At 57.3% G+C, this 40,658-nt stretch carries 48 protein-coding genes and 3 tRNA genes; 15 read left to right on the top strand and 36 right to left on the bottom strand.

What is annotated here, in order from left to right; genetic code table 11:
- The 4 genes from gspM to gspG all read right to left on the bottom strand — a co-directional run.
- Positions 1-535, bottom strand: a 535-nt coding sequence (gene gspM / locus ACWR1S_RS27035; protein ID WP_454565636.1) for a type II secretion system protein GspM, incomplete at its 3' end; no start/stop codon positions are given.
- On the bottom strand, positions 528-1,706 hold the full coding sequence (gene gspL / locus ACWR1S_RS27030) for a type II secretion system protein GspL (protein WP_454565635.1): 1,179 nt from the start codon (positions 1,704-1,706) through the stop codon (positions 528-530). The genes gspL and gspM, both read right to left, overlap by 8 nt.
- On the bottom strand, positions 1,703-2,689 hold the full coding sequence (gene gspK / locus ACWR1S_RS27025) for a type II secretion system minor pseudopilin GspK (RefSeq protein ID WP_454565634.1): 987 nt from the start codon (positions 2,687-2,689) through the stop codon (positions 1,703-1,705). Before gspK ends, gspL begins: the two co-directional genes overlap by 4 nt.
- Positions 2,690-2,697: 8 nt before the next feature.
- Positions 2,698-3,147: a type II secretion system major pseudopilin GspG gene (gene gspG, locus ACWR1S_RS27020; RefSeq protein WP_454565633.1), complete on the bottom strand. Its 450-nt coding sequence runs from the start codon at positions 3,145-3,147 to the stop codon at positions 2,698-2,700.
- Between the two features lie 146 nt (positions 3,148-3,293).
- On the opposite strand from gspG, the gene gspI reads away from it, so the two are divergent.
- Complete coding sequence (gspI, locus tag ACWR1S_RS27015; RefSeq protein ID WP_454565632.1) at positions 3,294-3,680, top strand: type II secretion system minor pseudopilin GspI; 387 nt, start codon at positions 3,294-3,296, stop codon at positions 3,678-3,680.
- Between the two features lie 6 nt (positions 3,681-3,686).
- On the opposite strand, the gene ACWR1S_RS27010 is transcribed toward gspI, so the two are convergent.
- The gene (locus ACWR1S_RS27010; RefSeq protein WP_454565631.1) at positions 3,687-4,118 is read right to left on the bottom strand and encodes a type II secretion system protein N; all 432 of its coding nucleotides are present in this window, start codon (positions 4,116-4,118) and stop codon (positions 3,687-3,689) included.
- Positions 4,119-4,232: 114 nt separating this feature from the next.
- Here ACWR1S_RS27010 and gspH point away from each other — a divergent pair, with 114 nt between their 5' ends.
- From gspH to ACWR1S_RS26990, 4 genes are all read left to right on the top strand, one after another.
- Positions 4,233-4,694 (top strand): type II secretion system minor pseudopilin GspH, encoded by a 462-nt coding sequence (gene gspH, locus ACWR1S_RS27005; RefSeq protein WP_454565630.1) that lies wholly within the window; start codon positions 4,233-4,235, stop codon positions 4,692-4,694.
- Positions 4,691-5,302, top strand: coding sequence for a PulJ/GspJ family protein (locus ACWR1S_RS27000; RefSeq protein WP_454565629.1), 612 nt, complete (start codon positions 4,691-4,693; stop codon positions 5,300-5,302). The genes gspH and ACWR1S_RS27000 overlap by 4 nt, the downstream gene beginning before the upstream one ends.
- Before the next feature lie 77 nt (positions 5,303-5,379).
- Complete coding sequence (locus tag ACWR1S_RS26995) at positions 5,380-5,937, top strand: NADAR family protein (RefSeq protein WP_454565628.1); 558 nt, start codon at positions 5,380-5,382, stop codon at positions 5,935-5,937.
- A complete protein-coding gene (locus tag ACWR1S_RS26990) occupies positions 5,924-6,187 on the top strand; it encodes a hypothetical protein (RefSeq protein ID WP_454565627.1) in 264 nt (87 codons plus the stop codon). The genes ACWR1S_RS26995 and ACWR1S_RS26990 overlap by 14 nt, the downstream gene beginning before the upstream one ends.
- A 411-nt stretch (positions 6,188-6,598) precedes the next feature.
- Here the strand turns inward: ACWR1S_RS26990 and ACWR1S_RS26985 are convergent, their stop codons facing one another.
- Positions 6,599-7,060: a hypothetical protein gene (locus ACWR1S_RS26985; RefSeq protein WP_137217965.1), complete on the bottom strand. Its 462-nt coding sequence runs from the start codon at positions 7,058-7,060 to the stop codon at positions 6,599-6,601.
- A 669-nt stretch (positions 7,061-7,729) separates the two neighbouring features.
- Here ACWR1S_RS26985 and ACWR1S_RS26980 point away from each other — a divergent pair.
- Complete coding sequence (locus tag ACWR1S_RS26980) at positions 7,730-7,888, top strand: hypothetical protein (protein WP_454565637.1); 159 nt, start codon at positions 7,730-7,732, stop codon at positions 7,886-7,888.
- A 466-nt stretch (positions 7,889-8,354) separates the two neighbouring features.
- Here ACWR1S_RS26980 and ACWR1S_RS26975 read toward each other — a convergent pair whose 3' ends face one another.
- From ACWR1S_RS26975 to thrS, 10 genes are all read right to left on the bottom strand, one after another.
- The gene (locus ACWR1S_RS26975) at positions 8,355-9,122 is read right to left on the bottom strand and encodes a hypothetical protein (protein ID WP_454565626.1); all 768 of its coding nucleotides are present in this window, start codon (positions 9,120-9,122) and stop codon (positions 8,355-8,357) included.
- Between the two features lie 408 nt (positions 9,123-9,530).
- Positions 9,531-9,607 (bottom strand) — tRNA-Pro (locus ACWR1S_RS26970).
- Positions 9,608-9,696: 89 nt separating this feature from the next.
- Positions 9,697-10,053: a MerR family transcriptional regulator gene (locus tag ACWR1S_RS26965; RefSeq protein WP_003179985.1), complete on the bottom strand. Its 357-nt coding sequence runs from the start codon at positions 10,051-10,053 to the stop codon at positions 9,697-9,699.
- Entirely contained in the window at positions 10,034-10,336 is a 303-nt protein-coding gene (gene ihfA, locus ACWR1S_RS26960; protein ID WP_002553164.1) for an integration host factor subunit alpha, read from the bottom strand. Before ihfA ends, ACWR1S_RS26965 begins: the two co-directional genes overlap by 20 nt.
- A 3-nt stretch (positions 10,337-10,339) precedes the next feature.
- Positions 10,340-12,718, bottom strand: a complete 2,379-nt coding sequence (gene pheT / locus ACWR1S_RS26955) for a phenylalanine--tRNA ligase subunit beta (protein WP_454565625.1) — start codon at positions 12,716-12,718, stop codon at positions 10,340-10,342.
- 26 nt (positions 12,719-12,744) lie between these two features.
- Positions 12,745-13,761 (bottom strand): phenylalanine--tRNA ligase subunit alpha, encoded by a 1,017-nt coding sequence (gene pheS, locus ACWR1S_RS26950; protein ID WP_003226365.1) that lies wholly within the window; start codon positions 13,759-13,761, stop codon positions 12,745-12,747.
- Between the two features lie 109 nt (positions 13,762-13,870).
- Positions 13,871-14,227, bottom strand: coding sequence for a 50S ribosomal protein L20 (rplT, locus tag ACWR1S_RS26945; protein WP_007913489.1), 357 nt, complete (start codon positions 14,225-14,227; stop codon positions 13,871-13,873).
- A 28-nt stretch (positions 14,228-14,255) separates the two neighbouring features.
- Entirely contained in the window at positions 14,256-14,450 is a 195-nt protein-coding gene (rpmI, locus tag ACWR1S_RS26940) for a 50S ribosomal protein L35 (protein ID WP_002553160.1), read from the bottom strand.
- 60 nt (positions 14,451-14,510) lie between these two features.
- Positions 14,511-15,062: a translation initiation factor IF-3 gene (gene infC, locus ACWR1S_RS26935; protein ID WP_170947229.1), complete on the bottom strand. Its 552-nt coding sequence runs from the start codon at positions 15,060-15,062 to the stop codon at positions 14,511-14,513.
- On the bottom strand, positions 15,062-16,984 hold the full coding sequence (gene thrS / locus ACWR1S_RS26930; protein ID WP_007913488.1) for a threonine--tRNA ligase: 1,923 nt from the start codon (positions 16,982-16,984) through the stop codon (positions 15,062-15,064). Before thrS ends, infC begins: the two co-directional genes overlap by 1 nt.
- A gap of 371 nt (positions 16,985-17,355) precedes the next feature.
- Here thrS and ACWR1S_RS26925 point away from each other — a divergent pair, with 371 nt between their 5' ends.
- From ACWR1S_RS26925 to ACWR1S_RS26915, 3 genes are read left to right on the top strand one after another with little or no spacing between them, the layout of a single operon-like run.
- Positions 17,356-17,658, top strand: a complete 303-nt coding sequence (locus ACWR1S_RS26925; RefSeq protein WP_454565624.1) for a hypothetical protein — start codon at positions 17,356-17,358, stop codon at positions 17,656-17,658.
- Entirely contained in the window at positions 17,628-17,954 is a 327-nt protein-coding gene (locus tag ACWR1S_RS26920) for a hypothetical protein (RefSeq protein WP_454565623.1), read from the top strand. Before ACWR1S_RS26925 ends, ACWR1S_RS26920 begins: the two co-directional genes overlap by 31 nt.
- Positions 17,947-18,159, top strand: a complete 213-nt coding sequence (locus tag ACWR1S_RS26915) for a cold-shock protein (protein WP_003179963.1) — start codon at positions 17,947-17,949, stop codon at positions 18,157-18,159. Before ACWR1S_RS26920 ends, ACWR1S_RS26915 begins: the two co-directional genes overlap by 8 nt.
- Before the next feature lie 72 nt (positions 18,160-18,231).
- On the opposite strand, the gene ACWR1S_RS26910 is transcribed toward ACWR1S_RS26915, so the two are convergent.
- Complete coding sequence (locus ACWR1S_RS26910; protein WP_077571951.1) at positions 18,232-18,549, bottom strand: I78 family peptidase inhibitor; 318 nt, start codon at positions 18,547-18,549, stop codon at positions 18,232-18,234.
- Between the two features lie 169 nt (positions 18,550-18,718).
- Positions 18,719-19,024, bottom strand: a complete 306-nt coding sequence (locus tag ACWR1S_RS26905; protein ID WP_454565622.1) for a hypothetical protein — start codon at positions 19,022-19,024, stop codon at positions 18,719-18,721.
- A 131-nt stretch (positions 19,025-19,155) separates the two neighbouring features.
- Here ACWR1S_RS26905 and ACWR1S_RS26900 point away from each other — a divergent pair, with 131 nt between their 5' ends.
- Positions 19,156-19,368: a hypothetical protein gene (locus ACWR1S_RS26900; protein ID WP_454565621.1), complete on the top strand. Its 213-nt coding sequence runs from the start codon at positions 19,156-19,158 to the stop codon at positions 19,366-19,368.
- A gap of 33 nt (positions 19,369-19,401) precedes the next feature.
- On the opposite strand, the gene ACWR1S_RS26895 is transcribed toward ACWR1S_RS26900, so the two are convergent.
- From ACWR1S_RS26895 to ACWR1S_RS26855, 9 genes are all read right to left on the bottom strand, one after another.
- Positions 19,402-20,430, bottom strand: a complete 1,029-nt coding sequence (locus ACWR1S_RS26895) for a nucleoside hydrolase (RefSeq protein ID WP_093432149.1) — start codon at positions 20,428-20,430, stop codon at positions 19,402-19,404.
- A gap of 32 nt (positions 20,431-20,462) precedes the next feature.
- Entirely contained in the window at positions 20,463-20,867 is a 405-nt protein-coding gene (rbsD, locus tag ACWR1S_RS26890; protein WP_123592850.1) for a D-ribose pyranase, read from the bottom strand.
- The gene (rbsK, locus tag ACWR1S_RS26885; protein WP_454565620.1) at positions 20,864-21,781 is read right to left on the bottom strand and encodes a ribokinase; all 918 of its coding nucleotides are present in this window, start codon (positions 21,779-21,781) and stop codon (positions 20,864-20,866) included. Before rbsK ends, rbsD begins: the two co-directional genes overlap by 4 nt.
- A 24-nt stretch (positions 21,782-21,805) precedes the next feature.
- Positions 21,806-22,825 carry a LacI family DNA-binding transcriptional regulator gene (locus tag ACWR1S_RS26880; RefSeq protein ID WP_454565619.1) on the bottom strand — a complete coding sequence of 340 codons (1,020 nt, stop codon included), beginning with the start codon at positions 22,823-22,825 and terminating at the stop codon, positions 21,806-21,808.
- Between the two features lie 3 nt (positions 22,826-22,828).
- A complete protein-coding gene (locus tag ACWR1S_RS26875; protein WP_007913478.1) occupies positions 22,829-23,806 on the bottom strand; it encodes an ABC transporter permease in 978 nt (325 codons plus the stop codon).
- The gene (locus ACWR1S_RS26870; protein WP_454565618.1) at positions 23,803-25,356 is read right to left on the bottom strand and encodes a sugar ABC transporter ATP-binding protein; all 1,554 of its coding nucleotides are present in this window, start codon (positions 25,354-25,356) and stop codon (positions 23,803-23,805) included. The genes ACWR1S_RS26875 and ACWR1S_RS26870 overlap by 4 nt, the downstream gene beginning before the upstream one ends.
- 56 nt (positions 25,357-25,412) lie before the next feature.
- A complete protein-coding gene (locus tag ACWR1S_RS26865; protein WP_137217982.1) occupies positions 25,413-26,369 on the bottom strand; it encodes a sugar ABC transporter substrate-binding protein in 957 nt (318 codons plus the stop codon).
- 201 nt (positions 26,370-26,570) lie between these two features.
- Positions 26,571-27,020 carry a hypothetical protein gene (locus ACWR1S_RS26860; RefSeq protein ID WP_454565617.1) on the bottom strand — a complete coding sequence of 150 codons (450 nt, stop codon included), beginning with the start codon at positions 27,018-27,020 and terminating at the stop codon, positions 26,571-26,573.
- Between the two features lie 185 nt (positions 27,021-27,205).
- Entirely contained in the window at positions 27,206-27,385 is a 180-nt protein-coding gene (locus ACWR1S_RS26855; protein WP_454565616.1) for a hypothetical protein, read from the bottom strand.
- Here ACWR1S_RS26855 and ACWR1S_RS26850 point away from each other — a divergent pair.
- The 3 genes from ACWR1S_RS26850 (at position 27,369) to ACWR1S_RS26840 (ending at position 29,617) form a co-directional block, all read left to right on the top strand.
- The gene (locus ACWR1S_RS26850; protein WP_034152752.1) at positions 27,369-28,457 is read left to right on the top strand and encodes an asparaginase; all 1,089 of its coding nucleotides are present in this window, start codon (positions 27,369-27,371) and stop codon (positions 28,455-28,457) included. The two genes, ACWR1S_RS26855 and ACWR1S_RS26850, sit on opposite strands and share 17 nt — an antisense overlap.
- A gap of 196 nt (positions 28,458-28,653) precedes the next feature.
- Positions 28,654-28,923 (top strand): DUF1654 domain-containing protein, encoded by a 270-nt coding sequence (locus ACWR1S_RS26845; protein WP_166219800.1) that lies wholly within the window; start codon positions 28,654-28,656, stop codon positions 28,921-28,923.
- A 4-nt stretch (positions 28,924-28,927) separates the two neighbouring features.
- Entirely contained in the window at positions 28,928-29,617 is a 690-nt protein-coding gene (locus tag ACWR1S_RS26840; protein WP_034152754.1) for an endonuclease, read from the top strand.
- 57 nt (positions 29,618-29,674) lie between these two features.
- On the opposite strand, the gene ACWR1S_RS26835 is transcribed toward ACWR1S_RS26840, so the two are convergent.
- Together ACWR1S_RS26835 and ACWR1S_RS26830 are read right to left on the bottom strand one after the other, a co-directional pair.
- On the bottom strand, positions 29,675-30,586 hold the full coding sequence (locus ACWR1S_RS26835) for a siderophore-interacting protein (RefSeq protein WP_454565615.1): 912 nt from the start codon (positions 30,584-30,586) through the stop codon (positions 29,675-29,677).
- A gap of 86 nt (positions 30,587-30,672) precedes the next feature.
- On the bottom strand, positions 30,673-31,041 hold the full coding sequence (locus ACWR1S_RS26830) for an SPOR domain-containing protein (protein WP_454565614.1): 369 nt from the start codon (positions 31,039-31,041) through the stop codon (positions 30,673-30,675).
- A 250-nt stretch (positions 31,042-31,291) separates the two neighbouring features.
- On the opposite strand from ACWR1S_RS26830, the gene csrA reads away from it, so the two are divergent.
- Positions 31,292-31,486, top strand: coding sequence for a carbon storage regulator CsrA (gene csrA / locus ACWR1S_RS26825; protein WP_003179932.1), 195 nt, complete (start codon positions 31,292-31,294; stop codon positions 31,484-31,486).
- A 217-nt stretch (positions 31,487-31,703) separates the two neighbouring features.
- Here the strand turns inward: csrA and ACWR1S_RS26820 are convergent, their stop codons facing one another.
- Together ACWR1S_RS26820 and ACWR1S_RS26815 are read right to left on the bottom strand one after the other, a co-directional pair.
- Positions 31,704-32,159 carry a DUF2214 family protein gene (locus ACWR1S_RS26820; RefSeq protein WP_454565613.1) on the bottom strand — a complete coding sequence of 152 codons (456 nt, stop codon included), beginning with the start codon at positions 32,157-32,159 and terminating at the stop codon, positions 31,704-31,706.
- A gap of 618 nt (positions 32,160-32,777) precedes the next feature.
- Positions 32,778-32,854, bottom strand: a tRNA-Val gene (locus tag ACWR1S_RS26815).
- 183 nt (positions 32,855-33,037) lie between these two features.
- Here ACWR1S_RS26815 and ACWR1S_RS26810 point away from each other — a divergent pair.
- Positions 33,038-34,321 (top strand): NAD(P)/FAD-dependent oxidoreductase, encoded by a 1,284-nt coding sequence (locus ACWR1S_RS26810; protein WP_454565612.1) that lies wholly within the window; start codon positions 33,038-33,040, stop codon positions 34,319-34,321.
- Positions 34,322-34,364: 43 nt separating this feature from the next.
- On the opposite strand, the gene ACWR1S_RS26805 is transcribed toward ACWR1S_RS26810, so the two are convergent.
- The 5 genes from ACWR1S_RS26805 to ACWR1S_RS26785 all read right to left on the bottom strand — a co-directional run bounded on the left by ACWR1S_RS26805 (position 34,365) and on the right by ACWR1S_RS26785 (position 40,514).
- The gene (locus ACWR1S_RS26805) at positions 34,365-35,336 is read right to left on the bottom strand and encodes an XdhC family protein (protein ID WP_454565611.1); all 972 of its coding nucleotides are present in this window, start codon (positions 35,334-35,336) and stop codon (positions 34,365-34,367) included.
- Between the two features lies 1 nt (position 35,337).
- The gene (locus ACWR1S_RS26800; RefSeq protein ID WP_454565610.1) at positions 35,338-36,573 is read right to left on the bottom strand and encodes a c-type cytochrome; all 1,236 of its coding nucleotides are present in this window, start codon (positions 36,571-36,573) and stop codon (positions 35,338-35,340) included.
- A 2-nt stretch (positions 36,574-36,575) separates the two neighbouring features.
- Entirely contained in the window at positions 36,576-37,115 is a 540-nt protein-coding gene (locus ACWR1S_RS26795; protein ID WP_077571933.1) for a (2Fe-2S)-binding protein, read from the bottom strand.
- Complete coding sequence (locus ACWR1S_RS26790; RefSeq protein ID WP_454565609.1) at positions 37,108-39,939, bottom strand: xanthine dehydrogenase family protein molybdopterin-binding subunit; 2,832 nt, start codon at positions 39,937-39,939, stop codon at positions 37,108-37,110. Before ACWR1S_RS26790 ends, ACWR1S_RS26795 begins: the two co-directional genes overlap by 8 nt.
- Positions 39,940-40,437: 498 nt before the next feature.
- Positions 40,438-40,514 (bottom strand) — tRNA-Asp (locus ACWR1S_RS26785).
- Positions 40,515-40,658: the final 144 nt, after the last annotated feature.

The raw sequence follows: 40,658 nt of genomic DNA, 5'->3' as shown, positions 1-40,658 counted from the left end.
CTTCCTTAGCGCCCAGCGCCTGATCCATGCGAACGGTGCCTGACAAAGTGCCGGCCGTATCGTCGACCTTGGCTGCGTCTGCACGCTGCAAACGAGCCTCGACCACTTCAAGTGAAAACTGCACGGGGTGGATTAACAGCCAACTGATGGCGGCATCAGCGGGCGCATCCTCGAACGTCAACAGCCAAGCGGTGCCAATTGCCTGCAACTGGTAGTGACCAAGCAGCCCGCTGCCATCGAGAGATTGCTGCAATGACCGCTCGACGTTTTGCCCAATGGGCCCTGTCGCCACCTCGCGCAACAACAGATCCAGCGCTTCGGCCTGGCCACGCAACTTCGGCGTTTCGGTCTGCCAATGTTCAATCTTTTTCAGCGGTGGCTGGACGAACAGCAGCCAGATCAGCACGCCCCCCAACATCAATGCGGTGCCCGCGACCAGGCGTTTTTCGCGCAAGGTCAGCGGCGCCCAATGCCGATGAATCTGTGCACGCAGCAGCAGCCAGCGAGCCCTATAGATCGCCAGTAGATTATTCATCGTCACTGTCCATGACGGCATCGTCCTCAACTGCTGCCGGCTCAACCTGCGGGCTGAAAATCCACACGTTGTCTTCGCGTCTGGCGACCACCCCGGGCTGCGTCAGCGCTCCCGACAATGCGCCATCGGCGGGTGCCTGCGCTGTATCGGCAGCCAACTCCAACTGCAAACGTCCCTGCTCAAAGATCATGCGCTGGACGCTGCCCGCCATAAACGGCAGCGCGCTTGCGGCGTGTTGCACCAGATAGGCAAACCCGTGATTCGCGTCGGCCGTCCCACCGCTGTGCCGGGCTGCCAATTGCTGGCGAGCCTGCTGCAACGGATTGAGGATCACCGGTAATTCTGGAAAAGCCTGCTTCACCCGCTGGCTCATTTGCGCCTTGAGCTGCTCGCCCTGGGTCACTTCACGGGCCGCGTAAAGGTTCAGCCCAGACACCCAGACAACCATCGCCAAGGCACAACAGCAGACTGCCCTGCCCCAACCGATGGTGTGTCCGGCCGCCTTGCCGATGCCTGCATGCAACCCCCATCCCGGCGCAACGCCACACCAGCGCTGCTCCGCAGGTCGTGGTTCGAAGACTGTTGCAGGAGCATCCGCGCCGACCCACTGCAAGCCGCGACCACTGGTGACGAGTTCATCCAGACGCTCCTGCACCAACGGTTCTACCGAAGCCTGCGCGCGACTGAAGCGCAGCAGCAATTGCCCGTCCAACACGCAGGCGCTGACCTGCCCCTGCGCTGGCACCGGCAAAGCGTAAGGCGCCGGGTAAAGGCCTCGCAGCTTCAATCGGTGCTGAGCCAATAACAGCCCGAAACGATCCAGGGATGACTGCGCGAGCCAGGCCAGCGCCACTTGCCCCGAGACCTCACGAGCACTGTGTGCAACGTACATTTGTTCAGTGCCACCCAGAATCAGCGCCTGCGCGGCACACTTCACCGCCGCATCGATTTTCACCGGCGTCAGCGGTGGCAACTGCAAACTGGTCAGTACGCTGTCCGCCGGATGCAGAAAAAATTCGACGGGCTGTAACGGCCACTCCTGTTCAATCAGCAACAGCGTACTGACACCGGTCTGACTGACCTGGTCGTGCCGATCCAGACGCGCAAATTCAACCTCAGAGTCTGAGGTCAAACCCGCCAGCGGCGGCAAGGCGACGCGCATACGAGTCATACGCCGAGCCTCGACCAGACCACTTTCGGCAGGTCGTCGGCGGGTCGATGCAGCAACGCATCCAGGCTGACGCGGCGCTGGTCACGACGCGCGTGTCCGCGCAGCAGAAACCAATCGCTGCTGATGCCGACGTTCAGTCCGTCGACGGTCAGATGCGGCAAGTGCAGACGGTTGACGAAGTCCCCGCGATTGATGAACCACTGGCCCCGATCGCGCTCCACCACCACGGCCCTGGCCTGCGCAAGCGATAACCCCGGCACCACCGCCACCAATACCTCGGCGCTGGCAGTATTACCGTTGACCCAGGTCTTGGCTGGAATCAGGCTGACATACTGATTCAAGCGCCCAAGCAGTTGCTCGTTCATGCCTTCGAGGCCACGTAAATCATCAAGGCTGCGTAACATCGGTTGAGTGGCCGGCAAGGGTCTTCGACGCGCACTCGGCGACGTCGCACGGACGCCGTCGAAACCCGTCTGCGCCATACTCGGCCCGGCGGCTTGCAGGTCTGGCATTCTCGGGTAGGAGGCAATGACTCGCTGGCTGATGCGCTGGCTGAGGGCAGCATCGATTCCGATCATTTCGCAGAGCCGTTCGAAGCTGCGCAACTGTCCGCCATCGACGCGCTCATTGCTGAGTAAATTGCGCAGATTGAACTTGCCCTGCTGATCCTCGATGCGCCCCTCGAAACCGCCCCCCGGCGAACTCAACAAATGGCTTTTGACAGGCTGCGCCCAAGGTTGATCGAGCCGGGTCAACGCGTCCTGTTGACGCGTGTCCCTGAGCAGTTGCCGACTGAGTTCCAGCCCCGCCAACAACGCGGCAGCGCCCTGCACTCGGGACTGTTCCGCTTCAAGAGAACGGGTAAAGACGCTCTGCCGGGTGAGCATGCCAGCGGCGATCACCGCAACCACGGCGGCAATCAGCAAGGCGCTGATAATGGCCATGCCGCGCTGTTTCTGCGCCTGTGGCGAGGATGATTTCATGGCCGCTCTCAGAGCTGCCAGGAACCAATATCGGCATTGACGCCGTCGCCGTCGGGTTGGCCGTCGGCGCCGAGAGAGAAGATGTCGATCTCACCGTTCGCGCCAGGATTCAGATAGTGGTAAGGACGACCCCACGGGTCGTTGGGCAAGCGTTCCAGATAAGAGCGCCAGTTGCTGTTTTTCGCATCCGCCGGACGCTCCACCAACACCTTGAGCCCCTGATTCAGCGTCGGATAAGTGCCGTGGTCGAGGCGGTAAAGCTTGAGCGCCTGCATCAGGCCGGCGATGTCTTGTTTCGCAGCGGTGGCCCTGGCCTGATCAGGTCGGTCGAGCACTTTGGGCACGACCATCGCCGCCAGAATGCCGAGGATGACCACCACCACCATGATTTCGATCAGGGTGAAACCCTGCTGGCCTCGACGGCCTGCGGACTGAGATTTGACGCGCACGAAATCCATTTCAACCTTCCTTGGCATGATTACATTCGGCGCGCAGTGTAACAAAAGCCAGTCATCGTACAACAATCATTAACGCACTGTTTTTCTGCACATTCGCCAAAGGACGGGTGTTATTCTGCGGGCCGGTTTCAACCGCAGAGACAAGCATGGAAGCGTTGCGCAAGGAGCGAGGTTTCACCCTCATCGAGGTTCTGGTGGCCTTGGCAATCATCGCCGTGGCCATGTCTGCGGCCGTTCGCGTTGCGGGCCTGATGACCCAGAGCAATGGCCTGTTGCGCGATCGCTCGATCGCTTTGCTGGCGGCGCAGACCCGACTCGCCGAACTGCGTCTGGAGGAAGATTTTGCCCCGGGACTGAAAACCTTCGACTGTGATCAAGGTCGCCTGCGACTGCGCTGTGATCAACGCATGACCCGGAGCACCGATGGACGACTGATGCGCGTGACGCTGCTGGTTTCCGATCGCGAACGTCAGGCACCGCCCCTGGCGCGACTCGAAACCTTACTCGGCCGGCCGCAGGAAAAGCGCCAATGACACCGCTCAGGGTCGAGTCAGCCGAGGCAGTGATGGGGAGTCTGGCAGCGTGCTGACTTTTAATCGGCTCTGTTCTGCGCCACGCTCAATGACCACCGCATCCTGTTCAATGGCTATCACGCGCACACCCTGGGTCAAGCGATCACCCACCCGAAAACTGCGCGGCGGACCGTCGTTGAGACTCAGAATTGCCACCGCGGCGTGCGCCCCTGCCAACACTCCGGAAACCTTGATAGCCAACGGTGCGGGCTGGTTGGAAAACCACTGCAAAGCCGCTGTGTCGGCGCGCGTCGACAACACTTGGGGTGCCACCGCCGGAACGTGGGATTGTGCCCGCGTCAGCAACAGCGCAGACCAGAACAGTCCCCCTGCGAGTGCAGCGATCAGCGCCGCCGATTGCACAAGCTGCGTTGCGGATATGCGAAAAATAAATGCCAAGACCCAACCTCCCTGTTGTCCTGCGCCGCAGTCTACAGGACAACATTCGCTTTTCTATCCGGATTGAAGGTTCGAATCCGCCAGGATGGATTCACAACGAAGGAACGTTGCGGTATGACCAAGGACAGACAAACGGGCTTCACCCTCATCGAATTGATGGTGGTGTTGATCATCATCGGTATTGCCAGCGCCGCCGTCAGCCTGAGTATCAAGCCTGACCCGGCGCAACTGCTGCGCAAGGACGCCAATCGCTTGATCCAGTTGCTGCAAATTGCCCAGGCCGAAGCCCTCGCCGATGGACGCCCGATCACTTGGCTGGCGGACAAAAACGGCTTTCATTTCAGTCGTCGCAATGAACAAGGCCCAAGCTTGGATCACTTTCTCGCCGATCCGCAACTGCGCCCTCGTCACTGGGAAACGCCATCGCTGAAGGTGCGAGTGACACCCAGACAGCCGCTGATACTGAACGCCGAGTGGTTCGATTCCCCCGTGCAACTGCAACTCTCGGACGGCCAGAACACGCTCACCGTGCAACGTACCGCCACGGGCAAATTGACCTTGGCCAACCAGCCATGAATAACCGGCAAGAGGGTTTTACCCTGATCGAAGTGATGGTCGCGATCCTGCTCATGGCGATCGTCAGCCTGATTGCCTGGCGCGGTCTGGACAGCGTGACCCGCGCCGACACGCACCTGCAGGCGAGCACCGAACACACCGAAGCACTGCTGCGCACGCTGCATCAACTGGAACGAGATATCGCCTTGCGCGCCAGCATCGAACTGCGCGAGCCACTATTGAACGACAACGATGACGAACGATCCGAGCAGCCAGCGGCAATCAGCGTGCGCAGTGCCGACGACCAGCGCTTTCGTCTTGACGTGATCCGCAGTGCAGCCACCTCGCAGAACGGCTTGCAGCGCGTGCGCTGGTGGTTGAAAGATCAAACCCTGTACCGCGCCGCCGCCACGCCACGTGATCACTACCCGTTGCCTGCGCCGAGACAGGCAGTGGCGGTACTCGACAGCATCAGCGATCTGCAAGTGCGCGTCTGGGAACCGGAAATAGGATGGCGCCAGCTCAGCGGCAACCGCAAAGAAAACCCCCAAGGCCTGGAAATCCGCCTGACCCGGCAGACGCTTCAAGGCGAAGAACACTACCGCCAGGTTTTGGGCCCACTGGATTAGTCTCTGGGCGATATTGCGTATTGCCCTGACACGCGCAGCAACGGTAACGTCGAACGTCAGTTACCGAGGAAATCTCATTGCACGACTCTAAACTTCTCGAAGATCTACGCGCTCGCTTCAACGCTGGAGAGCCTCTGGATTTCACCTTTTTCTGGGGACACCAGCGAAGCAAAGACGCCGTCACGGCTTCGTGCTTCAGCCAGTGGTACGAAGCCGAATTCGTTGTCGAGGGGCAACGCTACCCGACAGCCGAACACTTCATGATGGCCGAGAAGGCAGCCTTGTTCGACGATCAGGAAATTCGTGCACAAGTGCTGCTGGCCCCGACCCCGAACGCCGCCAAAGCCCTCGGCCGCAAGGTGCACGGGTTCAACGACCCACTCTGGCGGCAACACCGATACGACATCGTCGTCCGGGCAAACCAAGCCAAGTTTTCCCAAAACCCGGAGCTGAACGAATACCTGATGCGCACTGGATCTCGGGTCATTGTCGAAGCGAGCCCGGTTGATGCCATTTGGGGAATTGGGCTCGCGCAGGATCACGCAGATGTGAACGATCCAAATCTGTGGAAAGGCCTGAATCTTCTGGGGTTTGCACTGATGCAGGTGCGGGACGGCAGGGTTGGATCGTCCTGAGTTTTATCGGCGGTGGCGTCAGCAACGAAAAAGCCTTGGCGTGTGCCAGGGCTTTTCTAAATGCATGAAGCACGCAGGCGAGGATGCAGGATTGATGGACTTTATTGATTTTCTGGGAAACCTTTGCAGCGCATTCAGTAACTATCAAGGCTATGAAAAGCCTCGCCGGGTGTTTACCCGAAGATTCGTTGCGTTCTGCGTATTTGTGGCTGTGTTTGAGCTGATTGCGCTGAACCTTTACTACGCATAGACGGGAGGAATCAGATGTCGAGGAAGGCATCAATTCTCGTGCAGAGGCGATCTCTGATTTTTAATGGTGTTTCACGCTTAGAATCAACCCGTACCTGATCGTCAATGGTGATTGCCAATGACTACAAGTTAGCCGCGCTGGCATATCATAAAGAGACACGCACTAAAAAGGCCAATACAGAATGCATTGGCCTTTTTAAATGAATTAAACGACCGGGACAGAGTGACTCTGATAGTCGCTTAGCGGCACCTCCTGTTTGTGCTCGCCCCACCCCCCGATTTTATTGATTTGTAGCACCAGAAAAACCCAACAACTGCACAGCCAGAAAAGTTAAATCGAACGAAAACTATTGGAACGTGAGAACATCATCATCCCGCACGAATAGAAACACCAAGAACCACGCAATCATTCTTAGTTCGTGAACGTGTCCTTTGGATATTGAGTACCGATGGGATCACCGAGAGAGTTTGTCGGGTCTAGCGACCGTCCTCCCGCCGGAACAAACCTGAGTTGGAGGGAACCGTCATTGTCATCAAGGCCGTCGAACGTGTCATTGATCATCATCCACACATCCTCACCCCCCCTAAACTCCCCTCGCAGACCCAGCGCCTCTGGCGATCCATTCTCGCCGACTCTAAATATTGCCTGCCCCACTATTGCCTTCTCACCGCTATAAGGATATTTCTTGTCCCCCTTATCAATATTCATAATGTAGTAGTTGCCCTTGCCTACACCATATCCTTTAGCATCACAGGTTCTGGCGTCTCGTTCGCGAGTATTGAAGCACCATGTACCATCTGCATAAAGATTGCCTGCCGATGGAATTTTCCCGATACGCTGCCAGCCCTTATTTGCATGAATTTTACTTTCCATTTAGTGATACCTCATCAACCAGGAAATAGAATTTTTGTCTGCTGCAAAAAAAACTATAGTTCGATATTTCTTGGCGTCAAAGATACTTACGGCCTATATACTTCTATATACCAGACCTACAAAGTAACATCAGCACTATAGCGCTATTTCGAAAGTGCTAAGTCGTAGAGCAATAGATTTGATTGGCGCCCTCACAGACGCGACACTCTAGAAGCAATGTCGTCTAACATCGGGAGTAATGGCTTTCATCGACATCTAGCATGCATTGATGCAGTCGTGTGTATACGACAGCATGACCCCACGCAGCCCGACGTCGCAGCTTTTGGCTGAGTGCGCATCGAAGGCAATCAATTCACTAGGACTGCCGCTGACCATCTTGAGGAAAGAATCGGGATGCCCCCTCAAAATTCCCCAAGCATGAAAAAGCCCAACCTTTTCAGATTGGGCTAAGTCATTGAATTATATGGTCGGGACGGAGTGATTCGAACAATCGTCCCCTAGCACCCCATCTCCTTTTTCATACTTCTTGAAAGCTTCCAAAATTTTACTCTGGATTTTCCCAAGCGAGTACTTACTTGAGATCCAGCGGCGCTTTGCTCTACGAGACTCCAGTAACGTCCATCAGGAGCTGACGTTTTTGTGGGGGTAAAAATAGGGGGAGTCCATTTCATGGCCAAAATCACCATCAAAGAACTCGAGTCGCTGACCGCCAATGATGCCGGCCGGATACTCACCGGTCGAGTCTCAGTCCGTAAGGACGGCGTACATTGCCCCTTGAATTTGACTCGCCAGTCGCACATAGAATTTACACTCTCGTTGATTGGCTAAATCAGAGATGGGGCGTGCCGCCTGAAGAAAGTCATCATACGTGCAAGTGGTGTTTGCCATCAGAGCGGAGAAATTTGGGAGCGCTTCAGCATCTGCCTGTTGTGTTGGCGCCCAGGCTTTCAAAGCTCAGTGAGCCCCTCCTTCAAGTACACCGTGAGGACATTTCTGCTTTGCCGGCTTCGTTCGTGTTTACGCCGACGCTGAATTGACCCACATACCGAGGCAAGAGAGCCCCATCTCCAAACCTTCAAAAATTCAGGAAAGGCAAAGATTTGCGAGGAGTCAGACTGGGTCAGTGAAATCTCAGCAACCGGAGCTAGTCGGCATAGGCGCCAACAATCACCAGCCAATTGCCAGCCAATTCCGATGGTTTTGGAGCAAGGCGAAAAGCGCCGCACTCGTCACCAAGCCTCCGGACATTTGCTGGTTGCCGCTCCGCCCAATAACTATTTGCTGGTAGAACACCCTACTTACTGAGCCCCGATGCCCCCTCTGAGGGACCGCGCGTTTTCTTAGATTTCTTAAGCGGTGGACTGGTAAAATCGTTAAATACCTGAGACGAAGCGCCTAGTATTTTCTTTAGTCTTTGCTGCTGTGCGGGAGCTAGCCATGAACCTTTATCCAGACATTTGAAAACGTCCTCCAGTTCATCAGGGGTGAGCTGAGTGAGCACATTCTCGTCGATGCTATGAAGCAGCACTAGTACCCCATTTCGCAGACTGTCAGCGCGTCTGAATACACCATGTACCTGTCCTAGCTGTTCGCTGACATCCTCGCCGTGATCATCCTTCAGCCATTCAAGAAGGGTGCTATGCTGCGATATCGAGGGGTTACCATGGGGCAGCAAGGAAGGAGAGCTGTGATTAACGCTGGAAAGCGTCAACATCGACCAATCATCAGGTCTAGGATCAGCATGATAGGCCAGCAGCGGGTCAGCATTGTAGGCATAGCCTACGGGTACGCCTATCTCCTGAAATCGTAAATAGGACGCATGTTGCCCCTCGTCAAACTCCAACAATGTACCCGTCTCACATTGGAGCTCTTTGATCTCGAGCAAAATTATACGAGCGTTTCCCAATCGAGCGACCAAGTCAGCGCAGAATTTGCGAAGGCCGTTCCCCTGCTGCACAGGCACGGGAGGAAAAAGCTCCAACCTAGGCATGCCTGGCCTGTCGAAATAAGTATGCATCGCCAAAGCAATAGCGATCTGTACAACATTTTCCTTCTTACTCAAATCATCATCTCCTGAACAATAGACATCACCGAGGCCACCCTAGGTGAACGAAATGTCTCGCCGCTGAGAGGCGGGAAAATTACGCTGAGTAAACAACCGTTCTATCAAATACTTACCCGTCCTACCACTGCTACCAGTGCTTCGCTAACCAGCCTGCCCTCTTTTATCATTCATTGTTTTTTCCGAAGTGTGCACCGTAATAGCCAGCAGCGCCTTCCGACATCAATTCTCTGCTGTAGCTTTGAAAACATCGCACACAGGGGCAGGGACATTGGCACTCTGAAACCTTGTCTCCACCTCCTCCGAAAAGGAGAGGATTCCAACGAGAGCAAGTAGTTTTGTAGGGGTAAAAACGATCAAAAATAAAAAAGGGTCGCGAGATAAAATCTCGCAACCCTTTGATTTATATGGTCGGGACGGAGTGATTCGAACACTCGACCCCTAGCACCCCATGCTAGTGCGCTACCGGACTGCGCTACGCCCCGACTGGTTTTGCAACTCGTTCTTCACCTCGAAGAACGCTCAAGAATATAGCGCAAGCTTTTGAAAACTGGAAGTATTCAAACGCTGCTTTTTATTTCTTGAGAACCACCAGTACATCTTCCAACTCGGCAATCATCTGCCGAATCATCTGCTTGTATTGGGTCGTGTCGTCTTTGGCTTCATCGCCGGACAAACGCAGGCGTGCGCCGCCGATGGTGAAACCTTGATCGTAAAGGAGCGCGCGGATCTGCCGGATCATCAGCACGTCCTGGCGCTGATAATACCGGCGGTTTCCGCGGCGTTTGACGGGGTTGAGCTGAGGAAACTCCTGCTCCCAGTAGCGCAGCACGTGTGGCTTTACGGCACACAGCTCGCTGACTTCACCAATGGTGAAGTAGCGTTTGCCCGGGATGACGGGTAGTTCGTCGTTATGACTTGGTTCCAGCATAAGCCTCAACTCGGGCCTTCAACTTCTGCCCTGGACGAAAGGTGACCACACGGCGAGCCGTGATCGGGATTTCTTCCCCCGTTTTCGGGTTGCGGCCAGGCCGCTGGCGTTTGTCCCGAAGGTCGAAATTGCCGAAACCGGACAATTTGACCTGCTCGTTGTCTTCAAGAGCGTGCCTGATTTCCTCGAAAAACAGTTCGACCAATTCCTTGGCTTCCCGCTTGTTCAGGCCCAGCTCTTCATACAGACGTTCCGCCATCTCAGCTTTCGTCAAAGCCCCCATACGTCACTTCCTTAACGTGGCGTTCAACCTTTGTTCGAGCGAGGTGAGGATATTTTGCGTCGTCGAATTCACCTCATCGTCATTAAGAGTGCGCGATGGATGCTGCCAGGTCAAGCCAACTGCAAGGCTTTTTCTATCAGGATCAATGCCTTTACCCTGATACACGTCAAACAGCCTGAGATCTGTGAGCCATTCGCCTGCATTTTCACGGATTACGTCCAGTACTGCCGAGGCTGCGACGTCTTTGTGTGCAATTAATGCAAGGTCACGACGCACTTCAGGAAAGCGCGACAACTCGTGGAATTTCGGCATTTTACCAAGTGCCACTTCAGCCAGAACCAGTTCGAAAACGAAGACTGGACGATCCAGCCCCAAGGCTTTCGACAATTCCGGGTGAATGGCGCCGATGAAACCGACTTCACGCCCTTCTCGCTCGATGCGCGCGGTTTGACCCGGGTGCAGCGCCGGGTGTTTGCCCGGAGCGAAAGTGAACGAATCCAGTGCACCGGCGAAGCCCAGTACTGCCTCCACGTCAGCTTTGACGTCGAAGAAGTCGATGGTGTCGCGACCTTGTGCCCAGCCTTCCGGAAGACGGCTACCGCAGACAACACCCGACAACATCGGCTCTTGCTTCAAACCTTCGAGCTGACCGACGAAGCGCAGACCGCTTTCGAACAGACGCACGCGATCTTGCTGACGATTGAGGTTGTGCTGCAGCGCCTTGACCAAACCTGGCCACAGCGAAGAACGCATGGCGGCCATGTCATTGGAGATCGGATTGGCCAGCAACAGGGGCTCAACGCCCGGATTAAACAGTTCGAACTGACGAGGATCGATGAAGCTGTAAGTAATCGCTTCCTGATAACCACGAGCCACCAGCAGACGACGCAGTTCCGGCAGATCGCTACGCGCTTCAGCCTTGGCTTGCGGCGCGAGGCGCGCTTGCGGGTAACGAACCGGCAGACGGTTGTAGCCGTACAGGCGGGCCAGTTCTTCGATCAGATCGACTTCAAGGCTGATGTCGAAGCGATGGCTTGGCACTTCTACGCGCCATTGGTCAGCGCCGTCGGCAGTAATGCCCAGACCCAGGCCGCTGAGCAAACGCTCAACCTGAGCCGAATCCATTTCCATGCCGAGCATCTGGGTGATGCGCTGCGAACGCAGGGTGATCGGCGCGATCGACGGCAGATGCTGCTCGCTGACGGTCTCGATAATCGGGCCGGCTTCACCGCCAGTGATTTCCAGCAGCAGGCCAGTGGCGCGCTCCATGGCTTCACGGGCCAGTTGCCAGTCAACGCCACGCTCGTAGCGGTGCGAAGCATCGGTGTGCAGGCCATAAGAACGTGCCTTGCCAGCGACAGCGATCTGGTCGAAGAATGCGGATTCCAGGAAGACATCACGAGTGGTCGCGGAAACACCGCTGTGCTCGCCCCCCATCACACCAGCAATTGCCAGCGCGCGAGTGTGGTCGGCAATCACCAGCGTATCGCTACGCAGGCTGACTTCCTGACCGTCGAGCAGTACCAGCTTCTCGCCCTCTTCCGCCATGCGCACACGAATGCCGCCGTTGATTTCGGCGAGATCGAAGGCGTGCAGCGGCTGACCCAGTTCGAGCATCACGTAGTTGGTGATGTCGACGGCAGCGTCGATGCTGCGCACGTCGGCGCGACGCAGACGCTCAACCATCCACAGCGGCGTTGGCTTGGACAGATCAACGTTACGGATAACGCGGCCCAGATAACGCGGGCATGCCGCTGGTGCCAGCACTTCTACCGAACGCACTTCGTCGTGCATGGCAGGAATGCTCATGACCACTGGACGGGTCACTGGTGCGTCGTACAGCGCGCCGACTTCACGGGCCAGACCGGCCAGGGAAAGGCAGTCGCCGCGGTTCGGGGTCAGGTCGACCTCGATGCTGGCGTCTTCCAGATCCAGGTACACACGGAAATCTTCGCCCACCGGCGCATCGGCCGGCAGTTCCATCAGACCGTCGTTGCCTTCACCGACCTGCAGTTCGGCTTGCGAGCAGAGCATGCCGTTGGACTCAACGCCGCGCAGCTTGGCTTTCTTGATTTTGAAGTCGCCCGGCAGTTCCGCACCGATCATGGCGAACGGAATCTTCAGACCCGGACGCACGTTTGGCGCACCGCACACGACCTGGAAGGTTTCCGCGCCATTGCTGACTTGGCACACGCGCAACTTGTCAGCATCAGGGTGTTGCTCGGTGCTCAGCACCTCGCCCACGACCACGCCGCTGAATACACCGGCGGCCGGGGTCACGCTATCGACCTCCAGGCCAGCCATCGACAGACGAGCAACCAGCTCGTCGCGATTTACCTGCGGGCTAACCCAGCCACGCAGCCATTGTTCACTGAATTTCATCCTGCTCTCCTAAGAATTCGTTACGACTAGCGAAATTGCGCGAGGAACCGCAAGTCGTTGTCGAAGAACAGACGCAAGTCGTTCACGCCGTAACGGAGCATGGCCAGACGCTCGACGCCCATGCCGAAGGCAAAACCGGAGAACTCTTCCGGATCGATGCCGGACATACGCAGCACGTTCGGATGAACCATGCCGCAGCCCATCACTTCCAGCCAGCCGGTCTGCTTGCAGACGCGGCAGCCTTTACCGCTGCACATCACGCATTCCATATCGACTTCAGCGGATGGCTCGGTGAACGGGAAGTACGAAGGACGGAAACGTACGGCCAGCTCTTTCTCGAAGAACACCCGCAGGAATTCTTCGATGGTGCCTTTGAGATCGGCAAAATTGATGTCGCGATCAACCAGCAGGCCTTCGACCTGGTGGAACATCGGCGAGTGGGTGATATCGGAGTCGCTGCGGTACACACGGCCTGGGCAGACGATGCGGATCGGCGGCTGTTTCGATTCCATGGTGCGGACCTGTACCGGCGAGGTATGGGTGCGCAGCAGCATGTTGGCGTTGAAATAGAAGGTGTCATGCATCGACCGGGCCGGGTGATGGCCTGGGATGTTGAGCGCTTCGAAGTTGTGATAGTCGTCTTCGACCTCAGGACCTTCGGCAATGCCGTAGCCGATGCGGGTGAAGAACTGCTCTACGCGTTCCAGAGTGCGGGTAACCGGATGCAGACCACCGGAGGTCTGGCCACGGCCCGGCAATGTCACGTCAATGGATTCGGCAGACAGTTTGGCAGCCAGTTCGGCTTCTTCAAACAGAGCCATGCGCGCATTGAGAACGCCTGTAACACGTTCCTTGGCAACGTTGATCAGCGCACCGACTTGCGGACGCTCTTCTGCCGGCAAATTCCCCAGGGTCTTCATCACCTGAGTCAATTCGCCCTTCTTGCCAAGGTATTGAACCCGGATTTGCTCCAGGGCATTGATATCTTCAGCGCTTTGCACAGCCTCTAGTGCTTGAGAGACCAGCGCATCCAGGTTTTCCATGTACAGACTCCAGATACAAAATAGGGGAAGAGCTTGAAGGCTCTTCCCCTATTTAAGACGTTTACCACCTGGCCCCACGGAAGTGAGGCCGGGTGATTGTCGGGGGTACTTAAGCCAAGGTGGCTTTAGCTTTCTCGACAATCGCAGCAAACACCGCTTTTTCGTTCACTGCCAGATCAGCCAGAACCTTACGGTCGATCTCGATGGACGCTTTTTTCAGGCCAGCGATGAAACGGCTGTACGACAGACCGTTAACACGAGCACCAGCGTTGATACGAGCGATCCACAGAGCGCGGAACTGACGTTTTTTCTGACGACGGTCACGGTAGGCGTATTGGCCTGCCTTGATTACCGCTTGCTTGGCAACACGGAATACGCGGGAGCGTGCGCCGTAGTAGCCTTTAGCAAGTTTCAGAATTTTTTTGTGACGCTTACGGGCAATGACGCCACGCTTTACACGAGCCATGAGTTACTTCCTCTATTCTTGACTAAAATTAACGAAGGCGCAGCATGCGCTCGACTTTTGCCACGTCAGACGGATGCAGCAAGCTGCTACCGCGCAGTTGACGCTTACGCTTGGTCGACATTTTAGTCAGGATGTGGCTCTTGAAAGCGTGCTTGTGCTTGATACCGTTAGCAGTTTTCAGAAACCGCTTAGCAGCACCACTTTTGGTTTTCATTTTTGGCATGTTCGGATACTCCGCATTCAGTTGATAAACATAATCAGAAGGCCTGCCGTGCCCTGTTGATTACTTCTTCTTTTTCGGGGCGATGACCATGATCAGCTGGCGTCCTTCCATCTTAGGATGCTGTTCGACCGAACCGTACTCGAGCAGGTCAGCTTCAACCCGCTTGAGGAGTTCCATCCCCAGCTCCTGGTGGGCCATCTCACGGCCGCGGAATCGCAAGGATACCTTGGCCCTGTCCCCATCACTCAGGAAACGTACCAGGTTGCGCAGTTTTACCTGGTAATCCCCTTCCTCCGTCCCTGGACGAAACTTGATTTCTTTAACCTGAATCTGCTTCTGGTTTTTCTTGGCTGCGGCAACCTGTTTCTTCTTCTCGAAGATCGATTTGCCGTAGTCCATCAGTTTGCAAACAGGGGGTACTGCATCGGCGGAAATTTCCACCAAATCCAGTTTGGCCTCTTCAGCCTTAAGAAGCGCGTCTTCAATTGACACAATCCCAAGCTGTTCACCTTCAGCCCCAATTAACCGAACCTCGCGTGCCGAGATATTCTCGTTGATCGGGGCTTTCGGTGCAGCTCGTTTATCTTGTCTCATTTCACGCTTAATAATAATTACTCCGAATCTGGGCGACCACGCCGGGAAACCGCTTGCGCGAGAAACTCAGCGAACTGGGCGACGGGCATCGAGCCCAGGTCAGCACCTTCACGAGTACGCACAGCGACAGTCTGCATCTCGACTTCCTTATCTCCGATTACCAAGAGATAGGGAACCTTGAGCAAAGTATGCTCGCGGATTTTAAAGCCGATCTTTTCATTTCTCAAGTCGGACTTGGCACGAAATCCGCTTTCGTTGAGAGTTTTTTCAACTTCTGCAACAAAATCTGCCTGTTTATCAGTGATATTCATGATCACCGCCTGGGTTGGCGCGAGCCACGCAGGGAACGCACCTTCGTAGTGCTCGATCAGAATCCCGACGAAACGCTCGAAGGAACCGAGGATCGCACGGTGCAGCATCACCGGGTGTTTGCGGCTGTTGTCTTCAGAGACGTATTCAGCACCCAAACGGACAGGCAGGTTAAAATCGAGCTGCAGAGTACCACATTGCCAGACGCGACCGAGGCAGTCTTTCAGCGAGAACTCGATCTTCGGACCGTAGAACGCACCCTCACCCGGCTGCAGATCGTACGGCAGGCCCGCAGAATCAAGGGCTGCAGCCAAAGCAGCTTCAGCGCGATCCCACAGCTCGTCGGAACCGACGCGTTTTTCCGGACGAGTGGACAGTTTCATCTCGACATCGGTAAAGCCGAAGTCGCGGTAAACGTCCATGGTCAACTTGATGAACGCAGCGGACTCAGCCTGCATCTGCTCTTCTGTGCAGAAGATGTGGGCGTCGTCCTGAGTGAACGCACGTACGCGCATGATGCCGTGCAATGCCCCCGACGGCTCATTCCGGTGGCAGGCACCGAACTCGGCCAGACGCATCGGCAACTCGCGGTAGCTTTTCAGGCCTTGGTTGAACACCTGCACGTGGCACGGGCAGTTCATCGGCTTGATGGCGTAGTCGCGGTTTTCCGACTGCGTGGTGAACATGTTGTCGGCGTAGTTGGCCCAGTGCCCGGATTTCTCCCACAGGCTGCGGTCAACGACTTGAGGGGTTTTGATCTCAAGGTAGCCGTTGTCGCGCTGGATCTTGCGCATGTACTGCTCGAGCACCTGGTACAGAGTCCAGCCGTTCGGGTGCCAGAACACCATGCCCGGGGATTCTTCCTGGGTGTGGAACAGGCCCAGACGCTTGCCGATCTTGCGGTGATCGCGCTTTTCCGCTTCTTCGATGCGCTGGATGTAAGCCGCCAGCTGCTTCTTGTCTGCCCAAGCGGTGCCATAAACGCGCTGCAATTGCTCGTTCTTGGCGTCGCCACGCCAGTAGGCGCCCGACAGTTTGGTCAGCTTGAAGGATTTCAGGAAGCGGGTGTTCGGCACGTGCGGACCACGGCACATGTCGACGTATTCTTCGTGATAGTACAGCCCCATGGCCTGTTCGTTCGGCATGTCCTCGACCAGGCGCAACTTGTAGTCTTCGCCACGCGCCTTGAACACTTCGATCACTTCGGCGCGCGGAGTGACTTTCTTGATGACGTCGTAATCTTTTTCGATCAGCTGCTGCATGCGCTGTTCGATAGCGGCCATGTCGTCCGGAGTGAAAGGACGCTCGAAGGCGATATCGTAATAGAAGCCTTCGTCGATGACCGGCCCGATGACCATTTTCGCAGTCGGGTACAACTGCTTGACCGCGTGGCCAACCAGGTGAGCGCAAGAGTGGCGAATGATCTCCAGCCCCTCTTCATCCTTTGGCGTGATGATTTGCAGGGTCGCGTCGCTGCTGATGATGTCGCTGGCGTCGACCAGTTGGCCATTGACCTTGCCGGCCAAAGTGGCTTTGGCCAGACCCGCACCAATGGATGCAGCGACCTCGGCTACGGAAACCGGGTGATCGAATGAACGTTGACTGCCGTCGGGAAGAGTAATAGTTGGCATGGCGCCTCCTCTCCTAGTGGTGACCCCTACCAAAGGTCACGTGGGTTGGGATGAGCCAGTACAAGATCCGGTCCAGGCCATTCAATGACGAACGCCTGCCTTACAGCGGCAGGAGCCTTGCGGCCAACCGGAAAACCGAACCAGAGTGACTGGGATTCAAATCGAAATATTCGCACGTTGACCGCTGCCGGGACTGAAGGTCATCCGGAGCCTGAGAACGCATGAGCCCGGCATCCTAGCACAGATGAGCGGTCACTTATGCCTCTGTTTGATCAGAAGGCAAATCGTCTGTTTTTATGCCAGAGTGCTGAACTTGATGGCCCCTTCAGCCCTCAGATAACAAGACATTGACCCACAAGGAGCATCCTCGCATGCGTCTGAATACCCTGTTCGCCGTCGTCGCCCCTATCGTTATGTTGCTGCCGCTGAGTGCCCACGCCGACTGGCCGAAGGGCGAGCGTGACAAGTACATGGCGCAGTGCACCCAGGCGGCGACTCCGCAAATTGGCGCTGCTGCGGCCAAATCGCACTGTGCTTGTGGCGCTGACGCCATCAAGTCTTATCCTGCAGCCGACATTCAGGCCCTGATGGACAACAAGGCCACCCCTGAACTGCAGCAGAAAGCACTGGGCCAAATTGCCAAATGCAAGGCAAATTCACCGGCGAAAAAGTGATTGAAAAACCATTCGGATTCGGCTCAGCGCCCCTGAAACGGGCTGAATTTGAGCCTTTTCAGACGATTTATGCAGGTTTTACAGGTTTTTTTATTGTCTTTACTTTCCGCTCAAAGCCTTTTAAACCGGGGCTTTCAGCGAAAAAGGACAGCAAAGAAAACACGACTGATTGGCAAACAGCACGTCCGGGGGGCTACCAAAGCGAACATTTCGACTATGATACCCGGGTGTGCCCAGTTGGCCTGAGCAGCACAGTACTGAAAAATATATGTTTCTTGGAGATACACCATGTCTAATCGCCAAACCGGCACCGTTAAGTGGTTCAACGATGAAAAAGGCTTCGGCTTCATCACTCCTCAAGGTGGCGGTGACGACCTGTTCGTACACTTCAAAGCTATCGAATCCGACGGTTTCAAAAGCCTGAAAGAAGGCCAGACCGTCTCCTTCGTGGCTGAGAAAGGCCAAAAGGGTATGCAAGCTGCACAGGTTCGCCCAGAGTAATTTCTCGGCGCACTAAAAAAACCCCGTCCATGTGACGGGGTTTTTTATGCCTGCAACAAAAGCCTTCGCTAATCAGCCGCAGTTGACGCGTGTGATCACCAGGTTGTTGTCGGTGTTCAGATTCAAGCGATCAGAGCGGTACTCGAGCGTGATCATGTCGTTCGGCTTGAGGAAGCGGGCATTTTGCGCCCCGGCTTTGTTGCGTGCCTGCTCCAGCAGTTCGGGTGAAGCTTTCTTGCCGATGGCGAATTCCGCCGCCGTTGCTTCACAGCGGCTGTGACCGGCTTCGGTCGCCGCAGTTTCCTTTGCCGACTCGCTGGAGGTCGTGCTGCAACCGGCCAACATGGCAGCGGCCATAAGTGCACCCAGTGTCGCGAACTTCAAAGGCATGAAGCCTCCTTGTTTTCAAAATGGTTAAGCTGAGATCGTGCGACCGTCATTCCAGCGATTGGTTTCACGGCCAAGGCCATCACCCCGCCCCACGATCGGAAAAACGCCGAGTGTGCCTGAGCAGCATGCGTCACTTCAGCAATCAATCGTGACTGAATATTAACGGCGCTCAGTAGACGTCGATGTAGTCATACGGCGGATTCGGCCAGTTGTCCTTCAGTGCGTTGAAAATCTGCATCACCCACACCTCGTCGCTGGCCGCGACATTGCCGACGTACCCCGAACCCTTGGCCCAGGTTTCCAGGCGAAAAAGCAAACCGTCGATATCCTGCCCTCCGGTGATGCCCGAAGAAATATAAGCGATACCGCCCTTGGTCACGCGCACCTGCGTGTGCTCATCATCACTGGCCGAAGCGAGCAATTGACGCACGGCTTCGAGTGTGAGGCCGTCAGGGGTGTTCAAATCGATCTGCACAACACGATCCTTGGAAAGCTTTAAAAGACCAAGTGTCGCATAGCGATCCGTTCATGCCTAAGTCGCAGTGCCAAACGCCCCACAAAATGGTTAACTCGCTCTCATACATTCCCGACTCTTCGAGCACACTCATGAGCACCGTAAGCATCACCGCCGACATCAAAGTCCTGTGGCCGAAGGGGCACAGCTCATATAGCCCGGGCAGTTCGGAGGAGCTGGCGTTGATCAGCATCGACCTGCTGGTCAAGACGATGGGAACACAGGGCGCACAAACGTTTATCGCTCAAGTGTTCGAGCGGTATCAGCACGACCACAAGGTCACACTGGATACCGAGAGAGAATAAAAACCCGCAGATTGGCACCTGCGGGTTTCAGCCTTATTTCAAACGTTTCAGGCGCTCGGTCAGCAAGTCAAAGAAGCCCTGCGCGTCGCCGTTTTCCACCCAGAAAGCGTTTTTCGGCGCCTTCAGGCCGTCATACCAATCGACGATGGTCTGACCGAAAGTCGGCCCTTCACGGCTATCCACCACGACATTCACCGAACGACCGGTGAACAGTTCCGGCTTGAGCAGATAGGCGACAACGGTAGCGTCATGCACCGGGCCACCCGGAATACCGTAGTGCTCCATGTCGCCCTTGATGTACTCATTGAGGATGTCGCCGACAATCTTGCTCGCGTTGTTATTCAGCGCGGCGATCTGCTTCAGGCGCGCGTCACTGGTGAGAATCTTGTGGGTCACATCCAATGGCAGGTAGGTCAGTTTCACGCCGCTTTTCAGCACCACTTCGGCCGCTTGCGGGTCAGCGAACAGGTTGAATTCGGCCACCGGAGTGATATTGCCACCGTTGAAGTGCGCACCACCCATGATCACCACTTCCTTGATGCCCTGAACAATTTCCGGCTCCTGGATCAGCGCCAGCGCCAGGTTGGTCTGCGGACCGAGCATGGCGATCGTGATGCTGTGCGGCTTGGCTTTTTTCAGCGTATCGATCAAGTAGTTGACCGCATTGCCTTCAGCCAGCCCCTTTTTCGGTTCGTGCACGGTGACACCCGACAGGCCTTCCTTGCCATGGATGTTCTCGGCGTAGATCGGCGTGCGCATCAGCGGCTTTGGCGCACCGGCGTAAACCGGTACGTCTTCACGCCCTGCCCACTCGCGCGCCAGGCGCGCGTTACGCGAAGTCTTGTCGAGGCGCACGTTGCCGGCCACGGTAGTCAGCGCGCGAATGTTCAGTTCGTCCGGCGAGGCCAGGGCGAACAGCAAGGCGACCACATCGTCAGCACCCGGGTCGGTGTCGATGATCAGGTCGATTTTCTCCGCCGCCTGAGCGCCGGTGGCAGTGATGACGGACAAAAGCAGCAAACTCCGGATGAATTGATGCAGTTTCTGAGCATAGCGTTGCATGGCGCATTCCTTGTGCATGTGGAATCGAAAAATCAGAACGTAACCCCGGCGACCAGGACAATGTTGCAGTACGGCTGGCATTCACCTGTACGAACAATCGCCCGAGCCTGTCGGCTGAGAACCTTGAATTGCTCATGACTGAGCAGATCGCGACGACCCAGAGCGCCCTCTTCGTTCAACGCATCCAGCGTATTCAGCGCGGTCGGTTGTTTGTCGAAGATTTCTTTGGCCAGCGCATGGCTTTCCACCTGCATCTCGCTGAGCACGACTTTCAGGGTGCTGATGAAATCCGGGACGCCGTGGGTCAGCGCCAGATCAATCAGCTCGACGCCCGGCGGCACTGGCAGCCCGGCATCACCGATAACCACCATGTCGCCATGGCCCAGAGACGCGATCAGCCGCGACAAGGCGACGTTGAGCAGAGGAGTCTTTTTCATGCGTGTTTAAAGGCCTGTACGTCGGATTGGGTTGGAATGGACGGCTGCGCGCCGGCACGGGTTACCGACAGCGCGGCGGCGATTTGCCCGTAGCGAATAGCCTCGGCCTCGGACTTGCCATTGGCCAGCGCAGCGGCAAAACCACCGACGAAGGTGTCCCCCGCCGCCGTGGTGTCGACAGCCTTTACCTTCGGCGCCGGGAAATGCTCAAAACTCTGGCCATTGGCGAACAGCGAGCCTTGAGCACCGAGCGTAATGATGACTTTCCCCGCCCCCATGGCAATCAGTTGGCTGGACGCACGCTCTGCGGTTTCCAGCGAGTCCACCGGCAATCCGCTCAACGCGGTCGCTTCGCTCTCATTGGGGATCAGGTAGTCAATCGCGGCAAACCAGTCTGCCGGCAGTGGGCGACTGGCCGGCGCCGGATTGAGGATGACGGTTTTACCCAGTGCTCGCGCACGCTTGAGCGCATGCCCGACCGTGGCATCAGGAATTTCGAGCTGGCAGATGATCACGTCTGCGGCTTGCAACACTGCATCAAACCGGTCGATCACTGCGGGCGTCATTGCGCCGTTGGCGCCAGCGACGATGACAATGGCGTTCTGACTGTTGTCATCGACCACGATCAGCGCCACGCCGCTGGAGTCATTGACTGTACTCACTGCCTGACAATCGATCTGCTCGGCCAACAAGGCGTCACGCAATTGCACGCCATAGTCGTCATTGCCAACACAGCCGACCATTGCCACCTGCGCGCCCAAACGCGCTGCGGCCACCGCCTGATTGGCGCCCTTGCCTCCGGAAACCGTGGCAAACGAATGACCGATCAGCGTTTCGCCACCGATGGGAAGCCGTGGCGCCCGGGTCACCAGATCCATGTTCAGGCTGCCTATTACCACTACATTTGCTGGCATACATCATTACTCATCAATTCGGTTTCAGCGGTATTCGGTGAACACGCCGGACAACGGTGCGGTCGATTCGCGCAAGACAATACTCGGGGTCACGATCCGTTGATCAGTGCCCATATTCGGCGTAGCAATCCTTCGCAGCAGCACTTCGGCCGCCATCTCGCCCAGTTGCAGGATCGATTGCCCCACAGTGGTGAGTGCCGGATACACGTAACGGCTCATCTGGATATCGTCAAAGCCGATCACCGACAGCTCGCTCGGCACGCGAACATTGCGCTCCGCCGCCGCACGCAGCACACCGATACCGATCATGTCGTTACCGGCAAAGATTGCGCTCGGCGGATTGTTCTCAAGCAGAACCGCCGCCGCGTTGTACCCGCCAGTACTGGTGAAATCACTTTCCAGCATGCGCGCTGGTCGCACTTCAATGCCCGCCTCTTTCAGCGCCCGGCAATATCCGGCCTGACGCATCTGCGCCACACTGGTACTCGCCGGACCGCCAATGGTTGCGATGTCGCGATGCCCCAATTCCAGCAAATGCCGGGTCGCGAGGTAAGCGCCGTATTCGTGGTCGATGCGCACCAGATCGGCATCGACACCGTCCAGACCACGGTCGACGATGACCATCGGCGTTTTCACCCCGGCCAGCCCCTGCGCCAGACCGCTGTCACCGCCAGCGGAAGCAACGATCAAACCGTCGATGCGCTTCTCGAGCAGGACGCGCAAATAGCTGCGCTGCTTGTCGGGATTATCGTCGGAGTTGCAGAGAATCACGCAGTAGCCGTTACGCTCGCAATAATCCTCAATGCCCCGGGCCAATTCCGCGAAGTACGGGTTGAGACTGTTCGGCACCAGCAGGCCAATGGTTGCAGTGGTCTTGGCCTTCAGTGACCGCGCTACCGCACTCGGCACGTAGTCGAGGCTCTTGATCGCCGCCTCGACTTTCAGCCGCACCTCCTGACTGACCGGCCGGGTGTTGTTCACCACATGCGACACCGTCGTGTAGGAAATTCCCGCGAGGGCTGCCACGTCCTTGATCGTTGCCATGTCTTAGCCCCGGCGACTGGCGCGCTGACTGCGATAAGTATCGAGCACCACCGCGATCACGATGACGGCGCCAGTAATGATTCGTTTGGTCGGCTCGGTCGCGCCGATCTGCGCCAGACCCGCCGCCAGTACCGAGATGATCAACACGCCGAAGAACGTGCTGATTACCGAACCGCGTCCACCCATCAGACTGGTACCGCCGATTACCACAGCAGCGATCACCTGTAGCTCCAGACCGGAACCGGCATTCGGATCAGCGGCTTCCAGACGGGAAATCTGAAACAGCGCGGCGATACCCGCGAGCAGACCCATCAGGCTGAAGACCAGAATCTTGTAGGGTTTGGGATTGATTCCCGCAAGCCGCACCGCCTCTTCGTTGGTGCCGATGCCGATCAGGTAACGACCGAATACGGTACGGGTCAACACGGCCTGGGCAATGATGATCACCAGCAAGGCAATGATGAACGATGGCGAGATGCCGAACGCGATCGGGTTCGACAGCCAGGCGAACGAATCACCGATGTACGCGGTGCGCGATCCGGTCATCTGATACGCCAGACCCCGAGCCATTTCCAGCACACCCAGAGAGACGATGAACGATGGAATCCGCCACGCCACAGTGATCGAACCAGTGACCGTACCGGCCAATGCAGCCACCGCCATGCCGAGCAATGCCGACGGCAAAACGCCCCATCCCCAGCCGAGAATCGCGACGCTGACGGTCGAAGCAGCCAATGCGAGCACCGAGCCCACCGACAGGTCGATGCCGCCGATGATCAACACGAAAGTCATGCCGACCGCCAGCACCATCAGGTCAGGAATCTGGTTGGCCAGCGTGCTGAAGGTGTTATAGGACAGAAAGTGGCTGCTCAAGACCGAGAACAGCGCAATCATCGCCAGCAAGGCACCGGCCAGCCCCAGATAAGTGCCCAGACCATAGAAGTTGCCACTACGTTTGCCGGCAGGAGATGCAGTTTTCATGGGAGATCCCTAGGCGCCGCTTCGTTGAGCAACGCATCACGTTTTTGGTAGCCGGCGAACGCGGCGGCAAGCAAGTCATCCTGGGTCCAGCTGTCGCGCTCGAAGGTGTCGATCAACCGCCCTGCCGACAACACGCCGATCCGGTCGCAGATCAGCATCAGTTCACGCAGGTCACTGGACACCACCACCAGCGCTTTGCCCTGGCGCGTCAGTTCGCCGAGCAGGGCATAGATGTCGAACTTGGCGCCGACGTCGATACCACGGGTCGGCTCGTCGAACAGCAGCACCGAACAGTCACGTTCCAGCCAGCGGCCGATCACGACCTTCTGCTGGTTGCCGCCAGACAACTCTGAGACCAGTTGTGTCGGACTTGAACTGCGGATGCGCATGGCGTCGATCTGACGCTGTGCCAAAGCGATTTCGTCGCTGTTGTTGACGACCCCACCACTGGAAATTTCCGGCATGTTACCGAGGGCGATGTTGGCGCTGATCGACTGACTGAGCAGCAAACCTTCACCCTTACGGTCTTCGGTAATCAACGCGATGCCATTACGCACCGCATCGACTGGCGAACGTACACTGACGACCTTGGCTGGCGAACCGAGGGCAATGCTGCCGCTGTCGGCCATGTCTGCGCCGAAGATCAGTCGCAACAGCTCTGTACGCCCTGCCCCGATCAATCCGGAAATCCCGAAGATCTCGCCGGCACGCACTTCGAAGGAGACATCGCGCACTTTGTCGGAACGGCTCAAGCCTTTGATCGTCAGCGCCGGAGCACCGATCTTGCGCGGGCCCATGTCGATATGCTCGCCCAATTCGCGACCGACCATCAGCGTGACCAACTGCTCGCTGTTGTAATTGGCCATCGGCTCGACACAGACCAGATTGCCGTCACGCAGCACGGCAATGCGCTGCGCTACGCGCGCAAGTTCTTCGAGACGGTGGGAAATGTAAATGATCGAGACACCACGCGCCTGCAGTCGAGTGATCTGCTCAAAGAGCATTTCGACTTCACGCGCGGTGAGCATCGCGGTCGGCTCGTCGAGGATCAACACATGGCAATCGCCGATCAGGTTGCGGGCGATTTCGACCATCTGCTGGTGGCCGATACCCAACTCGCCGACCAGCGTATCCGGGTCAATGGCGTCGAGACCCACTTGCGCCATGGCTTCGATAGCGGCCTTGCGCAATTGTTTGCGGCTGATCCAGCCGCCATTGCTTGGCAGGTTGTCGAGAAACAGGTTTTCCGCGACCGACAGTGTCGGCAACAGATTGAGCTCTTGCATGACCATCCGCACGCCGAGCTCTTCAGCCTGGGTACGGCTGCCCGGACGATAGTCCTTGCCTTGGAATTGCATCTGGCCGGTGGTCGGGGTGACCAGTCCGCCGATAATCTTCGACAGGGTGCTTTTGCCGGCACCATTTTCGCCGGTCAGCGCCAGCACTTCACCGCGCATCAGCGTCAGATCGATGCCGCTAAGCACCGGCTGCGCATAGGTCTTACCGATACCGCTGACCGAGAGGACAGCGTTCGGGGCGGAAACTGACATAAAAACTCTCCATGCGCTCGCCCGGACGGACGAGCGCCGTTGTGTCGCCAGAAGACTTACTGGGTGACCAGCTCGACCGGTGTTTCGATCACGCCGTTGGCGCCGCTGTCGACTTTCTCGCCCTTGATGATTTTCAGCGCGGTTTCGATGCCGAACACAGCTTGTTTGGCAGCGAACTGGTCAGCAGTAGCCAGCACGCGACCGTCCTTCAGCATCGGTTTGATGGCATTGATGTTGTCGTAACCGACGACTTGAACCTTGCCAGCCTTGCCCGCGGCGCGCACGGCGGAGACAGCACCTACGGCCATGCTGTCGTTGCCCGCCAGCAATGCTTTGACATCCGGGTATTCGCTGAGGATCGACGCAGCAACCTTGTTGCCCTTGTCGATTTCCCAGTCACCGGATTGCAGGGAAACGATCTTGATCTGTGCCGCGTCCATCGCATCCTTGAAACCAGCGGTACGTTGCTGAGCGTTGGTCGTGGTGGACACGCCTTCAATGATGCCGACTTCGTCACCGGCCTTGAGTTGCTTGGCCAGGTATTCACCGACCAGGCGCGCACCTTTACGGTTGTCCGGACCTACGAAGGGCACGCTGATGTTTTTGCTTTTTACGATGGCCGGGTCGAGCTGGTTGTCGATGTTGATCACGGTGATGCCGGCATCGACAGCTTTCTTGATCACCGGGACCATGGCCTTGGAATCGGAAGGCGCGATCACCAGTGCATTGACCTTGGCCAGGATCATTTGCTCGACGATGCGGGTCTGGCCAGCAGTGTCGGTTTCATCCTTGATGCCATTGGAGATCAGGTCGAAATCGGCGGAGTGTTCTTTCTGGTAGGCCTTGGCGCCATCTTCCATGGTCAGGAAGAATTCGTTGGCCAACGACTTCATGACCAGCGCAACTTTAGGTTTTTCGGCGGATTCGGCGAATGCCGAGGAGACAGGTAGTGCGGCGGCTGTGGCAGCCAGCATAGCGACAGCAAGAAGACGTCCAGCGAATGGCAGCTTCATGGGTTCACTCCGATCTTATGATTATTGTGAGCAACGCTTGCGCTGGCGTAAGCTACTTGGCTTTCTGCCGGGCCATAAAGCGCCGGGAGCGCCACGCAAACGTTTGCGTAGACCGAACTATGCGAATCCCGCCGACATTTGTCAACAATCAGAAATCGTCATTTGTTGTAGGGCGAATCGTCGGACTCGCCCCTTCGCTGCTTATGCCGTGGTGCTGACCAAGTTACCGCTGGTAGAACTCTTCGTCATTTCCTTGACCAGTGCACCGGCCACTTCTGCCATCGCAGCGCTGGTTTGCGCGATTTGCCCCTGAATGGACATCACCGCTTGTGATTTCGCCTCAGGCGTCGGATAGGTCTTGGCTTGTGCGGCCGCCAATTGTTGTTGCTGCTCCTGCAGTTGCTTCTGCAGTTCCTGCATGCGCTTGAGCAACATCTTGACCGTGACACTCAGGTTGTCGCCGCTTTCAGCCTTGCTGTCTTCTGGCGCGGCAGCACCACCGGTCCTGACCTGATTGGTCGATTCTTTCTCAGTGCCCAGCGCCTCGGTGGAAGCTTCCGCTCCCGCCTCGCTCAATGCATTGATAGTCGCTGCGGTTTTGCCGCCGATGGTGACTGCCGCAGGATTAGATAAACCGACCGTCAGTGACATGTGAACTCCCTAGATTCTGTTTCCTTGAACAACCATCGGCCCCCGTGAAGGTTTCTTTAGCACAAAAGCCGAAACCGTCCACTCGAATCGCTCGACAAAAGCAGTAGTCCTTTTCGGAGAGCCGAACGCGAAAGCGTCCTTTGTTCGGAAACCCGGATAAACGATTCGTCCCGCGATTTGCCAACTCATAAAATCTTGATGTAAATCATCGAGTTAAACATTTCTCTGACGCAAAGTACGGCTGGTACAGATCCTGCTCCCTTCACCGCACCCCAGGCATCCAGATCGGCTTGGGGTGCATCTAGATGAACCTGCATCAGCACCGTCTCACTACTAGAGAGAAAAATAATGAAATCTGCTTTCAACACTTTGGTTCCGGGCGCTTTGGCCCTTCTCCTGCTCCTGCCCACCGCCCTTCAGGCGAAAGAAGTCGAAACCCAGACCAAGCTCGCTAACGTCGTAGTACTTGCCACCGGCGGCACCATCGCCGGCGCCGGCGCAAGCGCCGCCAACAGCGCCACCTACCAAGCGGCAAAGGTCGGCGTAGAGCAATTGATCGCCGGCATTCCCGAGCTGAGCAAACTGGCGAATGTGCGCGGCGAACAAGTCATGCAGATTGCCTCGGAAAGCATCACCAACGAAAACCTGCTGCAATTGGGTCGCCGCGTGGCCGAACTGGCCGACAGCAAAGACGTCGACGGCATCGTCATTACCCACGGCACCGACACCCTGGAAGAAACCGCTTACTTCCTAAACCTGGTGGAAAAAACCGACAAGCCGATCATCGTCGTCGGTTCGATGCGTCCGGGCACTGCCATGTCCGCCGATGGCATGCTTAACCTGTACAACGCCGTGGCCGTGGCCAGCAGCAAAGAAGCGCATGGCAAAGGCGTACTGGTGACCATGAATGACGAAATCCAGTCCGGTCGCGACGTCAGCAAGATGATCAACATCAAGACTGAAGCCTTCAAAAGTGCCTGGGGCCCACTGGGCATGGTGGTAGAAGGCAAATCCTACTGGTTCCGCTTGCCAGCCAAGCGTCACACCATGGATTCGGAATTCGACATCAAAAACATCAAGAGCCTTCCTGACGTAGAAATCGCTTATTCCTACGGCAACGTCAGCGATACTGCCTACAAGGCTCTCGCCCAATCCGGTGCCAAGGCCATTATCCATGCCGGCACCGGTAACGGCTCGGTCTCCTCCCGCGTGGTTCCAGCCCTGCAAGCGCTGCGCAAGGATGGCGTGCAAATCATTCGTTCGTCTCACGTCAACGCTGGCGGCTTCGTTCTGCGTAACGCCGAACAGCCAGACGACAAATACGACTGGGTTGTTGCTCACGACCTGAACCCGCAGAAAGCCCGCATCCTGGCAATGGTCGCCCTGACCAAAACCAACGACAGCAAAGAGCTGCAACGGATGTTCTGGGAATATTGATGGACCTTCGCCCAATCAATTCTTGATTGGGCACCCTGCGCCACTCGCCTGACCGGTGGGTGGTGCATCGCTCACAACGCTCTCGCACTTTTCCCACAAAAAATTCGACACGACCTACACCAAACTCAGAAAACCGCTGTCAGAGGATTTTCTTGAATTTTAAGCAGTTGCGAAAATGCTTACAGTTAAATACTGTATGCACGTACAGCTTAATAAGGATAACCTCGTGGCCACCTCCCCTGATGCTCCTGACGCTTACGAACGCATGGGCATGCGCGTTCAGAAAATCATCAATTCCCCCACCGCACAAAAAGCCAAAGCCGCACTGATCTTCCGTCTGCCGGACGAGCCGATGGACGAGTGGGAGCGCCTGCTTGAGGAAATCGACGAGAACGACAACGTCACCCTCGCCTACCGCGACGACGGTGGCGTGCAGATTTTTTGGGTTGTACCGAAGGAAGATTGATTCAATGAGTGTCCGCTGTTTTGCTTTGCTGCTTTTGTTCATCGCCATGGGTGCCCAGGCTGGCGCACCCCGCACCTTTACCGAAGCCAAGAAGGTCGCCTGGAAGCTTTATGCGCCGCAGTCCACAGAGTTTTACTGCGGGTGTAAATACACCGGCAACAAGGTTGATCTGAAAGCCTGCGGTTACGTACCGCGCAAGAATGCCAAGCGCGCATCGCGCATTGAATGGGAACACATTGTGCCGGCCTGGCAGTTCGGCCATCAGCGCCAATGCTGGCAGGAAGGTGGCCGCAAGAACTGCACCCGATACGACCCAAGCTATCAAAAGGCTGAAGCCGATCTGCATAACCTGGTGCCGAGCATTGGCGAGGTCAATGGCGATCGCAGCAATTTCAGTTACGGTTGGCTACCAGTGCAATCCGGGCAATACGGCTCGTGCCTGACCCAGGTCGACTTCAAGGCGAAAAAGGTCATGCCTCGCCCGTCCATACGCGGCATGATTGCCCGCACTTATTTTTACATGAGCAAGCAGTACGGCTTGCGCCTGTCGAAACAGGATCGGCAATTGTATGAAGCGTGGGACAAGACATATCCGGTGCAGGACTGGGAGCGTCAGCGCAATCAGAGCGTGGCGTGCGTGATGGGGCGCGGCAATGAATTTGTCGGCCCGGTAAATATGAAAGCCTGTGGTTGACCGACCACGCAAAAGAAAAGGCCTCGAACGCTATGTTCGAGGCCTTTTTATTTGTGCCTAGTTGGCTGCTTTGTTATGTCGCCAGTAACCCATCAAATTTAGAGATTCACGAGGCACGCCACACTCTTTGATCAGGTACCTGCGCAAACTCATCACAGCCGCCGACTCTCCGGCGATCCAACCGTAAAAGCCTTCAGTGGCGGTGCCGGCGATTTCCCACAGGATGTCCTTCTCTATGTCGACGTCAGCCAATTCGATCGCTTGTCCCGCTGAAGATGCGTGGATGGGTAGACTCGCCGCCCTCACCGCCTCCACCATCAGCGCTCCCGCGATTGTTTCGTTCGCCCTATCCCGGATCAACCAACGTATCGACAACCCTGGCCAATCAGGGACGTCGAGCATGTCCTGAGCACTGTCCACTTCAAAGAATGCCTGGACTTGTGGTCGCTCGGCGAGCATCGCCAACTCATCAAGAATGCCCATGGCCGCCGGCAGCGCCGTCGCATCTGCAACGAGCAAAAGTTGCTTGAGAGCCTGTGGCGGCTTCCACTCGAAGCCTCCAGCCTCCTTCGCCGAGAAATGGCGATCGGGCGCGAGGATCTGCATCGAATCACCCGGTTGCGAATGCAGCGCCCAACGAGACGCCGGGCCGGTCTCGCCATGCAGGACAAAATCAATATCGACTTCGCCTTGCTCCGCGCGCAAATGCCGGATGGTGTAGGTACGCATCACCGGACGCCGGTCTGCCAGCATCGCGCGAAACCGGGCGTACCAACCGTCCTCTTGAGAGAGCTTCTCGTACGAACCATTGGCCGCAGGAAAAAACAGCTTTACACGCTGATCCGGCGCCCAGGTCGCCATTTCGCGAACTGGTGCGCCGACGAGCGTGATCCGCATCATGTGCGGGCTCAACCGTTTTTTTCGATGCAAGGTTACATCGAACAGTTTGTAGGGATTGGCGGAGGCCATGGGGAACTCCTTCTGGAAATCATCAGCGACTCAATAGGAACGAGTCGCGCTAGAGAGCCTTTAGGAGATTCCGTCGACCGGAACGTTTACGGCGCGAGCGGATGCTCGACCAACACCGATTCAACGTTTTGTTTCTTGGCCTTCACCAGCGCAGCATCCACTTGAACCTTGCGAGCTTCTGCTTCTGCCTGGGAGTTGAACGGGCCAATCAGAATCCGCGTTTTACCGCTGCTGTCCTTGATCACCGTAGGCACAAAGGCGTGTTCGATCAACCAGCCACTCAGGTCGCTGACAGCCTGTGGCGTTTCACCGCGCACTTCGAGATCCCATTGTGGTGCAGCGGCCGCCGCCGGCGCCGTCACTGCTGCCGACTGTGGTTTTGGTGCGTCTGCATTCTTGCCTTCACCACACCCTGCCAATACCAGTGCCGCGACTACCCAAACCAATTTGCGCACAACGCTTTCCTCGAAATTCTCAAAGCCGCGATCTTATCATTCATAAATACTTCGCGAGCCCCGCAAAATGGGCACAAAACAACGAGATTGATGCCTGCAGCCTCTGTATAGTTACGCCCTGGGAATTAATGCCGCGTCTGCGCGTCAGAAAGAGGCACCCAAACCGTGAGACTTCGCACTAATCTATACGTACCACCGACCTCTGCACTGTCTGAATCAGGTGCCCTACAAAGCAATCAAGGAGAAGACCATGCTGATACTCACCCGCAAAGTCGGTGAAAGCATAAACATCGGTGATGACATCACTATCACCATTCTGGGCGTTAGCGGCCAACAGGTCCGTATTGGTATCAACGCTCCGAAAAACGTTGCCGTGCACCGTGAAGAGATTTACCAGCGCATTCAGGCTGGCCTGACCGCCCCGGACAAGCCACAAACTCCCTGAGCCGCCTCGCAGTCAGTAGCCAGTCCGTTTTACCTTGTGGAATGACTGGCTAGAGATTCACGCGCCGTTTTGCCATCCGCTCCCACCTCGCTGGGTACGGCGCCTGACACATGAGCCTTCCGCGTTACCCTCCCACCCTTTCTGCTGATCGATACTACCGAGCATTCTCAAGGCTGGCTGTCGGACATTTCCGATAGAGCGAAGGGAATTCGCCTTCCTACCCGAACGTCACACCACGTGCCATGCCTGTGGCTGCAACCATCATCAGCACCAGTAGCAGCGCTTCGACGTGACTGATGCGTGCAAACAACTTTGCTCTCCCGGTATCGAGTACCGTCCCCCGCGCCTTGGCGATCCGCCACTTGATCAGTGTGATCATCGGCGCAAGCTCCATCAACAGAATCAGAACGAACAGCGTCATCTTCAGGTGAAACAGCGGCTGATGAAGATAATAGTCAGTGCCTTTTTCGTAACCGCCAAAGGCACGCATCCCGCCTGTGATCAACAAGATCAGCGCGCAAATCCCCCAGAAATTGTCAGCCAGCAGAACCCGCCCGGCTTCCCCCGTCCCGGCGACCAGGCGACTGAACGCCGTCCCACGCGTCAGTACCGCCCAAAAACCCAAGGCAAATGCCAGCAGATGAACAGCTGCAAGAAACCAATGAACCAGCATCGATACACCCTCATCGCAAAGAGTTGAACATCGGCCAGTCAGTAGTAGTTGAAAAAACAAGGATTTGCCTGCGGGGTGTCGCCAGGCCTTCAGGAGAGATCGAAAGGAGAAATTTCAGCCAGTTGAGGCAAATCGCAGGCAAAAAAAATCCCAAGCAGCTGATGGAAGCTTGGGATTTAAAAATGCATAAACCGTGGTGGTGAACGCGGGGCGAATGTTACTTAATCCCACGAACAGTAACAACATTTTTTTGATAACCGGTTGGTTAGTAACAGTCGTAACCTGTTCAATATCCACACTTTTTCAAAGGGCGCTGGCGACGAACGGTGAATAGTCAGCCAATTGCCTGACCCGACGACGCAGAAATTCGATCATGGGTGGGAGGCACGACGAAAACTTGCGCACGCCATTCAGCAAGGACCGCTAAACGATGAAGCACGACTCGCAGTGGATCATCAGTCCTCACATGGTATTTCGAATGCCCTGAGATCGACTAAACGCGAAGTCGAGTTGACGCTCTGATGAGGGTTTTGCAAAAGTTTTGCAAATCGCAGACAACAAAAAAGGGCCCACCTTTCGGTGAGCCCTTCTAGACCGCCCAGCAGAGCGGATTTTGTTTGGTAGGCGCGATTGGACTCGAACCAACGACCCCCACCATGTCAAGGTGGTGCTCTAACCAACTGAGCTACGTGCCTGCTGTGAGGCGGCATTCTACGGAATTCCGGAGGGGTGTCAACACCTTTTTTTCACCTAACCCTATGAATATGCAAAATATTTAATTTTGGGTCGGCAACGAAGATTTTCCGGTGGCTGGCGGAGGTTTTTCAACTCGGGTAGGATCGACGCACTCGTAAAATATATTAAACAGAGGCTGCAGGATGGCGAACACCCTTTACCCAGAGTCCTATTACGCTGCGTCGGCCAATGCCGTACCGCCCCGCCTTGCCTTGCAGGATGCTGTGGAGACGGACGTCTGTGTGATCGGCGCCGGGTATACCGGGCTGTCCTCTGCTCTGTTTCTGTTGGAAAGCGGTTTTCGCGTCACCGTGCTGGAAGCGGCCAAGGTCGGTTTCGGCGCCTCCGGGCGTAATGGCGGGCAGATCGTTAACAGTTATAGCCGAGACATCGACGTCATCGAGCGCAGTGTCGGCCCGAAGCAGGCGCAACTACTCGGACATATGGCGTTCGAGGGCGGCCGGATCATTCGCGAGCGCGTGGCCAAGTACAACATCCAGTGCGACCTGAAGGACGGCGGCGTGTTCGCCGCGCTGACAGCCAAGCAGATGGGCCACCTGGAATCGCAGAAGCGCCTCTGGGAGCGCTTCGGTCATACGCAACTCGAATTGCTCGATCAACGCCGCATCCGCGAAGTGGTGGCATGCGATCAATACGTCGGCGGTATGCTCGACATGAGCGGCGGGCACATTCATCCGCTGAACCTCGCGCTCGGCGAAGCGGCGGCGGTCGAGTCCCTCGGCGGCACTATCTATGAACAATCGCCTGCCGTGCGCATCGAGCGCGGCGCCAACCCGGTGGTGCATACGCCGCAAGGCAAGGTCAGGGCCAAGTTCATTATCGTCGCCGGCAACGCCTATCTCGGCAATCTGGTGCCGGAACTGGCGGCCAAATCGATGCCATGCGGCACCCAGGTGATCACCACAGAGCCGCTGGGTGATGAGCTGGCGAAAGCGCTGCTGCCGCAGGACTACTGCGTTGAAGACTGCAATTACCTGCTCGACTACTACCGCCTCACGGGTGACAAACGCCTGATCTTCGGCGGCGGCGTGGTGTATGGCGCGCGCGATCCGGCGAATATCGAAGCGATCATTCGCCCGAAGATGCTCAAGGCTTTCCCGCAACTCAAGGATGTGAAGATTGATTACGCCTGGACCGGAAATTTCCTGCTGACCCTGTCGCGCTTGCCACAGGTTGGGCGCCTGGGCGACAACATCTATTACTCGCAAGGCTGCAGCGGCCATGGCGTGACTTACACGCATCTGGCCGGCAAGGTATTGGCTGAGGCGCTGCGCGGTCAGGCTGAGCGCTTCGATGCGTTTGCCGACTTGCCGCACTACCCGTTCCCCGGCGGGCAACTGTTGCGCACACCGTTTGCCGCACTGGGCGCGTGGTATTACGGACTGCGCGATAAATTCGGGATGTAAAAAAAGGGCCGCTGATCGCGGCCCTTTTTATTAAACACAGCACTCAGAGCTGATCCCGAGCAATCCCGCTACGAATCCGCAAGATATCCGCCAGCACCGCCAGCGCAATTTCCGCCGGCGTCTTGCTGCCGAGGTTCAGACCGATCGGCGCATGAATCCGCGCCAGCTCAGCCTCGCCCAAGCCGCCAATCCGACGCAACCGTTCGAAACGCTTCTGCGAAGTCTGCTGCGAACCCATCACGCCAATGTAAAAGGCTTCAGTGCGCACCGCTTCCATCATCGCCAGATCGTCGATGCGCGGATCGTGGGTCAGCGCCACGACCGCCGTATCGCGATGGCAGCCTCCGTCGGCAATAAACACCGACGGCAATTGCCGACGAATCTCCACGCCATCCAGCACCACGCCTTCGAGCACTTCATCGCGCGGATCACAGAGAATCACCTCAAACCCGAGACCCACGGCAAACTCGGCACAGGCCTGCGCCACGCTGGAGTAGCCGGCGAGCAACAGACGCTGCGCCGCGCCAACACGAATGCGCACCCGATCAATCTCACGCTCGATCCGCGCACCCTGCTCGCGATCAGCGAACAGACTGCGCGCACCGCTGGCCAGATCGACCTCGCGAATCAAGCGACGCTGACCGAGCAGCGCCGATTCCAATTCACGCAGATGCGCCTGCACCTCACAGTCAGCGTCAAATTTCTCAACCAGCACATCAAGAATGCCGCCACAAGGCAGGCTGACCCGCGAACGCGGATCATCGCCTTCGCCGTAACGCACGACATTGACTGCATCGAGAAACGCACCTTCGGCGACGCGCTCCAGAAAATCTTCCTCGACACAACCGCCGGACAGCGAGCCGATCCACTGCGCGCCTTCGTTCACCGCCAGCAGCGAACCCGGCGCGCGCGGTGCCGAGCCATAAGTGGTCAGCACGGTGCAGAGCCAGATGCGCTGCCCCGCCACCGACCACTCCAGCGCGCGGCGCACCACTTGTAGATCGAGATGCTGCATGTCAGTGCGCCTTGTGCTCGATGGACGGTGCGTCGGCTTGCAGCTTCTGTACTTCACTCACCGCCAGCTCAGCAGACTGCCCACCCCAGCCTTGACGCAGGTAGTTGAGCAGATCGGTCAGTTGTTCAGGACTGAGCTTGTCGGCAAAACCCGGCATCGGTTGCATGTGCTCGAAACCGGAGAATTTCTGTTCGCCGATACCGTCCTCGATCACCCGCAACAGATTGCGCGGGTCTTCCAGGCGCAACGTGGTGTTGCCGCGCATGGCCACCGCGATGTGCGGCTTGCCCTCGCCACCCGCCGCGTGACAGCCGGCGCAGACGTTCAGGTATTCCTGACGGCCGCGCTGGGCGCTGGCGCTGAGTTTCTCTACTGGCACTTCGACGAGCGCTTTGGCGGCTGGCGGTTTGTCGCCGAGCAGGAACGTCGCCATCGCTGCCAGATCAGCATCGTTCAAGCCTTGGGTGCTGTTGTGGAACACCGGGAACATCTCGTTGAACATCGTCCCTTGCGCGCTCATGCCGTGCTTGAGAAACGTGCCCAGATCCTGCTCGTTCCAGCCGCGCGCGGCCAGATCAGTGGCCAGCAGGCTCGGCGCCAGGTAGCCATTGAGGATGCCGCCGGTCAGGCGCTTATCCAACTGCATCGCACCCGGCAGACCGCGCGGGGTGTGGCATTCGCCGCAGTGACCGAGGACTTCGACCATGTACTGGCCGCGCTTCCACGCCTCGCTTTTGCCGTCGGCTGGCTCCAGCTTCAGCGCTTTGCCGTACATCATGTTCCAGCCGATCAGGCCCGGACGTACATTGAACGGGAAAGTCAGACTGGTGACCGGGGCTGCACGCTCGATCGGCTCGATGGTTTTCAGGTAGGCATGGATCGCGTCCGAGTCTTCACGCGGCATCAGGTGATACGAGGTGTACGGCATCGCCGGATACAGGTTCGCACCGTCGCGACGCTTGCCTTCGGTCAGCGCAGCGAAGAATTCGTCGTCGCTGTACAAACCGATGCCGTGCTCTTTGCTCGGGGTGATGTTGGTGCCGTAGATCGTGCCGAACGGCGAGACGATCGGCAGGCCGCCGGCAAATGGCGCGCCGCCCGGTGCAGTGTGGCAAGCCATGCAGTCGGCCGCGCGGGCAAGGTACTCGCCGCGCTTGACCTGATCATCGGCGTGGGCAAACAACACCGGCGCAGCGAGGCCGACCGCCAGGGTCAGGCGGGTCAGAAAAAGCTTCATGCTTAACCCTCCTTGACCAGGCCGAGATCGGTCAGCACGTTGCGGGTGGCGTTGTAATAACGCACGTACCCGGTGCAACGGCAGACGTGATGGCCGAGGCTGTCCTCGATGACTTGTTCGAGCTTGCTCTGCACGATCGGCTGGCGCTGCAGCTTCTCGACCAGCACGGTCGCGGCGTTGACGAAACCTGGCGCGCAGTAGCTGCACTGGAAAGCGAACTCGTCAACAAAGCGCTGCTGGATCGGGTTCAGTTCGGTGACCTGGCCCGCCTCATCACGCTTGGCGTGAGCTTCGATGGTGCGGACTTTCTTGCCTTCGAAATAATGCGCGCCGGTGATGCAGGTGCGCACCTCCTCACTGGTGCCATCCGGGTTATCGACGATCACCACGCAGGCGTGGCAGATGCCCTGGCCGCAGCCCAGACGCGAACCGGTGAGGTTTTTGTATTCGTGCAGGTAGTCGATCATCGGCAGGTCATCAGGGATGTCCACCGGGCCGACGGATTGACCATTGAGGGTCAGTTGAAGCGGACGGTTAGCCATTGAGGGCCTCCTTGATGCGCGCAGCAGTGATTGGCAGGTCGCGAACACGTTTACCGATGGCGTGCGCCACGGCGTTACCGATGGCACCGACAATCGGGATCATCACCACTTCGGCGATGCCTTTGGACGGGTCGCTTGGCGATAGCGCCGGGAGAATCTCCGACGTCTGTTTCCACACGGCAACGTGGCGCGCCATCGGCAGCCGGTAACGGTTGAAGTTCCAGTCACCCTCCCCCGGCCCGCCTTCATACAGCGGCATCTCTTCCATCAAGGCGTGACCAATACCCATGGCGATACCGCCCTCGAGCTGGCCCTTGACCAATTCCTCGACCAACACACGACCGCACTCGACCCACGAATGGTGGTTGAGCACTTCGACTTGAGCCGAACCTTTGTTGACCTTCAACTCGACCAACGTGGCGACCGGGCTGTAGTAAGTCACGGCAGCGTTGTTCAGCTGAACAACCGGGTAATTGATGTTCTGGCGATCGAGCAGGTGGAAGCCCGCCGTGCTCATCAACGCTTTCTTCGCTTTCGGCGCACCATCGCCATATTTCACGGCCAGACCGTCGAGCGGCAGACGCTCGCGCACGCCATCGATGCTGTATTCGGCCTCGGCCCAGCTCCAGCGGTTGAACGCGTGAACGGTGGCGCCGGTCACCAGACCATGCTCGTGAGCATGTTTGGCCAGCTCTTCGAAGCTCAGCGGCTGCATGCCGTTGGCGGTGAGTTTGCCGTCGACCCAGTGCGCATCTTCGCGACGCACGACGTAAGGGTTGGCTTGACCGCCATAAGGACCCTGACGCCAGATTTCCATGGCCGCCGGCCACAAACCGTTGTTGAACAGCACGCGCGCCGCTTCACGGGTGGCGTGACTGAAGTAGTACGCCGAGTTGGTCGCCGACGAGGCCGAAGCCAATTTGCCGACCCAACGCGGGTTGCGCAGCAGATTGTCCTGTTCGGCCTGGCTCATGATGTAAGGGTTGCCGCTGGTGATCAGTTGCATTTCCTTCCATTCGGTTTCGCCGGTCTTCACTTCGTGCGCCGGACTGCCGAGGAAGTCGGCGACGACCAGAGCTTGCGAGGTGGACATGCCGGTACCGATTTCGATACCGATGTGGCGCAGGGTAATGCGACCGTCGGCGGTGAATTCGATGCTGGCCATTGGCGCTTCGGAACCGGTGCCGAAGTCCTTCTGACAAATGGCGAAACCGACACCGTACCAGTTGTCCGGGTCGGCGGCTTCGCGCTGTTTCTTGATCGCGTCGCGGTTTTTCCAGACTTCGTGCACCGAAGCCTTGTCGAGAATTTCGTGCAGGCGCAGCGCACCGGCCGGGACCGCGCCCTGGGTGTTTTTCATGCCGGAACGCAAGGCGTTCTTGCGACGCAGGTCGATCGCGTCGACACCGAGGCGGTTGGCGATTTCATCGACCATCATCTCGGTCGCCGCCATGCTTTGCAGAGTGCCGTAGCCACGCATCGAGCCCGCCTCAACAGCGCGCGAGTGGTAGGCGGTGACCTGCAGGTCGTTCTGCGGCATGTAGTAGATCGACTGCGCGGCCGTGGCGCCAACGGCGGCAACCGACGGGCTGTAGTTGATCCGGCCACCACCGTCGACGCTCATTTCGGCGCGGAAAATCTTGAAGCTGTAGTCGTTCTTGTCCACGGCCAATTGATAGCGGATGTCGAACGGGTGGCGCTTGATGCCACTCTGGAATTGTTCGTAGCGGTCGTTGGCCAGACGCACTGGCACGCCGGCGCCGTACAGCGCAGCAAGGGCTGCGTAGTAAACGAAGATGTTGTGGTCTTTGGAACCGTAACCGACGGTGTAACCCGGGTGCATGTTCAGGTTGTCGAGGCCGAAGCGCGACGGCGCGATCATTTTCGCGGTCTCGGTCGCAGCTTCCAGCGGGCACTGGGTAGCCACCACGAAGTGCAGGGTTTTGGTTTTCGGGTCGTACCAGCCGTTGCCGTTGTCCGGCTCCATCGCGGCCGGCTCGATCGACGGGGTTTTGTAGCGCTCATCGAACACCAGCCAGTTGTCCGGTGGCGTATCGATCTCTTTCTTCATGCGGTCGGCATAGAACAGACCGCGCTCGGTCAAGTTGCCGTGCAGGTTCGGCTGGGAATTCCATACCGGACGACGGTTCTTCAGCATCGGAAAGAGGATCGAGTCCTTCAGGCTGGCGAATTCATCTTCATCGGCCGAGGTCGGGCCGCCGACGCGCACATAGCGGAAGCTGCCGTAGGGGTCGCCTTCGTAATACGGCACTTGTGCACCGTAACGAATCGCTTTGTCATTGAATTTGAGTTTGTTCTTGGCCTGACGGAAACGCTCGAAATCGTTCCAGATCAGGATCGCCACCGGGTGACCGATGAACATCGGCACCTTGCCTTCCGGCAGCAGTGGATCAGGGGCGTGCTCTTCCGGGAAGACGATGCCGTCCTTGTCCAGGTCAGCGGCGGTGACGATCCGGTCAGGCTGCAAGTCGGCGCCGAGCCACGACAGGTCGTAGCCGGCGTAAATGCGATCGGCCTTGATGGTTTTCAGCAACATGGCGTGGCCTTGCTGCTCAGGCCAGCCCGGCATGTCCTTGGAGCGGATGTCGCGGGCAAAGACTTTGCTGCCGCAGACCTTGGACAGTGCGTCGTTACGCTGACGCGCCTTGCCGTTGTTGCCGAGCCATTTCTCGGACGGCACGGTGACAGTGTTTTCCATCAAGGCAGCCAGCGCCTGACTGCTGAGCGGTGTGAGCGTGACGCTCACACCCGCCACCAGCCCGCCCTGAAGGAACGAGCGCCGGGATATATCACGGTTGGACATGGATCATCCTCTGGGCGGTTATACGTCCGCCCTTCTGGTTATCTACTGGGAATCTCGAGTCTTGCAGAAGCCTTTCTTGGCTAAACGAAGGGCGTGTTGACAGTGCAAAGCTGACCGAAAGGTTAACTTTAAAGGTTTCTGCGCTCGCAGCAAACAACCAGTTACAAAAATTTGACTAAAGAATCAAAAAATCAATGCGACGTGACACCGCAGCAGATTACCGAACCAATAGACATCCCCCTGTGGGAGCGAGCCTGCTCGCGAAGGCGCAGTGTCAGTCAGCGCATTTTTTGCTGATACACCGCATTCGCGAGCAGGCTCGCTCCCACATGGGGATTTGTGTCGGATTCAGAATCAGGCAAAAGGAGCGGAGAGGAAAAGCCAAATTTCAGACACAAAAAACCCCGGTCTTTCGACCAGGGTCTTTGCTATCGATTCCGAATCAGCCATTGGCTGCTTTCGGTGCTTCAAGGCGTTCAGTGGTCCTTGAAGCAGATATGGCGCAGCGGACGGGACTCGAACCCGCGACCCCCGGCGTGACAGGCCGGTATTCTAACCGACTGAACTACCGCTGCGTATCGCTTTGAGCTTGCGCTCAAGTAACTCGTTTTGACTGCAAGCTTCGGTGCTTTGCAATCGCGAACCAGACAAGCCTGATTCGTGAAATATGGCGCAGCGGACGGGACTCGAACCCGCGACCCCCGGCGTGACAGGCCGGT

Source organism: Pseudomonas sp. AIG (genome assembly GCF_977020205.1).
Note: the sequence above shows the minus strand (reverse complement) of the source record. Positions and strands in the feature narration are given on the sequence as shown.

Coding starts and splice junctions, on each gene's coding strand:
- ACWR1S_RS26805 (WP_454565611.1), bottom strand. CDS start 35,336: ATGCAGCATCTCGATCTACAAGTGGTGCGCCGCGCGCTGGAGTGGTCG.
- thrS (WP_007913488.1), bottom strand. CDS start 16,984: ATGCCAACTATTACTCTTCCCGACGGCAGTCAACGTTCATTCGATCAC.
- rbsD (WP_123592850.1), bottom strand. CDS start 20,867: ATGAAAAAGACTCCTCTGCTCAACGTCGCCTTGTCGCGGCTGATCGCG.
- ACWR1S_RS26925 (WP_454565624.1), top strand. CDS start 17,356: ATGCGTCTGAATACCCTGTTCGCCGTCGTCGCCCCTATCGTTATGTTG.
- rpmI (WP_002553160.1), bottom strand. CDS start 14,450: ATGCCAAAAATGAAAACCAAAAGTGGTGCTGCTAAGCGGTTTCTGAAA.
- gspL (WP_454565635.1), bottom strand. CDS start 1,706: ATGACTCGTATGCGCGTCGCCTTGCCGCCGCTGGCGGGTTTGACCTCA.
- pheT (WP_454565625.1), bottom strand. CDS start 12,718: ATGAAATTCAGTGAACAATGGCTGCGTGGCTGGGTTAGCCCGCAGGTA.
- ACWR1S_RS26895 (WP_093432149.1), bottom strand. CDS start 20,430: ATGCAACGCTATGCTCAGAAACTGCATCAATTCATCCGGAGTTTGCTG.
- ACWR1S_RS26875 (WP_007913478.1), bottom strand. CDS start 23,806: ATGAAAACTGCATCTCCTGCCGGCAAACGTAGTGGCAACTTCTATGGT.
- ACWR1S_RS26910 (WP_077571951.1), bottom strand. CDS start 18,549: ATGCCTTTGAAGTTCGCGACACTGGGTGCACTTATGGCCGCTGCCATG.
- ACWR1S_RS26860 (WP_454565617.1), bottom strand. CDS start 27,020: ATGTCACTGACGGTCGGTTTATCTAATCCTGCGGCAGTCACCATCGGC.
- ACWR1S_RS26845 (WP_166219800.1), top strand. CDS start 28,654: ATGCACGTACAGCTTAATAAGGATAACCTCGTGGCCACCTCCCCTGAT.
- pheS (WP_003226365.1), bottom strand. CDS start 13,761: ATGGAAAACCTGGATGCGCTGGTCTCTCAAGCACTAGAGGCTGTGCAA.
- ACWR1S_RS26795 (WP_077571933.1), bottom strand. CDS start 37,115: ATGGCTAACCGTCCGCTTCAACTGACCCTCAATGGTCAATCCGTCGGC.
- ACWR1S_RS26850 (WP_034152752.1), top strand. CDS start 27,369: ATGAAATCTGCTTTCAACACTTTGGTTCCGGGCGCTTTGGCCCTTCTC.
- ACWR1S_RS26880 (WP_454565619.1), bottom strand. CDS start 22,825: ATGGCAACGATCAAGGACGTGGCAGCCCTCGCGGGAATTTCCTACACG.
- gspG (WP_454565633.1), bottom strand. CDS start 3,147: ATGGATTTCGTGCGCGTCAAATCTCAGTCCGCAGGCCGTCGAGGCCAG.
- ACWR1S_RS26985 (WP_137217965.1), bottom strand. CDS start 7,060: ATGGAAAGTAAAATTCATGCAAATAAGGGCTGGCAGCGTATCGGGAAA.
- ihfA (WP_002553164.1), bottom strand. CDS start 10,336: ATGGGGGCTTTGACGAAAGCTGAGATGGCGGAACGTCTGTATGAAGAG.
- gspK (WP_454565634.1), bottom strand. CDS start 2,689: ATGAAATCATCCTCGCCACAGGCGCAGAAACAGCGCGGCATGGCCATT.
- ACWR1S_RS26835 (WP_454565615.1), bottom strand. CDS start 30,586: ATGGCCTCCGCCAATCCCTACAAACTGTTCGATGTAACCTTGCATCGA.
- gspI (WP_454565632.1), top strand. CDS start 3,294: ATGGAAGCGTTGCGCAAGGAGCGAGGTTTCACCCTCATCGAGGTTCTG.
- ACWR1S_RS26965 (WP_003179985.1), bottom strand. CDS start 10,053: ATGCTGGAACCAAGTCATAACGACGAACTACCCGTCATCCCGGGCAAA.
- ACWR1S_RS26800 (WP_454565610.1), bottom strand. CDS start 36,573: ATGAAGCTTTTTCTGACCCGCCTGACCCTGGCGGTCGGCCTCGCTGCG.
- ACWR1S_RS26920 (WP_454565623.1), top strand. CDS start 17,628: ATGCAAGGCAAATTCACCGGCGAAAAAGTGATTGAAAAACCATTCGGA.
- ACWR1S_RS26980 (WP_454565637.1), top strand. CDS start 7,730: ATGGCCAAAATCACCATCAAAGAACTCGAGTCGCTGACCGCCAATGAT.
- ACWR1S_RS26840 (WP_034152754.1), top strand. CDS start 28,928: ATGAGTGTCCGCTGTTTTGCTTTGCTGCTTTTGTTCATCGCCATGGGT.
- ACWR1S_RS26915 (WP_003179963.1), top strand. CDS start 17,947: ATGTCTAATCGCCAAACCGGCACCGTTAAGTGGTTCAACGATGAAAAA.
- ACWR1S_RS26790 (WP_454565609.1), bottom strand. CDS start 39,939: ATGTCCAACCGTGATATATCCCGGCGCTCGTTCCTTCAGGGCGGGCTG.
- ACWR1S_RS26820 (WP_454565613.1), bottom strand. CDS start 32,159: ATGCTGGTTCATTGGTTTCTTGCAGCTGTTCATCTGCTGGCATTTGCC.
- csrA (WP_003179932.1), top strand. CDS start 31,292: ATGCTGATACTCACCCGCAAAGTCGGTGAAAGCATAAACATCGGTGAT.
- ACWR1S_RS26865 (WP_137217982.1), bottom strand. CDS start 26,369: ATGAAGCTGCCATTCGCTGGACGTCTTCTTGCTGTCGCTATGCTGGCT.
- rplT (WP_007913489.1), bottom strand. CDS start 14,227: ATGGCTCGTGTAAAGCGTGGCGTCATTGCCCGTAAGCGTCACAAAAAA.
- rbsK (WP_454565620.1), bottom strand. CDS start 21,781: ATGCCAGCAAATGTAGTGGTAATAGGCAGCCTGAACATGGATCTGGTG.
- gspH (WP_454565630.1), top strand. CDS start 4,233: ATGACCAAGGACAGACAAACGGGCTTCACCCTCATCGAATTGATGGTG.
- ACWR1S_RS26810 (WP_454565612.1), top strand. CDS start 33,038: ATGGCGAACACCCTTTACCCAGAGTCCTATTACGCTGCGTCGGCCAAT.
- ACWR1S_RS26900 (WP_454565621.1), top strand. CDS start 19,156: ATGAGCACCGTAAGCATCACCGCCGACATCAAAGTCCTGTGGCCGAAG.
- ACWR1S_RS27000 (WP_454565629.1), top strand. CDS start 4,691: ATGAATAACCGGCAAGAGGGTTTTACCCTGATCGAAGTGATGGTCGCG.
- ACWR1S_RS26870 (WP_454565618.1), bottom strand. CDS start 25,356: ATGTCAGTTTCCGCCCCGAACGCTGTCCTCTCGGTCAGCGGTATCGGT.